Genomic DNA, 55,945 nt, shown 5'->3' on the forward strand with positions numbered 1-55,945 from the left:
CCTTGAGGTCGGCGTCAGCGTGCCACAGGCTGACCGCTTCGGCGCCGACCCGGCGCGCGGCCCGGGCGGCGTCGACGCCGTGGTGGTACCCGGCGGTTTCTCCTATGGCGACTACCTGCGGGCCGGGGCCATCGCCAGGTTCGCCCCGGTGATGGGCGAAGTGGTGGCCGCCGCGCAGCGCGGCGTGCCGGTGTTGGGCATTTGCAACGGTTTTCAGGTGCTCTGCGAGGCCGGGCTGCTTCCCGGGGCGTTGACCCGCAACAGCGGTTTGCATTTCGTCTGCCGGGATGTGTGGCTGCGGGTGGCGTCGATCTCGACGGCCTGGACGTCGCGTTTCGAGTGGGGCGCTGAGCTGCTGGTGCCGCTGAAGTCGGGCGAGGGCCGCTACGTGGCCCCCGACGATGTGCTCGACGAGCTGGAGGGGGAGGGCCGGGTGGTGTTCCGCTACCTCGACAATCCCAACGGCTCGCTGCACGACATCGCCGGCATCAGCTCCGCCAACGGCCGCGTCGTCGGGCTGATGCCGCATCCCGAGCACGCCATCGAAGCGTTGACGGGGCCCTCCGACGACGGCTTGGGCCTGTTCTATTCGGCGCTGGACGCGGTGCTTTCGGTCTGAACGGAAATCGCCGCGCTGGGCGGGCGTGAGTCGAGTTCGGTTCAGCCGGCGTCGCGCAGCAACGGGTGCGCCGTCGGCCATTGCGTGGCCGGGCTCAACGCGTCGAACAGGTCGGTCGCGTCCGCGACGGTGCCGTCGACGAAGGCGGCGAATTCCTCAAAGGAGACGCCGGGTCGGATCCAGCGTGACCTGCGCGCCACCACGCCGATCCGCTGCGGGTCGGACGAGCCGTGCACGATCGCGGTGACTTCGTGCTCCGCGTGGTTCCACGTGTCGGAGAAGTGCACCAGCCAGGGGCGCTCGCCGGCGGGGAAGAAGCAGGCGGGAGTCACCCGAACGATCAGCACATCGCCGTGCGCGGGCGAGATCTCGAGATGGACGTGCAGGCGCCCCGAAGTACACGCACGCGCGCCGGTGACGAAGAAGTATTCGCCGTCGTGATGGCCGCGGAAGTAGCGTCGCCCACGCGTGCGCAGGTAACGTTCGACCAGGTTCGCGCACATCAGCTCGTTCGCCATGAAATCATGCTGCGGCCAGTGGCTTTGCGAATGCTGGGAGACAAGCCATGAGCCCGCGAAGAAACTGTTGAGAATTTGCTGAGCGGCCGGATCCGCTCAGCGCCGTCGTCAAGGTTCGGTGTCCGGCCGCCGCTCCACGATCCCGGCGCCCGGCCCCGGCATGGTCCGTGGCAGCGTCACCGAGAATCGGTACCGCTCGGGGCGGTAATGAAACTCCACGACTTCGAGCGGCTTGTCGTCCCGTCCGTAGCTGATCCGTTCGAGCACGAGCACGGGGGAGCCCAACGGCAGATTCAACGCGCCGGCCACCTCGACGGAGGCGCCCGCCGCATGGATCTCATAGGTGGCCCGGGCGATGGGGATGCCCAGCCGCCGCTCCCACATCGTGTAGGTGCTTTCCATCGCCCGCTCGGGTTGCGCGTCCGAGACGCTCGCCAGCAGCGGCTCAACGGCCCTCCCCAGCCCCGGCGGTAGATACGCGATCATCAGCGCCAGGGGCGCGTCCCCGTCCCGGAAACGTCGCTGGATGCACAGAACTTTGGGCAAGCCCAGCGTTTCGGCGACCCGCTGTGGGGGTTCCTCGACGCGGTGCGACAGGACGTCGACGTGGGGGGTGATCCCCGAACTCGCCAAGACTTCGGTGATCGTGCGCACGCCGGAGCCCAGTTCCTGCCGCACTGGGTTGGTCACGAAGGTCCCCAGGCCTTGGCGTCTGACCAGCCAGCCCTGGCGCTCGAGCAGTCCGACCGCCGCGCGCACGGTTACCCGGCTCAGACCGGACCGATCGATCAACTCGCGTTCGCTGGGCAGGCGTCCGCCGCGGGGCACGCGCTGCTTGATGATCGCGGCCTTGAGCGCCTCGGCGAGCTGGGTGCTCGCGGGTACGCTGCCGCGCCGAACTCGCAGATCGGCGGACTCGAGGTCGAGCGACCGGCTGGTCATAAGACGTATTAAAACGTCTGGTGAGCGGAGGGTAAAGACCGGTCACCGTCCGGCTGCTGTACCGAGTCCCGATTAGGCTGGTGCTGAGCGATTTTCGCGTCACCTCAGGAGGTCCGGACATGGGATTCGCGGTGGAAGGGATCGACCACGTCGTGCTGAATTGCAGCGACGTCGAGGCAACCGCGGCCTGGTATGAGCGGGTGCTCGGGATGCGCCGGGAGACGTTCGGCCCGTCCGCGCGGATCGCGCTGCGCTTCGGGGAGCAGAAACTCAACCTGCGGCCCCTCGGGGCGCTGGCCGGCGATCCCGACTGGGTCACCGGGTCGGTCGAGGCCGCCGGCTCCGCGGACTTGTGCTTCATCACGCGCAGCAGCCCCGACGACGTGCGCGCTCACCTCGTCGAGTGTGGTGTGGAGGTCGTCGCGGGTCCGGTGACCCGGACCGGCGCACTCGGCCCGATGACGTCGCACTACTGCCGCGACGTCGACGGGAACCTCGTCGAAATCGCCGTCTACGGAACGGTCTAGGGATCAGAGGGGGTAGAGCGCCGGCAGGTTCACCACGACCGCCTCCTGGGTGCTGCGCGCGATGACGACCTCCGCCGGGCTGGTCGGGTCGGGATTTTCCTCGCGGTGCGGCAGATACGGCGGGATGAACACGTAGTCCCCGGGTGAGGTCGAGATACGCACCTCTCCGGTGCCGTCGTGGAAGACGAATTCCGGGTGACCACTGCGCACGTAGATGGCGGTTTCCGAATCGCCGTGATGATGGTTGGACGAGACGGTCGACGGCATTGCGTGCGTCTCACCCATCCAGAGCTTTTCGGCGCCGACCGACGTGCCGCTGAGCGCGGCGAAGCGACGAAGCCCGTCCGATTGCGCGGTGTCGGAGCTGATGTCCGACGCCTTGATGTGGTGCACCCGGTTGCCGGTGGCTTCCGGCGCCTTCTCGTCGAAGTCCGGGTGGAATCCGTCTGCGGTGGCCATGGGTCAATTATGGTCCGACGCATCCCGATACGCCTCGAGAAGCCGCAGCCACAGCTCGCTGACCGTCGGGAAGCAGGGCACGGCGTGCCACAGCCGGTCGATGGGCACCTGGCCGGCGATGGCGATCGTGGCGGAGTGAAGCATTTCGGTGACCCCGGGTCCAACCAGCGTGACCCCGAGCAGGTGCTCGCGATCGAGATCGACCACCATCCGCGCCCGGCCTGTGTACCCATCGGCGTAGAGCTTGGCCCCCGTCACAGCGTCGCCGACTTCGATGTCGGCCGTGCGCACCCGGTGCCCGGCCCGCTGCGCCTGCTGGGCCGTCAGGCCGACCGCGGCGGCTTCGGGATCGGTGAAGAACGCCTGCGGGACGGCGTAATGGTCAGCCGTGGTGGCATGCCGTCCCCAGGGTGCGGTGTCCAACGGGGCGCCCACCGCACGAGCTGCGATGGCCGCGCCGGCGATGCGGCCCTGGTACTTGCCCTGATGGGTTAGCAGGGCCCGGTGATTGACGTCGCCTGCCGCATAGAGCCAGCCGTCCTCGATCGCTCGCACGCGGCAGGTGTCGTCGACGCCGAGCCATGCGCCCGGTGTCAACCCGACGGTCTCCAGGCCGATGTCGTCGGTGAGCGGCGCGCGGCCCGTCGCGAAAAGCACTTCCTCAGCTGATAACTCGGATCCGTCGTCCAATTCGAGTTTTACCTGCCCGTCATCGGCCCGGCGCAGCGCGCGGACCGATACCCCGACGCGCACCTCCACGCCCGCCTCGGTGAGTCCGCGTTCGATCAGCTCGCCCACGAAGGGTTCCATTCGGGGTAGCAGGCCGGATCCACGCGCGAGCAGAGTCACCCGCGACCCCAATCCTTGCCAGGCGGTCGCCATTTCGACGCCCACGCCACCGGCACCCACCACGGCGAGTCGCTCGGGGACGGAGCTGTGGTCGGTGGCTTGGCGGTTGGTCCACGGGTGGGCTTCGTCGATGCCGGGCAGGTCGGGGAGAGCGGGCTGGCTTCCAGTGCAGACCACGACCGCGTGTCGCGCGGTCAACACCGACGTCTCACCGCTGGAGGCGGTGACGGCGACTCGTCGGGCACCGTCCAGCCGGCCGTGGCCGCGTACCAGGGTGGCGCCGATCCCCTTCACCCAGTCGGCCTGCCCGCTGTCGTCCCAGTCGCTGACGTAGCGGTCGCGGCGGCCGAAGGCTCCCGCGGCGCTGATGGGGCCGGCGACGGCTTCCCGCGCCCCGTCGACCCGGCGGGCGTCGGAGACGGCAATCACCGGACGCAGCAGAGCCTTGCTGGGTACGCAGGCCCAATACGAGCATTCGCCACCGACAAGTTCGCGCTCGATCATCGCGACGCTCAGGCCGCCCGCCCGGGCGCGTTCCGCGACGTTCTGCCCGATCGGCCCGGCGCCGAGCACGATGACGTCGTAGTCCCGTTCCTTGTCGACCGCCATGGTCAATGACCTTTCTGTGGTGTCCGTCAGTTGGCTGTGAGCTTCTCGGCCAGCTGGCATAAGTCGCTCGCTATGAGGTTCGGCTGGGGCAGCCCCTCGACCGGTAGCGGTGGATTGCCTGGGCGTGTGATGAGCGCCGCGCTGAAGCCGACGTTTTGCGCCCCGAGCGTGTCCCACACGTGCGCGGCCACCATCATGCAGTCGGTCGGCGCGACCCCGAGCGTTTCGCACACATATCGGTACACGGCGGGCGCCGGCTTGAAGGCGCGACAACCGTCGACGCTCAATTGGTGTTCGAAGAAATCAGCCAGCCCGGAACTCTGCAAGGCCGTCGGCCCGTCCGGGTTGGGCGGTGAATTGGTCAACGTAACCAGGCGAAAACCATTGTCTCGCAACCTGGTGAGCCCCTCGGGTACCTCCGGGTGTGCCGGCATGGTGAGAAGACCTGTCTTCAGGCGGTGCAGGTCATCGTCGGAGACGCGGACGTCGTGAATATCGCCGACCATACGCAGCACGCCTTGTGCGAGCGTGGAGAAGTTCACGTAATTGTCCGCCAGTGTCGCGGACATCGAGTACATGACCAGCTGGGCGAACCACTCGCGGAGCACCCTTTCATCGCCGAATAACTCGGTGAAAAGCGGTGCGAGGGAGTCGATGTCGATCAACGTCTCGTTGACGTCGAAAACCAGGACGGGCGGTGTGGGCATGGCTAGGGCTCGGCCTTCTTGAGAGTGGGAACGTCGGGCCTTGGATACCCGACCAAACACAGGCAAATCAATGCCATTCCGAGGACGGCCACCAAAGTGCGATCACCTCGGCCGTCTTCCGCACGGCCACTGCGCCTCCTCAGACCCAGCCCGCGGGATCGCAAGTTCGACGGACCTCTCGCGAACGATCCCGGACGGTCGTTGTTCACTGCATCACAACGACCATCTTCCCGCCGGCCTCTCCCGCTTCCATCACGCGGTGCGCCTCACGTATCTGGTCGAAAGAGAAGACGCGAGACGGCTTGGCCTCCAGCGTGCCCTCTGCGACCTGCCGCGCGATGTCTTGCAGCGGAACGTCCGATAGCGGAAAGCCGGGAGCCCCAAAGACGAAGCTGCCGAAGAAGTTCCAGTTGACACCGCTCGCCATGCGCAACAGCGGGTTGAAATCCCCGATGGGTTCAAGCCCGCCCAGCCATCCCGCCAGGCATGCCGTACCGCCGCGGCGCAGCATGTCCAGGGAGTCCAGAATGGTGCCGTTGCCGACCAGGTCCAGGACGGTGTCCACCCGCTTCGCCTCGGGGAGATGGTCGGCCAGGTCGCGCCGCTCCAATTCGACGCGGGAGGCGCCCAGCTCTTCCAGCTTGGAGAACCGGCCCTGGCTTCGCGCGGTGGCGAGGACGCGCGCACCGGCGGCGACGGCCAGCTTGAGCGCGGCCTGCCCGAGCGATGAGGTCGCGCCGCGCAGCACCAGGGTTTGTCCGGCCTGCAGATTGAGGTTGCGGAAGAGGCATGTCCACGCGACCGCGTAGGTCTCGGGTAACGCCGCCAAATCCGCCCAGGGCAGCCCGGATTCGATGCGGGTGACGTTGGCTGCGCGCACACGCGTGTACTGCGCGTAGCTGCCGTTGATGGTACGGCCCAGACCCCCCATCAATGCCGCCACCTTGGCGCCCACGGGGAATTCACCGCCAGGACACGAGTCGACGACGCCGACGCATTCGATGCCGCTGACTTCCGCGGCTTCCGCCCATTCGCCCCGACGCATGTGCATCTCGGCGTGATTGACGCCGAACGCCTTGACCTCGATGACCACTTCGCCGTCTCTGGGCAGCGGCTTGGGGATGTCGGTGTAGACCAGTTTGTCGAGGCCGCCGAATCCCTTCAGAATGATCGCTCGCATGGTTTCGCCCCCTGCTTGTTCGCGCACCACTACCGGCGCGGTGGGCAGCTGGGACGCATCGGTGGTCGACATTTGCCGCTCCTCCCGAATGCTCAGTGGGCATTCATGTCTGGATATGCCGAACGGAGCCGGAGAGCTTCCCGCCCGTAATGGGTCGGCTAACCCAATTATTATGGGCTACCTATCCCAATCTGTCCAGATGGGGCGGTGAAGCTATTGGCCCGGGAGGGGCCGCGGCGTCGCGCCGGGGTTGATCGGCTCTTACGCGCGTGCGGCGTGAATGTGCGAACGTAGTCGACGGCGGCATTGACTGCGGTCCGCAACGGTTCCGCATCCCCGGTGGCGTATGTCAACATCGCTCCGCCCTGGTGCGCGACCACCAGCGATACCGCCAGGTGACGCGGGTCGGCATCGGGGCGCAGCTCGCCGCGACGGCGCATGGTGGCAAGGCCGGTCTCAAAAAGCTCGATCCACTGGTCATAGCCGGCGGAGAGATCGTCGTGTACTTCGTCGTCGGCGTCGATCAATTCCCCCGCCAAAGAGCCGTAGACGCAACCTCCCAAGCGGTATACGGCGTCGGTGTCGGCGACGCAGGCATCGGCCCACGCCTGCAGGGCGTCGAGGGTGTCCAGGTCGCCCAGTGGTGGCGCAGTGTGGAAGGTCCGTACGTCCTCGCGGCGGGCGGCGATCACCTGACGGGTCAGCTCGCGCTTGTCGTGGAAGTAATGCGCGATCTGCGAGCCGCCGACCCCGGCCGCTCGGCGCACCTGTTCGATGCTGGTGCCGGCGACGCCGCGCTCGAACATGAGGCGCGCGGCGACCTCGACGACGCGCGCGCGTGTCGCCTGCCCCTTGCGGGTGAAACGTGTTGAGCTGTCATCAGTTAGGGTGCGGGTCTTGCGCAGGCGCCGAGGGCGCCGCGCGGGCCGGGCAACCCGCTCGCCGGGATCGGTGGCGAAGCTGCGCAGGTGGTTGATCGCGAAGCGGACGGCATCGGCGTGCGGCCATTCCGCGTGGTAGGTGAAGGCCAAGGTGCCACCACCCTGATGGGCGGCGACGATTACGATCGCCAGCGCTCGCGAGTCGGCGTCAGCGACGACGATGCCGCCGTCTTTCATTCGCTGGATCGCCGTTTCGAGCAGGTCGATCCACTGCCAATAGCCGGCTCCCAGCGTTGCGCGTGTCGCGTCGTCGGACTTCACCAGCTGTGCGGCAAGCGCGTGATAGGTGGGCGTGCCGAAATATCCGATGCGCCTGAGGTATCGCATATTGAGGTCTATCCACCGTTCGAAGTCGGCGAACGAAGCCAGACCACCGAGCTTGGGCTGCCGGTGGAAGTCGAGAACCACGCCGATCTGACGCCGGATGACCGCGCGGATGAGGGCGTTCTTGTCGGCGAAATAATGGGCGAGCTGCGAACCGCTGACGGACGCCGCCCTGCGTACGTTCTCCATGTTCGACGCGGAGAGGCCTTCGGTGACGATCAGTCGGGCGGCCGCTTCCACGATGCGGTCCCGGGTGGCCCGCCCCTTGGCGGTCAACCGTTGTTCGTCCTGACCATCGGGATGGGCCATCGCGTCAGGCTAACTCGCGATCGCCCCGAACTATGGGATATCCAACCCAATGAAGCGCCTGGGTGCCGGCGGTCCCTGTCAAGCAGTCATGTCGACCTTCGCCAGGAAGCGGAGGATCAATTCGGCGACCTCGTCCAGCGCGGACTCCAACAGGAAGTGCCCACCGTCGAGCAGTCGGATCTCGGCATCGGGGAGGTCGTCGGCGAACGCCTCGGCGCCCGCGGGGCCGAATATCTCGTCGCCGCGACCCCACACCGCGAGCAGGGGCACCTGGCTGGTGCGAAAGTAGTCATGCAGGCGCGGATAGAGCGGCGCGTTGGTCGCATAGTCCCGCAACAGCTTCAGCTGCACCAGGTCGTTGCCGGGACGCGAGATGAGCGCGTAGTCGTGAAGCCAGGATTCGGGGTCGAGCAGGGTCTCGTCGGGAACGCCGGTGACGTATTGCCACCGGGTGGCGTCCAGCGTGAGGAACTGCCGTACTGCGGCCTCGGTCTCGGGCGTTTGCTCGCGCTGGTAGGCCCGCACGACCTTCCAGAAGTCGTCGACGAACCCCGCGTCGTAGCCGTTGCCGTTCTGGGTGATGATCGCCGTGATCGCCGACGGGTCGCGCAGCGCAAGTCGCCAACCGATCGGCGCGCCGTAATCCTGGACGTACATGGCGTATCTGTCGATGCCGAGCTCGCGGACCAGGCCGGCGGTGAGGTCGGTCAGCGCGTCGAAGGTGTAGTCGAACTGTTGGACGGACGGCGCGTCAGAAAGCCCGAAGCCGAGGTGGTCGGGTGCGATGACGTGATAGCGGTCCGCGAGTGCCGGCAGCAGATGCCGGAACATGTAGGAGCTGGTCGGAAAGCCGTGCAACAGCACGAGCGCGGGAGCGTTCCGGTCGCCCGCTTGGCGGAAGAAAAGCCGGTGACCGTCGACGGTGGCGTATCGATGATGGACAGCCGGCATGACTTTCCTCCTCGGTTGTCGTCCTGACGGCGCCGGGCGTCGTTGGACGTGTAGGACTCTGGTGTTCCGAGCAATAATGGGTTATGTGACCCATTATGTACCCGAAGGGTCCGCGGCACCAGTGCCGTCTCCTGTTGCCTGCCGGCCCAGGGCGGCATATTCTGGGCCGGCCATCCCAGTTGAGGGATTCGGAGGTGACGCTATGGGCGCACTGATTTCGGTGAACGTCGGCATGCCCAAGGACGTGCGGTGGCTGGACAGGACCGTGTACACCGGGATCTGGAAATCGCCCGTTCAGGGGCCGGTCATGGTGCGCCACCTGAACATCGACGGCGACGGCCAGGGCGATCTCGGCGGCCACGGCGGCGAGCAACGCGCCGTCATGGTGTACCAGACCGAGTCCTACGACTTCTGGAAGAAATATCTGGGACGCGACGACCTCGTGCCCGGCAACTTCGGGGAGAACTTCACGGTCACCGGCCTGCCCGACGACGATGTGTGTATCGGGGACCGCTACCGGATTGGTGAAGCCGAGTTCGAAGTCACCCAGCCCCGCGTCACGTGCTTCCGGGTCGGACTGCGCCTGAACGAACCCAGGATGCCGAACCTTCTTGTCTCTCAACGCCGGCCGGGCTTCTACTTACGGGTGATCACCGAGGGGCGGGTCCGGGCGGGCGACGAGATCGTGCGAATTCGCCGTGGTCGGCACGGGCTCAGCGTCGCCGACGTGGACGCGCTCTTGTATCTGCCGAACCGCAGACGCGACCAGCTCCGCAAGATCGTCGACGTGCCTGCGCTCAGCCCCGGCTGGCAGCAGTCCTTCCGGGACATGCTCGAATCACCGCAGGGATCCGCAGCCGAACGCCTGGGCGCACCCCCGGCTTGGGTCGGATTTCGCCCGTTGCGCGTCAGCGCAACACGCGGGGAGAGCCCACAAGTGACGTCCATCCAACTGGAGGCTGACGACGGCCCCGAGCTGCCGGCACCGCTCCCGGGGCAATACCTCACGGTGCGAATACCCGGCGCGGGCGCGCCGCCCCCGCTGCGTAGTTACTCCCTATCGGGAGACCCCACCGCGGGGTACTACCGCATCAGTGTCAAACGCGAAGAGCACGGTCTGGTGAGCCGATGGCTGCACGAGCACGTCGAGCCGGGCTCGGTGGTCGAGGCCGCCGCCCCGCGTGGCGAGTTCTACCTCACCGATGGTGGCGGTCCGGTATTGCTGATGTCGGCGGGCATCGGCATCACGCCCGTCTTGGCCATGCTGCATGCGCTCGCGGCGGCCCGCAGCGACCGCGACATCTGGTGGGTGCACACCGACCGCAATCGTCAAACGCAAGCTTTCGCAACCGAAGTCACCAGCTTGATCGGATCATTGCCGCGAGCGCGGCAGTCGGTGTTCTACACCCAGACACAAGGCCGCCTGAACCGCCCGGCCATCGCGGCGCTGGGCATCCCGGCCAACGCGACGGCATACCTGTGCGGCCCAACCCAATTCATGAGCGACATGCGCGATGCGCTGACCGCTGCCGGGCTGGACCCTCAGCGGATCCATAGCGAACTGTTCGGCACCCTGCCGCCGATCGACCCCGGCATCGTCGACGGTGCCCCTCGTAACCCACCGCATCCCCCGGCGGGCGATCCGGGGACGGGACCGGCGATCACGTTCGCGCGCAGCGGCTTGACGGCTCCCTGGTCCTCCGGCTACGCAAGCATTCTCGAGTTGGCCGAAGCGTGCGACGTGCCCATTCGATATTCCTGCCGAAACGGGGTCTGCCACGTGTGTGTGACCGGCGTCGTTGCCGGCAGCGCCAGATATGTCCAGCAGCCCCTGGAGCCTCCGGAGCCCGGGACCGTGCTCATCTGCTCGGCGGCCCCAGACACCGAGCTGGTGCTCGACCTGTAGCGGAAACCGTTGCCTCAGGCGGCGATCGCGCGTTGACCGCCGCTCACGGGCACGACAGCGCCGTTGACATAGCTGGCGTCGGGGGAGCTGAGGAACACCACCGCGCTCGCGATCTCGCCGGGCTCGGCCGGCCGGCCGAGCGCGGTGCTGGCCGCCACCGAGTCCAACACACCCGGTGTGACCGCCAGCCCGGGAGTGTCGGTCGGCCCTGGCGCGATCGCGTTCACCCGTACCCCGGACCGGCCGAACTCATCCGCCCATGCGCGCGTGAGCAGCTCCAGGCCGGCTTTGGTGGCGCCGTAGATGCCCGCCCCGCTGGCCGGCACCGAGGCCGCAACGGTGCTGACGTTGACGACCGCGCCGCCGCCCCGCTCGATCATTGCCGGCACCAGCTGCTGGACCAAGATGTACGGCGCGCGCAAGTTCACGTTCACGTGCTCGTCGAACGTTAAGTCGTCGGTGTCAACGGTGGCCCCGAATTGGTAGATGCCGGCATTGTTGACCAGGATGTCGACCGGTCCCGCTTCGGCCGCCAGGCGGCGCACATCCTCGCTGTCGGTGAGGTCTGCAGCAACGAATCGCGCTCGTCCGCCGGCATTTTCGATCTCGCGGACAGTCTTCTCGCCGCGTTCGGCGCTGCGGCCGTGTACCACCACCTCGACCCCGCGTTCGGCGAGCTGTAGCGCGATCGCCCGTCCGATCCCTGACGTGGCCCCGGTCACCAGCGCGGTGGAGCCGGCCATTGTTGCTGCCATCGAACCCTGCCTCCAGGAGAGAAGTTCTCTTGCCTCTCCGTCAGCAGCGGGTCGCCGGCGTTTATTCCTAGGAGCCCAGTGGGACGGCGGCCTCCGCGGTGTAGCACAGGAAGGTCAGCGTCTCCTGCAGATACAGCTGCACGGTCTCCGCGTCATGGCTGGTGTAACCGATCGACACGTCGGTCCCCAGCTGCAGGTCGAAGTCCCCGCCCCGGGTGGTCAGCACGAAAGCACCGTCGATTGCCGGCGCCCAGATGATGTCCCCGGGAACCAGCCGGTCGATGTGTTCGAGGATCGGATATCCGTGTTCGGTGGTCTCGCTGACCTTCGTGTAGACGTCGGCTGACAGCAGCACCGAATAGGGGCCGTCGACACCGGCCAGCCGCAGTTCGGAGATCGCCTGGGTGATGACGTCCGGAATCTCGCGGGGATCCGCCGGCAACGTCAGCGGCTTGTTCGAGCTGGCCGCGCGGATGCCCTCGATCGACGCGGCGGGGTAGCCCTCGAAGATGGCGCGGTCCTCGACGAATGCCAGCTTCTTGGCGGCGGCCTTGACCGGGTCCCAGTCGGAGTCCTGCGCGCCACGCTCCACGTTGTCGATCTCGTAGCGGGACAGGGTGAACGGGACCCGCAGCCGGACAAGGGGTTTGCTTGCCCGCAGGTGAGCCTCCACACCGTCGGAGGGCGACGCCACATCGATCAGCCGGCCGGTGCTGACCGCCGCCGTCACCGGGCCGCCGGGTCCGCTCACGTCGACCACCCGGCGTCCGGCGACATGACGTTTGAACGTCCGGGTCGCCTCCAATTCGATTTCCTCCCAGGCGGCTTCGGTGACCGGTGCCAGGTCGCGGTAGAGGTTGTTCATGAAGTGGTTCCTTTCAGGCTGCCGATGGAAAGTGAGCCGTCCTGTGCGGCAGGCGTTTCCGCCACCGGCGCCGCCGGCAGTGGCGGTGGATCGTCGAGGAAGTCGACAGTGGGGGAGAAGAACAGGCCACCGGTGATCGCGGTGGAGAATTCGAGGATGTGGTCGGTATTGCCGGGCGGATTTCCAAGAAACATGTTCCGCAGCATCTGTTCGGTGACCCGCGGCGTGCGGGAATAGCCGATGAAATAGGTGCCGTACTGGCCTTTGCCGAGTTCACCGAACGGCATGTTGTGCCGCACGATCTTCAGCTCGGTGCCGTCGTCGTCGGTGATGACGTTGAGGGCGATGTGGGAGTCGGCCGGCTTTTCGTCGTCGTCGAGTTCGAGGTTCTCCAGCTTGGTACGGCCGATCACCAGCTCCTGCTCGCTGACCGAAAGGGAATTCCACGAATCCATTTCGTGCAGGTACTTCTGTACGTGCACGTAGCAGCAGCCCTCGAACTCGGGATCCTCGGCGCCGATCGCGGTGGCGCTGACGGCCAGCTGGCCGTCGGGGTTCTCGGTGCCGTCGACGAAGCCCAACAGGTCGCGGTTGTCGAAGTAGCGGAATCCGTGCACCTCATCGACCACGGTGACCGCACCGGCCATCGACCGCAAAATGCGGTCGGCGAGTTCAAAACACACGTCCAGGCTCTCGGCCCGGATGTGAAACAACAGGTCCCCGGGAGTGGCCGGCGCGGTGTGTCGTGGGCCGTTGAGTTCGACGAACGGGTGCAACTCGGCGGGACGCGGGCCGGTGAACAAGCGGTCCCACGCCTGCGAGCCGATAGAGGTGATGGCCGACAACCGTTTCGGGGGCTCGCGAAAACCGATCGCGCGCACCAGCCCGGAAATGTCGGGCAGCGCGTCATGAACCGCGGCCTCTCCGCCGTCGTCGATGGTCACCACCAGAAAGACCGCCGCCGGCGTCAACGGTTCGAGGATCGGCTGCGGCTGGACGGGGGGCACTCTCCTGACCCTAGCGTGGCGACGGCGAGCGCATGAAGTGCGCGAGTGTGGAGGCGCGCAATCGGACCTAGCGTGGCGACGTCGAGCGCCGGAAGGGCGCGAGCAGGGAGCCGCGCAATGGGACCTAGCGTGGCGACGCATCTCGCCGACAGCCATGATGTTGAACATGTCGGCCAGCGCCGCAGGCCTCTGCGATTTCATCGACGCTTCTCCGTCGCCGTTTCACGTCTGCGCGACGGTGGGCGCGCGGCTGACCGCCGCCGGCTACACCGAACTGCGTGAGGCCGAGCGCTGGCCGGACGCACCGGGGCGCTACTTCACGGTGCGGGCCGGCTCGTTGGTCGCCTGGCACTCCGACGGGGCCGACGCTGCGTTCCGGATCGTCGGCGCACACACCGACAGCCCGAATCTCCGGGTCAAGCAGCATCCGGATCGCTTGATCGCCGGCTGGCGCGTTCTCGCCCTCGAGCCGTACGGGGGAGCGTGGCTCAACTCGTGGCTGGACCGCGACCTCGGCATCAGCGGACGGTTGTCAGTGCGTGACGGCGCCGGGATCGAGCACCGGCTGGTCCGGGTCGACGACCCGATCCTGCGGGTACCGCAGCTGGCCATCCACCTGGCCGAGGACCGGAAGTCGCTGACGCTGGACCCGCAGCGGCACGTCAACGCGGTGTGGGGCGCCGGCGCCGAAGCGACATCGTTCGTCGACTTCGTCGCCGAACGCGCTGGGGTGCCGCCCACCGCCGTGCTGGCCGCCGACCTGATGACCCACGACCTGACCCCCTCGACGGTGGTCGGCGCCGACGCCGACCTGCTGAGCGCGCCCCGGCTGGACAACCAGGCCAGTTGCTATGCCGGCATGGAGGCGCTGCTGGCCTTGGACGAGGCTCCGTCGCCGCGGGGTTTCCTGCCCGTGCTGGTGCTCTTCGACCACGAGGAGGTCGGTTCGTCCTCCGACCACGGAGCCCAGTCCGACCTGCTGGGCACCGTTTTGGAGCGGATCGTGCTCGCGGCCGGCGGCACCCGGGAAGACTTCCTGCGCCGGCTGCCCGACTCGTTACTGGCCTCGGCCGACATGGCGCACGCCACCCATCCCAACTATCCGGAGCGGCACGAGCCCGGCCACCTCATCGAGGTCAACGCCGGCCCCGTCCTCAAGGTGCACCCCAACCTGCGGTACGCCACCGACGGACGCACGGCCGCGGCCTTCGCCCTGGCCTGTGCGCAGGCCGGGGTGTCCCTGCAGCGCTACGAACATCGCGCCGACCTGCCGTGCGGGTCGACGATCGGTCCGCTGGTCTCGGCCCGCACCGGGATCCCCACCGTCGACGTGGGCGCCCCGCAGCTGGCGATGCATTCCGCCCGTGAGCTGATGGGCGCTCATGACGTCGCCGCCTACTCGGCGGCGATGCGGGCGTTCCTTTCGCCCGAGCCCCGCTGAGGCCTAAGGTCTGGCGGTATGGCGCTCAGCGTGGAGATGATCACCTTCGACTGCCACGATCCTGCGCGGCTGGCCGCATGGTGGGCCGAGCAGTTCGGTGGCACGACGCAGGAGTTGCTCGCCGACGAGTTCACCGCGGTGAGTTTGTCGGCGGGACCGCGGCTCGGATTCCAGAAGGTGCCCGATCCCACGCCCGGGAAAAACCGCGTGCACCTCGACTTCGGTGCCGCCGATGTCGATGCCGAGGTGTCCCGGCTGACGGCCGCCGGGGCCATCGAGGTCGGCCGGCACACGTTCGGCGACGATTTTCGCTGGGTGGTGCTGGCCGACCCCGAGGGCAACGTCTTCTGCATCGTGGATCAATAGCTCGCGGCCGACGAGTGTGCGTCCTCGGCGTTGAGTGTGCGTGTAGGGCGGGAAAATCGCGCGATTTCCGCCACCCGCACACACCGAAGTACCGGAGCGCACACTCGAGTCTTGCCGTTCAGCCGTGGACGAGGAACAGCGGGTCGTAGCGGATGACGTTCTCCACGACGATTCCGTCGCGGGTTCGAACCCGGTCGATTCCCCGGATCTGGAACGGCCCGTCGGGTCCGGTGCCGCGGCCGACGTAGTGCAAAAACACCAGTTCCTCGCCCGGGTCCGCGCCGGGCACGGTGGCGCTGTCGATCACCTCCAGCTTCAAATCCGGTGCGGCGTCGAGTATTTCGGCGATCTTCGCCGTGTACGGCTGGATGCCGCGGACCGGCTCGGGGTCACCCGGCCAGTAGCCCACGATGTCGTCGGCCAAGATGTCGAAGCCGCGCGACATGGTGGGCGCGGCCCAGTACGCCGCGAACACCGCGGCGCTGAACTTGGGGGCGGATTGGACGTCGGTCATCTTTCCTCCTTGGGTCTGGCGTTCCCGTTGAGCGCGTTGCGCCAAGCGTGTCGCGGCGGCGTGCGGCGGCACAATTACCTCCGAGGTCATCGCTACGGGTACACCGGCGTGGTTACCGTGGCTTGGTGAGCCACGCGGCGGTAGGCGCCCTGTTGCGCGAATGGCGGGAGCGTCGACGGGTGAGTCAGCTCGACCTGTCGCTGACTGTGGGCGTGTCGGCCCGGCACGTCAGCTTCATAGAAACCGGCCGCTCGCGACCCAGTCCGGAGATGGTGCTCGCCCTCGCCGAAGGCCTCGACATTCCGCTGCGGGAGCGCAACACGCTGCTGCTTGCCGCCGGATTCGCCCCGCGTTACCAGTCGCGCCCGCTCGAGGATGCCGCGATGACCCCGGCCCGTGACGCGGTGCAGCGCCTCCTCGATGCCCACGACCCCTACCCGGGCATCGTGATCGACCGCTGCTGGAACATCGTGGGGGCCAACGCCGCGGCGTCGGCGCTGACCGCAGGCCTGCCCGCGGAGCTGCTCGGTCCACCGGCCAACGTCTACCGGCTGTCGCTGCACCCCGACGGCCTCGCCGGACGGACGCTGAATTTCCCGGAATGGGCGGGCTACTTGCTGCACCAGCTCCGGCGCACGATCGCGATCACCGGCGATCCGGGCCTGCAGGCGCTCAATGACGAGGTGCGCGGATATCCGGGAGTCGCGGGCGCCGCCGACGCGCGCGGCGCGCCACCGGATGGCGCCGGCGCGCTGCTCATCCCTTTCGTGCTGGATATCGGCGGCGGGCAACCGCTGTCTATGTTCACGACATTGACGACGTTCGGGACTCCGCTCGACGTCACCCTCGCCGAACTGACCGTCGAGCTGTTCTATCCGGCCGACGCCGCCAGCGCCACCCTGCTCCATGGCAGGTAGCGCTCTTACACTGTTCGGGTGACTGCCTCCGGGACCAGCGCCCGCACCCAGGCGATCGACACCGTCGAGCACGCCGCTGCCAGCCCCGATCAGCCGCAGCCGTACGCCGAGCTGGGCCTCAAAGACGACGAGTATCAGCGGATCCGTGAGATCCTGGGCCGCAGGCCCACCGACACCGAGTTGGCGATGTACTCGGTCATGTGGAGCGAGCACTGCTCGTATAAGTCGTCCAAGGTTCACCTGCGCTACTTCGGGGAGACCACCACCGACGAGATGCGTGCGGGCATGTTGGCCGGTATCGGTGAAAACGCCGGTGTGGTGGACATCGGCGACGGCTGGGCCGTCACCTTCAAAGTGGAGTCCCACAACCACCCGTCCTACGTCGAGCCCTATCAGGGCGCGGCGACCGGCGTCGGCGGCATCGTGCGCGACATCATGGCCATGGGCGCGCGACCGGTCGCGGTGATGGACCAGCTGCGGTTCGGCGCCGCCGACGCCCCCGACACCCGCCGGGTGGTCGACGGGGTGGTCCGCGGTATCGGCGGCTACGGGAACTCGCTGGGGCTGCCCAACATCGGCGGCGAGACGGTCTTCGATGCGTGTTACGCCGGCAATCCGTTGGTAAACGCGTTGTGCGTGGGCGTGTTACGCCAGGAGGACCTGCATCTGGCGTTTGCCTCGGGCACCGGCAACAAGATCATCCTGTTCGGTGCGCGCACCGGGCTCGACGGCATCGGCGGGGTGTCGGTGCTAGCGTCGGACACATTCGACAGCACCGGATCGCGCAAGAAGCTGCCGTCGGTTCAGGTGGGCGACCCGTTCATGGAGAAGGTGCTCATCGAGTGCTGTCTCGAGCTGTACGCCGGCGGACTGGTGATCGGCATCCAGGACCTCGGCGGAGCTGGATTAGCCTGCGCCACCTCAGAATTGGCGTCGGCCGGGGACGGCGGAATGGCGGTCCAGCTCGATTCGGTGCCCCTGCGGGCCAAGGAGATGACACCCGCCGAGGTGCTCTGCAGCGAGTCGCAGGAGCGGATGTGCGCCGTGGTTGCCCCGGAGAACGTCGACGCCTTCTTGGCGGTCTGCCGCAAATGGGAGGTGTTGGCCACGGTGATCGGCGAGGTCACCGACGGTGACCGGTTGCGGATCACCTGGCGCGGCGAGACGGTCGTCGACGTACCGCCGCGCACCGTGGCGCACGAGGGCCCGGTGTATCAGCGGCCGGTCGCACGGCCCGAGTCCCAGGACGCCCTGAACGCCGACCGGTCAACGCGCCTCCCGCGCCCGAAGACCGGGGAGGAGTTGCGCGCGACCGTGCTTGCGCTGCTGGGTAGCCCGCACCTGTGCAGCCGCGCCTTCATCACCGAACAGTACGACCGGTACGTGCGCGGCAACACCGTGCTGGCCGAGCATGCCGACGGCGGCGTGCTCCGCGTCGACGAGGCCACCGGCCGCGGCATCGCGCTGTCGACCGACGCGTCGGGGCGCTACACGCTGCTGGATCCTTATGCCGGGGCGCAACTCGCGCTGGCCGAGGCCTACCGCAACGTCGCCGTCACCGGCGCCACGCCGGTCGCGGTCACCAATTGCCTCAACTTCGGCTCCCCGGAAGACCCCGGCGTGATGTGGCAGTTCTCCCAGGCGGTGCGGGGGCTGGCCGATGGGTGTGCGGCGCTTGGCATTCCGGTGACCGGCGGCAACGTCAGCTTCTACAACCAGACCGGCTCGGCGGCGATCCTGCCCACGCCGGTGGTCGGCGTCCTCGGCGTGCTCGATGACGTCGCCCGGCGCATCCCCACCGGCCTGGGCGCCGAACCGGGCGAGACCCTGATGCTGTTGGGAGATACCCGCGACGAGTTCGACGGTTCCATCTGGGCGCAGGTGACCGCCGACCACCTGGGTGGCTTGCCGCCCGCGGTCGATCTGGCGCGCGAAAAGCTGCTGGCCGAGGTGTTGAGCGCGGCGTCTCGCGACGGGCTGGTGTCCGCGGCGCACGACCTATCGGAAGGCGGCCTCGCGCAGGCCGTTGTGGAAGCGGCGCTGACGGGCGAAACCGGTTGCCGCATCGTGCTTCCCGAGGGCGCCGATCCGTTCGTGGCGTTGTTCTCCGAGTCGGCGGGCCGGGTGCTGGTGGCGGTGCCGCGCACCGAGGAGAGCCGGTTCCGGGCCATGTGTGAGGCGCGCGGACTGCCGGCGGTGCGCATCGGCGTCGTCGACGAGGCCTCGGACACGGTCGAGATTCAGGGCCTGTTCACCGTGTCGCTGGCCGAACTGCGCGAGACGTCCGAGGCGGTGCTGCCGCGGTTGTTCGGATGAGCCGTAGCGGCAGATCCTGATGGGGGACAGCCGTTTTCGCCGGGCTTGGGCATTCTCCCTGGCCGCCGCCCTGGTCGGCTGGAGCTTCGTCGGCCCGCGACTGCCCACGGCTTGGCGGACCGCCCTCCAGGCGGGTGCGGCCGGCTTGCTGGTGCTGGTGACGCGCGCTCCGCTGGGTCTCAACCCGCCACGGCTGTGGTCGGGGCTGCGGCTGGGGTCGACGGCCGGTGCGGCGGCGGCGACCGTGATCGCCGCGACGACGGCGGTGCCGTTGGTGCGGGCGTCCATGGCCGACCGTGAGGCGCCCGGGTCGACGCCCGGCTGGCTGCTGCTGCAGATACCCGTCGGGACCGTCTGGGCCGAGGAGGCCGCCTTCCGTGCGGCGCTGACCGCCGCCGCGTCGGGTGCCTTCGGCGCGCCGGGCGGAAGATTGCTGCAAGCGGCCAGCTTTGGGCTTTCCCACATTGCCGACGCGCGGGCGACGGGCGAGCCGGTGCTGGGCACCGTGCTGGTGACGGGCGTCGCGGGCTGGCTGTTCGCCTGGCTGGCGGACCGCTCCGGCAGCCTCGCCGCGCCCATGCTGGTGCACCTGGCCATCAACGAGGCCGGCGCGATCGCCGCGCTGAGCGTGCGGTGGCGTCAGGGGTTGATGGTGTAGTCGCCCACCTGACGGCCCCACACGTGCTCGACGAAAAGTGGCGAGCCGAGCTCGAAGTGGTTGTAGGGAGCCATGCTTGCGCCGGTGTCCATCACCAGGAACGGCGCCGGCCACAGCTGCCGGGTGATCGTCTGCCAACAGCCCGGCCGCCCGCCGGGGCCGCCCCTGGCATTGGTGCGCGGCAGATTCTCCGGCCAGATGTACGGGTTCGGCGCCCCGGCGATCGCCCCAGCGGCGTGCGCGCCCAGCGAGTAACCGTTGTCGCCGAGGGCGTTGTGGATCTTGGGCCCCACCTCCGCGAAATTGCGTATGGTGCAGAAGATCTCCGGACTGTACTCGTCGAGCAGCTGGCTGGAGGTGACCAAATCGCCGGCCCCCCGGGCAAGGTATGGCCCCCCGCGCCCGAAGACGTCGGCGCCCGTGCCGCCGAGCCCGGCGGTGGCGAGCAACGCGGCATCCAGATCGACTTGCTGGCGGTTGAGGGTGCGGGCCGCGGTCACCGCGTGGTCGAGCGCGGCCCACAGGTCCGGCGAGGCGTTGGCGTAGGTCTCGCCGAGAGCGGCCAACCGCGCGACGTCGGCGCGGATTTCGCGCATGCGCGGGTTCACGTCGTCAAGGATCGTGTTGCCGTTGACCAAAGAATCGCCGAACCTCGCGCCCAATCCGGTCAGGGCTTGCGCGGCCGCGCCGAGCGTCAGGTTCACCTTGACCGGGTCGACCTTCTCCGCGATCGAGACCAGCGTCTCGAAGACGGTGTTGAACTCGGTGGTCACCGACGTCGCCTCGATCACCGTCGCCGGTGTGATCGGCTGCGCCGGCGGCCCCGGCGGCGAACTCAACGCGACGTACTTGTTGCCGAACACCGTGGTCGCCTTGATGGTGGCCGCCACATTGGCCGGGATCAGGTTGAGGTACCTCGGTGTGATGTCCAGCACCAGCTTGGCGGCCGGCATGCCGTCACGGGTGATCTCGGAAATGCCGGTCACCCGGCCGATCTGGACCCCGTTGTAGGTGACCTTGGAGCCGGGGTCCAAGACCAGGCCGGCCCGGGCGGCCACCATGGTCAGCTTCGTCGTCGGCGTGAGCTCACCCCGGAACTGCAGGTACAGCAGTGACCCGACCAACCCCAAGATGACCACCGTCACGAGCCCGACGGACTTATACGGCGGCCCGCGCCGCACGCGCCGACGCTCCATGAGTTTGAGACCCTAGGGTATGGCCGCCCGCCAAAAGGCCGATCCGGCAAAGACTCGGCAGGCCGTGTTGGCCGTCGCGGACTGGCTGCGCGACGAATCCCGGCCGGCCCCCGACCGCGAGAGCCTCGGCACCGCCGTTCGGCTCACCGCCCGCACCCTGGCCGCCGTGGCACCCGGCGCCAGCGTCGAGGTGCGGATTCCGCCCTTCGTCGCGGTGCAGTGCATCGCCGGGCCCCGGCACACGCGCGGCACGCCGCCCAACGTTGTGGAGACCGACCCGCGGACGTGGCTGCTGCTGGCGACCGGGATGTTGTCCTTCCAACGGGCGAAGGACGGCGGTGCGCTGGGGCTTTCCGGCTCTCGGGCCGGTGAGATCGAACACTGTCTGCCCCTGTTCGGTCTCGGCTGAATAGTAAGCCTGAAGTGCAGGTTTACAGTCGGGCGCGGGAATTTTTCCCCCTCAACACGCGCTGTTAATTCGCGGTTGCGGGCGTCGGACCCGTAGACTCCGTTACGTCACCAACCGTTCCCCAGGGAGCCCCCCAATTGTGACCAACCAGGAACCCGAGCAGGACCTGAACTCGCCTCGTGAAGAGTGTGGTGTATTCGGGGTCTGGGCCCCGGGTGAAGACGTCGCAAAGCTCACCTATTACGGCTTGTACGCCCTGCAGCATCGCGGGCAGGAAGCCGCGGGCATCGCCGTCGCCGATGGATCACAGGTGCTCGTGTTCAAAGACCTGGGCTTGGTCAGCCAGGTTTTCGACGAGCAGACGCTCGCGGCGATGCAGGGCCACGTGGCCATCGGCCATTGCCGCTACTCCACCACCGGCGACACCACCTGGGAGAACGCGCAGCCGGTGTTCCGCAACACCGCCGCCGGCACCGGTGTTGCCTTGGGGCACAACGGAAATCTGGTCAACACCGCCGAGTTGGCCGCCCGCGCCCGCGACGCGGGACTGATCGCCCGGCGCTGCCCCGCCCCTGCGACGACCGATTCCGACATCTTGGGCGCGCTGCTGGCGCACGGCGCGGCGGATTCCACTCTCGAGCAGGCGGCCCTGGACCTGCTGCCCACCGTGCGCGGCGCGTTCTGCCTGACGTTCATGGACGAGAACACGCTGTATGCGTGCCGCGATCCCCACGGCGTGCGGCCCCTTTCGCTCGGCCGGCTGGATCGCGGCTGGGTGGTGGCCTCGGAAACGGCAGCGCTGGACATCGTCGGCGCCTCGTTCGTGCGCGACATCGAGCCGGGCGAGCTCCTGGCGATCGATGCCGACGGGGTGCGCTCCACGCGCTTTGCCAACCCGACCCCCAAGGGCTGCGTCTTCGAGTACGTCTACCTGGCACGCCCGGACAGCACGATCGCCGGCCGGTCCGTGCACGCCACCCGGGTGGAGATCGGCCGCCGGCTGGCCCGGGAATGCCCGGTCGAGGCCGACCTGGTGATCGGGGTCCCGGAGTCGGGCACCCCCGCAGCGGTCGGTTACGCGCAGGAGTCCGGCATTCCCTACGGGCAGGGTCTGATGAAGAACGCCTACGTCGGGCGGACCTTCATCCAGCCGTCCCAGACCATCCGCCAGCTCGGTATCCGGCTGAAGCTCAACCCACTTCGTGAGGTCATCCGCGGCAAGCGGCTCATCGTCGTCGACGACTCGATCGTGCGCGGCAACACCCAGCGCGCGCTGCTGCGCATGCTGCGCGAGGCCGGGGCCGTCGAAGTCCACGTCCGGATCGCCTCGCCACCGGTGAAATGGCCCTGCTTCTACGGCATCGACTTCCCGTCGCCGGCCGAGCTGATCGCGAACGCCGTGCAGGACAAGGAGGAGATGCTCGAAGCGGTGCGGCACGCCATCGGCGCCGACTCCCTTGGCTACATCTCGCTGCGCGGCCTGGTCGCGGCGTCCGAACAACCCGCGTCACGGCTGTGCACCGCCTGCTTCGACGGCCGCTATCCCATCGAGCTGCCCGAGGAGACGGCCTTGGGTAAGAACGTCATCGAGCACATGCTCGCCAACGCCGCGCGCGGATCCGGGCTCGACGATCTGGCGCCCGACGAAGTACCGATCGTCCACTGACGGACGTCCGGTGCGCCCCTTACACGACGTTTGATTACGGCGGTCGGCGGCGCCCGGTAGCCTTTATCGCGATGACGGATCCCGGAAAAAGCCCCGGACGAAACCCGGGCAGCCACGGCATCACCTACGCGTCGGCCGGGGTGGATATCGAGGCCGGCGACCGCACCGTCGAGCTGTTCAAGCCGCTGGCGACGAAGGCCACCAGACCAGAGGTGCGAGGCGGCCTGGGCGGGTTCGCCGGGTTGTTCGCGTTGCGTAACGACTACCGCGAACCGCTGCTGGCCGCGTCCACCGACGGCGTGGGAACCAAGCTGGCGGTCGCCCAGGCCATGGACAAGCACGACACCGTCGGCCTGGACCTGGTCGCGATGGTGGTCGACGACCTCGTGGTGTGCGGCGCCGAGCCGCTGTTCCTGCAGGACTACATCGCGGTGGGCCGGACCGTGCCCGAACGCCTCAGCGCCATCGTGGCGGGTATCGCCGAGGGGTGCGTGCGTGCCGGCTGCGCGCTGCTCGGCGGTGAAACCGCCGAGCACCCCGGGCTGATGGAACCCGACCACTACGACATCTCGGCGACGGGTATCGGCGTCGTCGAGGCCGACGACGTGCTGGGGCCTGATCGCGTCAAGCCCGGCGACACGATCATCGCGATGGGCTCCTCCGGCCTGCATTCCAACGGCTACTCGCTGGCCCGTGCGGTGCTTCTGGAGATCGATCGGATGAATCTCGCCGGCTATGTCGAGGAGTTCGGCCGCACGCTGGGCGAAGAGCTGTTGGAGCCGACGCGGATCTACGCCAAAGACTGCCTGGCGCTGACCGCGGAAACCCATGTCCGCACGTTCTGCCATGTCACCGGTGGCGGGCTCGCCGGCAACCTGCAACGCGTCATCCCGCACGGCCTGGTCGCCGAAATCGACCGCGGGACCTGGACGCCCGCACCCGTGTTCGCGATGATCGCCCAGCGTGGGCGGGTGACGCGCGAGGAGATGGAGAAGACGTTCAACATGGGCGTGGGAATGGTCGCCGTTGTCGCGCCGGAGGACACCGACCGCGCCCTGGCCATCCTGACGGCCCGGCACTTGGACTGCTGGGTGTTGGGGACCGTGTGCAAAGGCGGTAAAGAAGGCCCGCGGGCAAAGCTCGTCGGGCAGCACCCGAGGTTTTAGAAGGCGGAAGCCGGGTCAGCGCCGAGTCGAAGGGGATTGCGCCGGCGCCGCGCGGAGGGTCTTACCGACGCCAGTCGTCGTTGTCTTCCCAGGAGTCACCGACGCCATCCTCCTCCAGCTCCGTGGAATCGTCGGCACCCGTTCCTGACAACTCGCGCTGAAGCCGCGTGAAGTCGGTCTGCGGAGAACTGTATTTGAGTTCTCGAGCAACCTTGGTCTGCTTTGCCTTAGCCCGGCCGCGGCCCATGGGGGAACCCCCTCGCGCAATAACGGAGCGGCCCGAATCAGGCGGCTCCGATCTCCTGGTGTCGTTATTGTCCTGCCGACAGTTTACCGTGCCTTGCGGTCGGGCGTCGGTGCCCCCTGCCGCTGTGGCGGACTTCATCGACGATTATCTCGCACCGCCCCGCAACCGTTCAACGGCCAGGCGTCCCGCACCGATCTGTTCCGTCGCCGGCAGCGAATCGGCATCGATCACCGCGGCCACCGCGCCCTGCGGGCCGGTCGCCAATTCGGTGTCGGCCGGCACCCCGCGCTTCAGCAGCGCCAGGGCCACGGGCCCGAGGTCTACGTGATCCACCACGGTGCCGAGGCGGCCGATGGCGCGACCTCCGGCCAGCACCGGGTCACCCGTCGAGGGACGCTCGACCGAGCCGTCGAGGTGCAACAGCACGAGCATGCGGGGCGGTCTACCGAGGTTGTGCACGCGGGCGACGGTCTCTTGTCCCCGGTAACAGCCCTTGTCCAAGTGAACGGCGCTGCCGATCCACCCGACCTCGTGCGGAATCGTGCGCTCGTCGGTGTCGACGCCCAGTCGCGGCCGCAGCGCCACCACCCGGTGGGCTTCGTAGGCCCAAACCCCCGCCGGCCGCAGGCCGGCCTGCACCAGACGTTCCCGCCAGCCGGCGGAGTCCGCACGGGGGACCAGCAGGTCGAGTTCGATCTGCCCGGCGGGGGCGCCGGGCATCCGGCGCACAAAGCCACCGCCGGCCAGCGCAACCGCCGTCAGCTCGGCGGGCAGGGCGTCCAGGCCGAGCACGTCGAGCACCGCCCGGTCGGCCAGTCGCGGACCCAGCAGCGAAAGCACGGCCATGTCGGCGGCGGCCGGGGCGACGTCCGCCCAGAAGACCATCTTGCGCAGGTAGGCCAGCAGCGGCTCGCCCCGCCACGGTTCGGTGTCGAGGTAGGTGGTGCCGCCGAGTTCGGTCTGGATCCAGTGGTCCTCGACGCGGCCCTGGCCGTCGAGGCTCAGGTTCTGCGTGCTGGCGCCCTCGGGAAGGTCGCTGACGTGCTGGGTGGAGATGCTGTGCAGCCACTTCTGGCGGTCACTACCGGTCAGGGTGAGCACGGCGCGGTGCGAGCGATCCACCACTATCGCGCCGGTTTCCGCGGCGCGCTGCTCGCCCAGCGGGTCGCCGTAATGCCAAGTGGCGCCCGCGTCGGGACCGGTCTCGGGTGCGGGTACTGCAGACACACGTCAACTCTACGGACCGTTGCGCGACCCGTCCGACGAGCGTGCGGCCGGCTTCTGGCCCGCGGCTACGCTTTATCCCCATGGCAGGCCAGATGGGTGTGATCGTCACGCTGGACGGCGCGATCCATCCGCCCGATGTGCCGCTGCTGCACGCCGACGACCTGGCAGCGGTCCGCGGCGACGGCATCTTCGAGACGCTGTTGGTCCGCGACGGCAGGCCCTGCCTGGTCGAGTCCCATCTGCAGCGGCTGACCCAGTCGGCCAGGCTGATGGATCTGCCCGAGCCCGACCTGCCCGCCTGGCGCAACGCGATCGGCCTGGCCACCGGGCAGTGGGCGGCGAACACCGCTGACGAAGGCGCGATGCGGCTGATCTATAGCCGCGGCCGGGAGAGCGGCACGGCGCCGACCGCCTACGTGATGATCACCGCTGTCCCCGAACGGGTGACGGCGGTTCGGCGCGAAGGCCTGGCCGCGGTGACGTTGGACCGCGGGCTGGCCGCCGCCGGTACCGGGGCGATGCCGTGGCTGCTGGCCGGGGCGAAGACGCTGTCCTACGCGGTGAACATGGCCGCCTTGCGTCATGCCGCCCGGCAGGGCGCCGGCGACGTGATCTTCGTCAGCTCGGACGGTTACATCCTGGAGGGCCCGCGGTCGACCGTGGTGATCGCGACCGATGCCGAAACACCGGGAGGCGGGAACCTGTGCCTGCTGACGCCTCCGCCGTGGTATCCGATTTTGCGGGGCACCACGCAGCAGGCCCTCTTCGAAGTGGCGCGGGCCAAGGGCTACGACTGCGACTATCGCGCGCTGCGGCTCGCCGATCTGCATGCCGCGCAAGGACTCTGGTTGGTCTCGAGCATGACGCTGGCGGCGCGCGTACACACGCTCGACGGTCGTCCACTGGCTCGGTCGCCGATGGCGGCGGAATTCGCCGCGTTGATCGACTCCGCGATCGTCAGCGATCGCTGAGCGCTGAATTGTGTTGTCGCCTCGCGGAATCGCGGGTACGGTCGGCCGTACACAAGGAAGGAGGTGGTCCGCGAAATTGATAGCTTCATGGACATGTGAGGTGGCTGCGCGCTAGCAGCAGTGGCTTTCGAAGAGCCGGCGATATACGCGCGCTGGCGAATTCCCCGTAGCCACCCGGCCCCCGAGCTTCCGGTGTGTCCAACCGGTAACCACGTTCGGGGGCCGCTCCATGTCTAACACAGTTACTGGCTCACCTTGGCGGCCAGCGCGTCGGTGATCTGACCTCCTTGGTCCTGAATGCCCACTTCGCAGGCCATGACGTCGAGCACAACATCAGATACCGCGTTCAGCACACGCTCGCAGGATGCGCGGCTGGGATCCCCCGGCTTGCGCGACAGGGTAATTCTCGACGGAGCCTCGACGACGTTTCCGAAGGTCCAGTTGGCCTTGTTATTGAACCGAACGGTTAAGCCGTTGCAAGCCTTCCATTTTTGGGTCGATGCTGTCAGGAAGTCGTGGGCTTCCGCTGCGCTTTTGAAGCTGACCGCGGCTTGGTAGACGCGGTAGCTGCTGTCCGCCGTATCCAAGCCTTGCCCGCTGACTCCCGTCGGGGTGAATCCCGCGTAGCCGGACTGCCGAATCGGATCGAACGCGGCGAAGCAAGCCGGGTTTGACAAGTTCTCGTCCGGCCGTAACCGCGAGGTCGTCTCGCTGCTCGCGACTTCCATGGTTTGTGGCGCTGCCATAATGGTGGTCACCTGCTGCGCGTCGAGCAATATCGAGTCCAGCCGCGCGTTCGGCTCCGGCGCCGGCGCCGTTTGCCCGGGCGCCGCCTGCCCGGGCGCTCCCTGCGCGGGTGCTCCCGTGCCGGCGCCCGGCGCCGCAGCACGCGCCCCGGCCGGCGTCTTCCTCGAAGTTGATCCCTGGCTCATGACGACCACCGCCACCACGATCGCGACGACGACCGCGAGCGCGGCTCCGCCGATGATGATCAGCCGCCTCTTGGAACCGCCGCCGGCCGCGGCAGGGACGGTTGATGCGCCCGGTGTTGTCGCCGTGGCCCCGCCTTCCGAGGAGGTCTTCGGCGCCTGCGCCTTGTCGGGTGTTGCCGGCGAGCCTTTCTGGTCAGAGTCGATGGACGCCAGCACGTTGTCGATGTCGTTTCGGGTGCGGTAGGTGACGTCGTGGCGCAGACGCATCATCCGCAACAGTTGGGCGATGTCGCTGCGGGCGCTCGGGTCGTCGCCGTCCTCATCGAGTCCGGATCTGAGTTCGACCAACAATTGGAGCTGCTGCTGAGGGCTGAGTTCTTTCTCGGCGAGCATGTTGCCCAACCGTGTTATGTAGCCGAACGGCACGGGCGGCTCGTCGGGCAGCGGGTCGGGCAAGGGATGCGGTTTGGCGGTGAGCGAATGCACGGCGGTGACGAGCTGAATGCCGGCGTCGACGGTCGGGTTGCGGTAGTCGATGATCTGCAATGCGGCAAGCGGATTCACGCGCATGCTGCCTATGTCGCCGATGCGAACCGGAAGGATCGGCTTTTTCAAAGCCTGCGCGTAGCGCAGCTCGGACTGACTGGGTTTGGACTGTAACCAGTTGCTTGAGAGGGCGACGAGGAACAGGTCGCAGGCACGGATCTGCTCGAGGATCTTGGCCCACCAGGAGTCGCCGCCGCCCAGCTCTTGGTCGAACCACACTTGCTGTTGGGCGCGCCGAAGGGCGGCCGCCAGGGCATCGACCGTTGACCTGTCCTGGCTCGAGTAGCTGACAAACAGCGCCATCACAGTCTCCTAAGGTGAGGCCGAGCGAACCAAATTGGCCATAGCCCGCATGCGACCTTTCACATGCGCCGATACCGTATCAGTGTTAGACGCTTTCGGGATGGCCAATTCGGCGCCGTTCGAGTCGAATGCGCCTTCAACGCTTATCGCTCGTCGCCATCCAGAAGGTGGCTTTCTTGGGCGGGACGGAATTCGGTGTAGCGCCGCGCGAATTCCTCGGCGGGAACGGGCCATTGTTCGCCGGCCTGCCCGCGTACGATCCAATCGCCCTCGGCGGCGACGGTCGGGCCCTCCAGGGTGTTGACCGTTTCACCGGCGTGCGCGGGCCGCGCTTGAACGCAGCCCTTGCGTTGCCATTTCCCGTCGCCTGCCGGTTCATACGTGTCGCGGAAAATGGCGTCGCGCACGGACCAGATCTTCCCGTCTTCCTGCAGCGCCCAGTCGCCGGCGTCGGCGCGCATGGTGTGCCCGGAGTCCGACGTCCACGTCCACGGGGCGTCTCGTTGTTCTGCGCTGACCGTCCCGGCCCGAGTGAAGGACTGCCACATCGGGCGCGACCGGAAGCCCAGCTGGCGCAGGCTCCACAAAGTACCGGCCAAGCTCCGCACCGCGGCATTGAGCAACTCCGGCGTGCTTTCCACCACCGACCAGTCGACCAGCTTGTCATGGATCTTTCGTGAATCATCTCGAGGCGAACCGTATTTCCAGCCATTGCGGCGGTAATAGCGACACCAGTCCTCGTGCTCGGCGCGCGCCATGCTCATCGCGGAATCCCGGTCGAAGCCCATCAGAGCAAGCTGCTCCAATGGCGGCAATCCCACCATGTCGTTCCCGGAGAGCTGCGCCGGTGGGCTGCCCCACGTGTTCCAGGTGTGCCCCGCGATGTTTTCCACCATCCATAAGGCGTTGCGTACCTGGCGTCGATTGGACCCGCGGTAGAACTCGTTGAGGTCGGCCCATGGCATCGCGGCCGGGGACCGCGGCCCCCCCGGGTCGATCGTCGAGACATAGCGTTCGTGAATCAGCCGCGCCGCACGCTCCCAAGCGTCCTGGACTCGGCCCTCACGACTGTCGAGCACCAGCGAGTAGGACTGCAGCCTTCCCACGACCTGGATCGTGTCATCAGCGAGGTTGGTGTTGAGATCCGATGCGTAAACCGGCATCTCGGGGAGGCGCGCAGCCAGCCTACTTGCCATCGCCGCCTGCGCGTTGACCAGAATCACGGCGGTGGTCTCAGGGTCGGCATCACCGATCAAACGCAACATGGTGGGCACCGTTGGTGCCTCCGGTACCGCATCGATGACCGGTCCATCCGACATGAAGCCGGCCTGCTGGCGATGAAAGTCGTGATCCCGCAAGTAGTCGTCGGCGTCGCGTTCGACGAGGGTGAACACCGGCAACGGCACCGCATCTGGGGGGGTATAGAAGTCACGCTCGAGGGCGCGTCGGGTCAGGTCCGCGCACAACGCCAGGGTTAATTGCGAAGTGCCGCAAACGAATACCCGCCGAATGTTCTGCGCGTCGATGATACTGTCGAGGAGCCTGCCGGCGGTCACCTCGTACTTGCCGACCACATCGGCAGCCCACCGGGTGTCCGAGCCCCCGAATTGCTGAGCGCGCCACGCTTCGGCCAGCCACGGGTCGTCCATGCGCACGATCAGCGGCAACCGCTGCTTGTGGCCGACCTCGGCGAGCCGACGACCGATCATGTCAAGCCACAACAGATTGATCGCCGGGTCCGGCGCCATCAGGTAGAGCCGTGCGAGGTGGCGCCACAGCCGCAGCGACACCAGGGTGGACGGCGTGTTGAAATCGACCAGCACCACTCGGGCACCCTGCCTGCGGGCCCGCTGTACGTGGTCGTCACCCGCGTTGGTGATCACCACCAAGGTGTTGCCTCGGTCCAACGTCTCCGCGATCCCGCTGATCATTGCCTGGGTGTCGTCGTCGATGCCCACGACGACGGTGACGGAGTCTGCGAGGTTCGCCCGTAATCGGTCAACTTGGGACCGAAAGGCCGCGATAACAACGCCACCCAATCCAGTGAAGATCGCGGCGAGGGCCGTCACCCGCGCCACCTCCAAGGCGATCGGCGTGGGCGTCGGGCACGGCTGCCCGCTCAGTGAGAAATCACCGGTGCTGCCCTTGACCAACGAGGCGGTCGCCATCAGCGGTGTGAACAGCGCCGGATGGTTCGCATCGTGGCAAGACCAATAGGAGCTGAGGCCGAGTACGGCGGTCAAACTGATCAGGGCGGCGATCACCGTGAACGAGATACCTGTCGCGCGGCCGCCGCCGGTCGATCGGAACGCCATGACGAAAAACGCCAGGATCGCCAAGGTCACCAACAGCGTCGGTCCCGAGCCGGGCTGACCGAACCACCTCAACCACGCCGGCAATGCGTCCCTGCTCGACGGCCGTAGCGCCAAAAGGCACAGATAGCCGAGGAGAAGCAGGCCGATGACGGACGCGATGCGGCGGGCAGGAGGGGACGTCGTCACACTACGACGCATCCGCCGACCTCCTCGTGGTTGCACGCACATGATGACACCGGAGACGGCCGCTTGGAGGGTGAATGAGCTGGCCGGCTACCCCGCGTAGCGCGAGAGCCGCGCCGAAAGATGGGGAACCAGGCCGCCGTCGGCGTCCACTCGCTCCTCGACGTAGGCCAGGTCGCCGCCCTCGACGATGCCGTACAGCCGCTTCGCGCCACCGACCAACACGCCCGATCGGCTGCGGGCCAGTGCATCGGTCACCAGCTCCCACGACGACTGGGTGCGCGGCCTGCCGTAGAACAGCTCGACGTATCCGGCCGAATGGGCGAGCAACAACTCGATGGCCTGCGATTCGCTGGGGTCGTCGGGATCGCTGACGAAACGCCAGAAGCCCGTCTCCCGCAACCCGTGTTCCTGGTACTCGCCGGTGTCGTTGAGCCGCCATGACCGGGATTCCCAATTCAGGTAGTCGCCGCCGTCGTGCGACACCACGATCTGCTGGCCGAACCGGTAATCCCCGTCGTGTCCACGGCCCTCGCCATGTCCGCGCCACACACCGACCAGTGGCAGCAGCGCCAGCAATGCGTCGTGCAGGTTGGCGCCTTCGCGCAGGTTGGCGGTGTCGGCCGGAAGCGGCAGGTCGTCGAAGGCGGGGATGTTGCGGCCGGCGGTCAGCTTGGCGCGCTCGGCGGCGGCGGCCACCGCGCGATCGCCGGAGCTTCCAGAACTCAACGGTTCGTCAGAAATCACGATTCGTCAGTGATCAGCCGGTACAGCGTGTACAGCGCAAACCATGAGATCACCACGACCGAGGCGACCAGCATGATCTCGAAGAACAGCACCACGGGGACAAGTCTATTCGCCCCGCGAGATCGCGTCGGGGCAGCGGGGGTCTCAGGCGATCTTGACGTTCACCTCGTGGATGCCCGCACCCGACGGGGCCACCACGGCGTTGCCGTTACCGGCCGACGACAAGGCGCGCAGCGTCCACGACCCGGGTGCCGCGAAGAACCGGAAGTCGCCGGTGGCCGACGCGACGACCTCGGCCGTGAACTCGTCCGAGGAGTCGAGCAAGCGGACGAACGCGCCACCCACCGCCTGGCCGTCGCTGTCCACGACCCGGCCGGTGATCACCGTTTCCTTCTCCAAGTCGACGCTGGCGGGCAACGTCACTCCTTGTTTCGGGGCAGAGCACATATCAGCTTCCCAACTCAATCGGGGCACCCACCAGGGAGCCGTATTCCGTCCAACTTCCGTCGTAGTTCTTGACGTTTTTGTGGCCGAGTAATTCCCGGAGCACGAACCAGGTGTGCGACGAGCGCTCCCCGATGCGGCAGTACGCGATCGTCTCCTTGGTGCCGTCCAGGCCCGCGTCGGCGTACAGCTTGGACAGCTCCTCGTCGGACTTGAAGGTGCCGTCCTCATTGGCGGCCCTGCTCCACGGCACGTTGATCGCTCCCGGAACGTGGCCGGGCCGCTGGCTCTGCTCCTGCGGCAGATGCGCCGGTGCCAGGATCTTGCCGGAGAATTCGTCGGGGGAGCGCACGTCGACCAGGTTCTTGACGTTGATGGCGGCGATCACCTCGTCGCGGAACGCCCGGATGCTGTTGTCCGGCGCGGCGGCGGTGTAGGAGGTGGCCGGCCTGCTGACCGCTTCGGCGGACAGCGCCCGCCCGTCGAGTTCCCACTTCTTGCGGCCGCCGTCGAGCAGCTTGACCTTCTCGTGGCCGTACAGCTTGAAATACCAGTAGGCGTAGGCGGCGAACCAGTTGTTGTTGCCGCCGTAGAGGATCACCGTGTCGTCATTGGAGACGCCGCGTTCGCTGAGCAGCTTGGAGAATTGCTGAGCGTCGACGAAGTCCCGCTTGACCGGGTCCTGCAGGTCGGAACGCCAGTCGAGCCTGATCGCGCCGGGAATGTGGCCGGTGTCGTATGCGCTGGTGTCCTCGTCGACTTCGACGAAGACGACACCGGCGGCCTGAGCATTGCTGAGATGGCTCTCGGCCCAGTCCGCGGAGACCAGGACGTCGGAGCGTGCCATGCGGGGGATCCTTTCGATCGCTTGCTATGAACGGGTCATGAGGCGCGCCCGGCAGCTCGGAAACGCGCGACCAAGGGGTAGAGCTGGCAGCCCAGGCAGATGCCGAAGGCCGCATTGAGGAAGGCGGCGACGAGCGCCCCTGCGGTGGCGATGACGCCGATCACGAACGCTCCCGCGGCGAAGGCGGCGACACCCGCAAGCGCGAAGAGCAGGCCGACGAGCTGGGCGAACTTCAGGGGCGCGACCGGTTCGCGCTCCGTCACGGGGCCCAGCCGGGGTGCCACCACGGTGGCGAATATTCGCCCATAAGGGTGCTTGCGTGGGCCGCCGACGGCGCCGACGGCGAAGATGACGGCCTGCACCCCCAGAATCGCCGCCGCCGCCGGCGGGCTGGCGGCGGATACGGCGAGTGCTATCACCAGGACCGCGGTGGTAACCCAGGCTGCGAACCTGGGGCCCCGCACGTCGACGGTGTCTGGCTGGGTGCTGGTGTTGGTGCTCGGCACGGTACTACTCCTGGATACGCCTGTTGCTTATCTGCTTTTTGGGAAAGAACGACGGGAGTCAGGCCACGGAAACGTTCCGGGCTGCTCCGAGTGCGACGCGAAGGCGCGCGACTCAGCAGCTACAGCGACAGCAACAGCCCGCGGTGCGGCACAGATCGACTGCGCGGCGTTGGGTGAGCAACGGCTCGAGGCGGGCTAGCACGTCGGCAAGCTTACCGAATGACGGGGAACGATCAAATCAGTGGCGCTCGCCGGCACCGCACGCTTCGGGCGGTGGCGGGCTCAGGACTGCTTGAACCCGTCGAGGTTGACGGTCACTCCGTAGCTGATGCCCTCGATGATGACGTCGGAGCCGCGCGCCCCCTCGGTCTTCGGTGCCACTCCGAACGGAAGCCGCTGGTTGGGCACCCTGGCGGTGAAGGCGCGCAGCACCGCGTCCCGCTTGTCGTCCGGCACGGCCTGGTCCGCGGTGTCCGGCCCGGTGAGAATGCCCGTCGGCGCGATCACCAGCGTCGCTTCATCGTCCGGGGCGATGGAAAGGTCCACCGAGACGCTGACCCGGTGCTCGAAGTCGGCCGAGTGCGGGGTGCCGCTGAACACCAGGCCGTGGCTGTCGGAGATACCCGACGCGGTGACGCCGCCGGTGGCGGTGTTGGTTTCCTTCGGCGGCGCCTCGACCATCAAATCGCTGATGCCCAGGTACCGGCCCAGGTGCGTCGAGCCGATGATGATCCGACTCTCCAGCTTGCCGACCGGCAGTTTCGCGTCGGGCCCGATCAGCCAGGACGAGTGGGTCAGGTCGACGGAGTACATCGTGGCTTCCAGCGTGGCCTTACCGACCGTCGCGTGGTCGACGGCGTTGGCCTTGATCTCCACCTGGTTGTAGCGGTCGCGCATCGCCTGGGGGAGGAACGGGAAGGCCACGATGGCGACGAACGGGTCCGACCTCAGGTTGGCCGCCTTGCGGACGCTGCACGAGAGCCGGTATTCGGCATAGATGCTGCTTCCGTAATCGACGGCCACGGTGCCGAGTGCGACCACGGCGATCGCGGCCGCCACGGCCGCCACCCCGATCAGGACCTTGCGCACCCGCACATTGTGGCGTAACCCGGCGCCCGCTGTGCGGCGGACCGCCACGGTGGCGGGGCTCACAGTGCCATCGTCAGCACGCAATAATGGCAGGTGGCAAGTTATCGTTAGATGACCTGGCAACTAACGCGTCGTTGCGTTGCGAATTGTGAAGATGCCGTTCCCCCGAGCTGGAGGGGCTAGTTGGAGCTATTACTGCTGACTTCCGAGCTGCATCCCGACCCGGTCCTGCCGTCGCTATCGCTGCTTCCCCACACCGTCCGGACGGCGCCGGCGGAGCCGTCGTCCTTGCTCGAGGCGGGGACGGCGGACGCGGTACTGGTCGACGCACGCACCGACCTGTCGTCGGCGCGCGGCCTCTGCCGACTGTTGAGCACCGCGGGACGGTCGGTCCCCGTCCTGGCTGTGGTCAGCGAAGGCGGCCTGGTGGCGGTCAGTGCCGACTGGGGGCTGGACGAGATCCTGCTGCCCAGCACCGGGCCCGCCGAGATCGACGCCAGACTGCGGTTGGTGGTCGGTCGTCGCGGCGGGCTCGCCGACCAGGAGAGCGCCGGCAAAGTCAGCCTGGGCGAGCTGGTGATCGACGAGGGCACCTACACGGCCAGACTGCGGGGCCGCCCGCTCGACCTGACCTACAAAGAGTTCGAGTTGCTGAAGTATCTGGCCCAACACGCCGGCCGCGTCTTCACCCGCGCTCAGCTGCTCCACGAGGTGTGGGGATACGACTTCTTCGGCGGCACGCGCACGGTCGACGTGCACGTGCGTCGGCTGCGCGCCAAACTCGGCCCCGAATACGAGGCGTTGATCGGCACCGTCCGCAACGTCGGATACAAGGCCGTCCGGCCGGCACGCGGGCGCACGCCGATCGCGGACCCCGCTGAGGATGAGGACGCCGAGGGCGCCGACGACGTCGAGCCCGGTTCCGAGGGCCTGCGAGAGCCTCTGGGCGACGCCCTGCGCAGTCAGTGACCGCGCCGGCCTGGCGCTCGACGCTGACCGCGGACGAGCAGCGGCAAGTGCGTGAACTGGTCACGGCGGCCACGGCATTCGACGGGGTGGCCCCGGTCGGAGAGCAAGTGCTGCGCGAGCTCGCGCACGACCGCACCGGGCATCTGCTCATCACCGAGACCGACGGGGTCGTCGGCTACCTCAACCTCACGCGCGACGCCGACGCCGGAATGGCCGAACTGGTGGTGCACCCCCGGGTCCGGCGGCATGGACTCGGGACCGCGCTGGTGCGCTCGGCGTTGGCGGAGACCGCGGGGCGCAACCGGTTCTGGGCACACGGCACCCTCGAGTCGGCCAGGGCGACGGCCTCCGCGATGGGTCTGGTTCCCGTGCGTGAACTGCTGCAGATGCGACGGTCGTTGCGCGACATCCACGGCTTGGTGCGCCCCATGCCCGGCGTGCGGATCCGCACCTACGCGGGCACCACCGATGACGCGGAGCTGTTGCGCGTGAACAACACTGCCTTCGCCAGCCATCCCGAACAGGGCGGCTGGACCGAGGTCCAGCTGGCCGAGCGGCGCAATGAACCGTGGTTCGACCCGGCCGGTCTGTTCCTGGCGTTCGACGACTCCGACACCGGTCAGAGGGGCAAGCTGCTGGGCTTCCACTGGACCAAGGTGCATCTCGATCAGCCCGGCCTGGGGGAGGTGTATGTCGTCGGCGTCGACCCGTCGGCGCAGGGCCGCGGGATGGGGCAGACCTTGACGGCCGTCGGGATCGAGTCGTTGGCGCGGCGGCTGGCCGGCTCCGCCGACCCGACCGTGCTGCTCTATGTGGAGTCGGACAACGTCGCCGCCGTGCGCACCTACCAGCGCTTGGGCTTCAGCACCTACAGCGTGGACACCGCCTACGCCGTCGCTCCCGAGTGACCGAACACGCGGGCGGCGGGTCCGATACCCCCGGCCGTTCACCTGCGCTTGCTACTCAACGGGTGCCGCGGGCCGCGTCGGAGCATATTTTCGCCGTGACCCGGCAACTTCTTGTGAGATGGCCGGCGGCGCACACGCGGGTCCGAATGGTCAGGGAGCGGGAGCGGTGAGGCTCGACAGGGGAGGCAGGGCGCTGGCGGCGCTGGGGGTGGTGACTCTCGCGGCGGTCGCCATGACGGCTTGTGGCAGCGATCAGAACCGGCGCGGCGCATCGCCGGCGGCCGTTTCCGGGCCGACGGGTACGGCGGGATGTAGCGGTAAGAACAAGCTCACGGCGGAAGGATCGACGGCCCAACAAAACGCCATGGCGCTGTTCAACCAGGTCTGGGGGCAGTACTGCCCGGGCAAGAGCGTGGCATACAACCCGACTGGTTCCGGCGCCGGGCGTGAGCAGTTCATCGCCGGCCATGTCGACTTCGCCGGGGCCGACTCCCCGCTGGCCGCGGACCAGATCGGTCCGGCCGCCGCGCGCTGCGACGGCAACCCGGCGTGGGACTTGCCGCTGGTGTTCGGGCCGATCGCCTTGGTCTACAACCTGGCCGGAGTCCCCGCGCTGGTGGTGAGCAGCGATGCGTTGGCCAAGATCTTCAGCGGACGGATCACGGCCTGGAACGACCCGATCCTGGCGGCGCTCAATCCCGGGGTGGTGCTGCCCGACACCAGGATCACGCCGATCTACCGTACGGATTCGTCGGGGACCACCGACAATCTGCAGAAGTATCTGACGGCCGCCGCACCGCAGAGCTGGACCAAAGGCGTGGGCACCGAGTTCCAGGGCGGGGTCGGCGAAGGCGCCACGAAGTCGGCCGGGGTCGTCCAGGTGGTGCGGGCCACCTCCGGAGCCATCGGATACGTCGAGAAGGGGTTCGCCGACCAGGGCGCCGTCCCCTACGCCCGAATCGCCAACAACAAGGGCGTCGTCGTCCCGCTCACCAACGACACGGCGGTCAACGCCGTGAAGGCGGCGAATTTCCTGGCCGACGGCAACGACCTGGTGCTCGACCTCAACTCCATGTACAGCTCCCAGGAGCCGGGCGCCTACCCGCTGGTGCTGGCGACGTACGAGATCGTGTGTTCGAAAGGCTCCGACCCCGACACCTCCAGAGCGATCAAGTCGTTCCTCACGGTGGCCGCGGGCAGCGGGCAGACCGATCTTCCCTCGGCCGGCTATGTGCCGTTGCCCGATAAGGTCAAAGTGCGGCTGGCCGCCGCGATCGATGCGCTGCAGTAACCAGGCTGGCCCGGACTCAAGGAGCGGCAGAATCGTGCCGGGATCACGGTGACCACGCCGAACCCCTTCGACGCCGGTTCGGGCGTGACCGTCGCCGCGCCGTTTCCGGAGGCGCCGCTGATACCGATCAGCCCGTGGGGAGACGGGCGTCCGCAGGTCGGGGATCGTGCTTTCCGTTGGCTCGCCAAGGGCTCCGGCGTCTTGATCGTGGTCGTGATCGCGGCGATCGGCGGATTCCTGTTGCTGCGCGCGATACCGGCCTTGCAACGCGACCGGGAGAGCTTCTTCAGCTTCGGCGGCAACTGGGTCACCACCGACACGTCGGCGATGCACTTCGGCATCTCCGATCTGCTGAAGGTCACGCTGTTCGTGTCGGCGTTCGCGTTGATCCTGGCTATGCCCGTCGCGCTGGGCGTCGCCATCTTCATCACGCAGTACTCGCCGCGGCGCGCCGCGGGCCCGTTGGCCTACGCCGTTGACCTGCTGGCCGGAGTGCCCTCGATCGTCTACGGCGCGTGGGGCCTATACGTGCTGGCACCGCAGCTGCGGCCATTGGCCACCTGGCTGAACCGCTCCCTGGGCTGGTGCTTCCTGTTCGCCGACGGGGACACGTCGGTCGCCGGTGGCGGCACCGTTTTCACCGGCGGCGTGGTCCTGGCGGTGATGATCCTGCCGATCATCACCGCGGTCACCCGCGAGGTGTTTATCCAGACGCCGCACGAGCAGGTCGAGGCGGCGCTGGCGCTCGGCGCCACCCGCTGGGAAGTGGTCAAGACGATCGTGCTGCCCTTCGGGTGGTCGGGATACATCAGCGCGGCCGTCCTGGGGCTCGGTCGCGCCTTGGGGGAGACGGTCGCGTTGCTGATCATCTTGCGGGGAACCCAGGCGGCCTTTGGTTGGTCGCTGTTCGACGGTGGCTCCACCGTCGCCACCAAAATCGCGGGGGCGGCTGCCCAATTCAACGACCAGTACAAGGCTGGCGCGTACATCGCCGCGGGGCTGGCGCTCTTCGTGCTCACCTTCGTGGTCGACGCACTGGCCCGTGGCGCCGCCGCCGGACTCAGATGGGGCGGCCGATGACCTCGATGCTGGACCGCCCGCTCAAGCCGCGCACGTTCTCCCGGCCGAGCCGGCGCCGCCGGGTCACCGATCGCCTTGCCTTGGCGCTGGTTTCGCTGTCGATGGCGATCGCGGTGACGCCCTTGCTGTTGGTGTTGCACTCGGTCATCGCCAAGGGCTTCGCGGCCGTCGCGTCGACCGCTTGGTGGACGCACTCGCAGGCGGGGATGACCGCCTTCGTGGCCGGCGGTGGCGCGTATCACGCGATCGTGGGCACGGTGTTGCAGGGATCGGTATGCGCGCTGATCGCCATCCCGATCGGCCTGATGCTCGGCATCTATCTCGCCGAATACGGGGGCGGTACCCCGCTGGGCAGGCTGGCCACGTTCATGGTGGACATCCTCAGTGGGGTGCCCTCAATCGTGGCGGCCCTGTTCGTCTACGCGCTGTTCGTGGCGACGCTGGGTCTTCCACGCTCGGAGCTCGCGGCGTCCCTCGCGCTGGTCCTGTTGATGCTTCCGGTGATCGTGCGAGCCACCGAGGAGATGCTGCGGATCGTCCCGCTGGATCTTCGTGAGGCGAGTTACGCGCTGGGCATCACGAAGTGGAAGACAATTGTCAGCGTCGTGCTCCCCACCGGGATCTCCGGCATCATCACCGGCATCATGCTGGCGGTGGCCAGGGTGATGGGCGAGACGGCGCCGCTGCTGGTCCTCGTCGGCTATGCGCAGTCGATGAACTTCGACATCTTCGGCGGGTTCATGGGAACGCTACCTGGCATGATGTACAACCAGACCAGTGCCGGTGCCGGCGTCAACCCCGTCCCCACGGATCGGTTGTGGGGTGCCGCCCTAACCCTCATCCTGGTGATCGCCACCATCAACATCGGGGCCCGAGTACTAGCGAAATTCGCTGGCGCCAACAAGTCATAGGCAGGAGCACTAAGTGGCCAAGCGGTTGGACCTCAAAGCCGTCAACATCTACTACGGTTCGTTCCACGCGGTGGCGGATGTGACGCTGTCGATCCTCCCCCGCAGTGTGACGGCGTTCATCGGCCCGTCGGGTTGCGGGAAGACGACGGTGCTGCGCACGCTGAACAGGATGCATGAGGTGGTGCCCGGCGGCCGGGTGGAGGGCAGCGTGCTCCTCGACGACGAGGACATCTACGGTGCGGGGGTGGACCCGGTCGGGGTGCGCCGGGCGATCGGGATGGTGTTCCAGCGACCGAACCCGTTCCCCGCCATGTCGATTCGCGACAACGTGGTAGCCGGTTTGAAGCTGCAGGGCGTGCGCAATCGCAAGGTGCTCGACGAGACGGCCGAATACTCGCTGCGCGGCGCCAACCTGTGGGACGAGGTCAAAGACCGGATGGACAGGCCCGGCGGCGGCCTGTCCGGGGGCCAGCAGCAGCGCCTGTGCATCGCGCGGGCGATCGCCGTGCAACCCGACGTGCTGCTGATGGACGAGCCGTGCTCCGCGCTGGACCCGATCTCGACGATGGCCATCGAGGAGCTGATCAGCGAGCTCAAGCAGGACTACACCATCGTCATCGTCACCCACAACATGCAGCAGGCGGCCCGGGTCAGCGACTACACGGCCTTCTTCAACCTGGAAGCCGTCGGAAAGCCGGGGCGGTTGGTCGAGGTCGACGACACGGAGAAGATCTTCTCCAACCCCAGCCAGAAGGCGACCGAGGACTACATCTCCGGCCGCTTCGGCTAGCTGTACGTGCCTTTGCTCACTGCGAGGCGGGGTTGGCTTCCTCGTCGGGCAGTTTGCCGGTCGCCTGGAAGATGACCCGCTTCGCCACTTCGACGGCGTGGTCGGCGAATCGCTCGTAGAACCGGCCCAGCAGCGTCACGTCGACGGCGGCCGCCACACCGTACTTCCATTCGCGGTCCATCAGCACCGAGAACAGGTGGCGGTGCAGGTCGTCCATCGCGTCGTCCTCTTCGCGGATCCGGGCGGCTTTCTCCGGGTCGCGCGACATCACCACCTCTTGCGCGCTGTTGCCCAATTCGACTGCGACTCTGCCCATTTCGGCGAAGTAGCCGTTGACTTCCTCTGGCAGCGCGTGTTGGGGGTGCCGGCGGCGGGCGATCTTCGCGACGTGCAGGGCCAGCGCTCCCATCCGGTCGATGTCGGCCACCATCTGAATGGCGCTCACGATCGACCTCAGATCACCGGCGACCGGCGCCTGCAACGCCAGCAGCACGAACGCGCTTTCTTCGGCCTGGGCGCTCAGCGTGGCGATCTTCTCGTGATCCGAGATCACCTGTTCAGCCAGCACCAGATCCGCTTGCAGCAAGGCTTGGGTGGCCCGCTCCATGGCGATGCCCGCCAGCCCGCACATCTCGCCGAGCCGCTCGGACAACTCCGAGAGCTGCTCATGGTAGGCGGTCCGCATATCGTCAAGCCTACGTTCTCGGCGCCGGAAAAGGGCGGCGCAGCGGCACCAAATGCGGTTATTCGCAGGTGGTGTCGGCGGCGTTGGTGACGGTCAGGTCTTCGGGCAGCTTGGCCGGGGTGCTGCCGGAGCCGCGTTCGATCTGCAAGCTGATCGACGAGCCGCTCGGCTGGGGTGTGGCGACCGTCTTGAAGTCGGGACCGAGCACCACCTGAACGACCTGTCCATAGCCGGAGACCCGCTGGACTTTCGCATTGGCGAACGACGAGGCCACGGTCGCCGCGGCCTGCTCGTTGCCGGGCGAGAACAACACCGTCGTCGTGTTCACCGCACTCGGATAGTCGTCCGGCGTCATCACGTTGAAGCCGTCCCGCTTGAGCTGGCTGGTGGCGGTGGCCGCGAGGCCGCTTTGCGTCGTGGCGTTGGAGACCCGCACCGTGACGTCGCCCGGCGCGGTGGTGGTGACCTGCTCGTGTCGAGCCTCGGGAGCCGGCGCGGGGGCCGGCGCCTGCTTGGTGGCGGGCGCCTTGGCCTGCGCCGATTTGTCGTCGGAGGGCCCGAGATTCTTTGCGTTCTGGTCGTTTTCCTCGGGTAGCGGATCGTCGTTGATGATGGCGTCGAACAGCGCGCGCATATCGCTCATCCGCGGCGGCTCGTCGCCGTTCTGGTCGGTGATGCCGGTCGGCACCGTCACGAACGTGACGTGTCCGGCCGCCATCCCCTGCAGCGACTGTCCGAGCTGGATCAGGTCCTTCGACTGCACGTTGTCGACGACGGTGTCGCTGATGAACATGTTGACGACGTTGTTGAGCTTGTTGAGGTCGAGCAACGTGTCCTCTGAGATCAGCGACCGCAGCAGCGACGACAAGAACAGCTGCTGGCGTTTGATGCGGCCGTAGTCCCCGTTCGTTTCGGTGGTGACCTGCCGGGCTCGCACATAGTTCAGCGCGGTCGGGCCGTCCAGCACCTGACGGCCGCCGTGTTCGAGGACCGTGCCCAGCTCGTAGTCGTGCAGCGCGGTTTTCGAGCAGACCTCGACACCGCCCAGGGCGTCGACCATCTTGGCGAACCCGGCGAAGTCGACGGCGATGAAGCGGTTGATGCTCAGACCGGACAGCTTCTGGATTTCCTTCACCAGACATTTCGGGCCGCCGAAGGCGAACGCCGAGTTCAGCTTGGTCTCGGTGTAGACCATCTTCGGACCCCAGGTCTTGGTCTTCTCGTCGTAGAGGGGCCCGTACTTACCGGTGTTCGGGTTCCACGCCTCGCATTGCATCGGGGTGATCGCCAGGTCGCGCGGGAACGACACCGCCACCACGCGCTTGCGGTTGGCGGGAATGTTGACCAGCATCACGGTGTCCGAACGGGCGCCGTCGGCGTCGTCGGTGCTTCCGGCGCCCATGTTGGCGTTGTCCCCGGCGCGCGAATCGAGGCCGACGATCAAGAAGTCTTCGTCCCCGTACTGCCCGCCCGGGTCACGGATGTCGCTGGAGTGCGGGTCGAGCGCGCTGATGGTGTTGAGCCGGGCGTTCTTCGACGTGCTCCATTGCCACGCGCCGCCGGTCATGGCGATGGCGAGCACGGCGAGCAGGGCCGCGACCGACCGCCCGGCCAGCAGCATCGGCCGGCGCCGGTGCCGCGCGTTGCGCTCGTCAGCGCCGGCAGCCCCGTCGGATGCGGACCCGCCGTTTTGGTGGTCGGCGGCCCCGAGGTCGGGGAGCTCCGTGACCAGATCGAGTGAGTAGGCCAGGTCCTCGATGACCTGGGTTTCCCTCAGCTCGACCGGCAGCTCGGAGTCGGCCTCGGCGGATTCGACCTCCGGCTCCGCACGGCGGTGAGTGGACCGGCCCGTCGATGGGGCACCGAGTTTCGCGATCAGATCTGCGACGCTGACGCCGCCACCCGTGTGGCATCCGGATCCCTCGTCACCGGCCGCTTGAGGCTCGACGCGTTCGACGGGTTCGATGGTGATGTCGGGCTGCCACAAATGAAGGCTGTAGTCGGACGGCGGCTCCGAGAACCGTTCCCACGGGGCGGCGCCCAGCGCCGTGCGCCGAGTGTCGGGAGTGGCGTCGCCCTCGGCGTCACTCATGTCCTACCGGCCTCCGAAGCTCTGATGCGGATCTCAGCCCGTCCGTGCGCGGTGACGTCCCAGTGCCTGACGTTGTCAGCGCTGCGGCTCGTGCCACCCGGGGGTCGCACCCCTTTGTCGCGCCCAGGCGGCGGCGCGTTACCGACCCGCCCCAGGAACGCGCACTGCGGCAAGGTCCACATCGTACTGAGTTATCGGCCCGGATGCGATTTCGAGCGGTCGGTCAGCCGCCGGAGTGCATCACGTCGGCGCCGGCCGGAACGGTGCAGTCGTCGGGGTCGGTCAGCCAGCCTTCGGGCAGCGACACCCGTGCCGGGGAGCCCTGTCGGCCGCGTGGGCCGCTGGCCGCGTCCGGGAAGGGGACCGTGCCGTCCAATTGGCTTAGCAGCGAATCGAGTTCGCGCAGCGTCTTGACCATCGCCAGCGCCCGGCGCAACTCGGATCCGGCCGGAAAACCGTGCAGGTACCAGCCGATGTGCTTGCGGATGTCGCGCATGCCTTTGTCCTCGCCGAAGTGCGCGGCCAGCAACTGGCCGTGCCGGCGGACGATGTCGGCGACCTCGCCCAGCGTGGGCGGGGTGGGGGCCGGGCTGTCGGTGAACGCGGCCGAGAGTTCGGCGAAAAGCCAGGGCCGGCCCAGGCAGCCGCGGCCGATCACAACGCCGTCGCATCCGGTGGTGGCCATCATCGTCAGGGCGTCGCTGGCGTCGTAGATGTCGCCGTTGCCCAGCACCGGGATCGTCCGCACGTGCTGCTTGAGCAGGGCGATCTGGTCCCAATCGGCGGTGCCGGAGTAGCGCTGCGCGGCCGTGCGGGCGTGCAACGCGACCGCGGCGGCGCCTTCGGCTTCGGCGATGCGGCCGGCGTCGAGGTGCGTGTGGTGCTCGTCGTCGATGCCGACGCGGAACTTGACGGTCACCGGAATTCCGGAACCTTCGGTCGCGCGTACGGCCGCCGCCACGATCTGGCCGAACAGTCGTCGCTTGTACGGCAGCGCCGCCCCGCCGCCGCGCTTGGTGACCTTGGGCACCGGGCAGCCGAAGTTCATGTCGATGTGGTCGGCCAGGCCCTCGTCGGCGATCATCTTGGCGGCCGCGTACGTGGTCGCCGGATCGACGGTGTAGAGCTGCAGCGAGCGCGGTGACTCGTCCGGCGCGAACGTCGTCATGTGCATGGTGACCGGGTGGCGTTCGACGAGCGCGCGCGCCGTCACCATCTCACAGACGTACAGCCCGCTGACCGTGCCGACCTTGGATTGCTCCAGCTCACGGCACAGCGTGCGGAATGCAACGTTGGTCACGCCTGCCATCGGGGCCAGCACCACCGGGCTGGCGAGCGTGATCGGACCGATGCGCAAGGCCGCTACCGGCGGCTCATAGCCAGTTTGCCGGCGGTCTGGTGCAGCTCGAATGCGGTGGTCCGCTTGCCGGTGCGGGCCTCCCGATCGAGCTGGCGCTGCTTGGATATCTCGAACTTGTCGCAGGCCTGCTCGAGTTCCTTGATCAGCAGTGCGAGGTCGTCACGCATCGCCGCCGCCTCACCGGTGAAGTCCTCGCGCTCGAAGATGCGCCACTTCTTCAGCACCGGCATGACCACGTCTTCGAGGTGGATGCGGGGGTCATAGACCCCCCCGACGGCGATGAACACGGCCTTACGCCGGAACTCCGGGACCTGATAGCCAGGCATCTGGAAATTGCGCAGCACCTTGTGTAGCTCTTTCATCGCCTGATTAGGTGCAATCTCAAACCCGGCCTCGCTGACATCGCGGTAGAAGATCATGTGCAGGTTCTCGTCGGCCGAGATCTTGGCCAGCAGCTGGTCGGCGACAGTCTCGTTGCAGGCCTTGCCCGTGTTGCGGTGCGAGATCCGGGTGGCCAGCTCCTGGAACGTCACGTAGATGACAGAGTCGAACAGGCTCTCGGCGAACAGATCGGCCCGCACCTGTTGGTTCTGGCCCGGGCTGAAGCCCCGGTTGACCACCTCGATTCGCAGCTTCTCCAGCTCGACCGGGTCGACCGCGCGGGTCACGACCAGGTAGTCGCGCAGCGCGATCCCGTGTCGGTTCTCCTCGGCGGTCCACCGGTTGACCCACTGGCCCCAGGCGCCGTCCAGGCCGAAGTTCATCGCGATCTCGCGGTGGTATGACGGCAGGTTGTCTTCTGTCATCAGGTTCTGCACCATCGCCACCTGGGCGAGGTCGGAGAGCTTGCTCTCCTCGGGATGCCAGTCCTGCCCGCCCAGCGCGTAGAAGTTCTTGCCGTCCGACCACGGGATGTAGTCGTGCGGGTTCCAGTCCTTGTGCATGCTCTCGTGCCGGTTGAGGCACTTCTCGACCACCGGTTCGAGCTCATGTAGCAGCTGTAGGTTTGTCAGCTCGGCTGACATACGGCCTCCAGTTATCTGTGTCGACGGGTAGCAGTCAATATATCTGTGTACATCAGTAGCATCAAGCTGCCTCGCCGCGCGCCGCGCAACGGATAAATGCCACCGTTCTCGGGGTTTGCCGCTATGGCGCGCCCGGTAAACAGGTGGTTGGTCTACCCCAGGTCCGGGGCGGGAACGTACGGGGCCGCCGTCACGTAGAGCATGTTGACGCAGTAGTCGATGAACTGTTTGCGCGTCGCGCCGAGCTGTCCGTTCAGGTACGCGGTGAACAGGCTCGACAGCCCGCCGACCAGGCTGGTGGCGATCATCTTCTGCAGCACCGGATCGGCGATCCGGGACAGTTTGCGCTGCAGCAGTTCGATGAAGTTGGGCATCCACTCGGCGCCCGAGCGGGTCAGTATCGGCTCGACCGCCGGCGCCAGCAACAGCACACGCCCGCGGACCGGGTCGTCGACCATCAGCTCGACAAACTTTTCGACGGCGTCCCGCGGGGTATTCGCCGACGTGAGCGTGGTCATGGCGCGCGTGCACACGTCGTCGTAGACCGCGCGCACGAACTCGTCACGGTCCGAAAAGCTTTCGTAGAAGTAGCGTTCGGTCAGCGCGGCCTTGCGGCACACCGCACGCACCGTCAGCGCCGGTCGGATGTCGCCGCCGAGCAATTGCACGCCGGCGGCGATGAGGTTGTCGCGACGGAGGGCGAGGCGATCCTCTAAGGGGACGCCGGTCCAACGGCCCCGTCGTTGACCGGACTGCACATCGCTCCTAAGCTTGAAAATGACAACGCATGTAGTCAGTTTTGCAGATACCTACAGGAATCCAATAGTGACTCAACATACGTCCGGAACCCGCCCGCCGACCAGCGACGCCGCAAGCGGCTGTTCGGCCACTACCGCCGGGACCGATCTGCCGGGCGGCGTGGCCGGCGGCTGCCCGGTCTCGCCGCTGGGCTACGACGCGCCACCGATGCCGCTGGGCCCCGAGTCGCTGACGTGGCGGTATTTCGGGGACTGGCGCGGGATGCTGCAGGGCCCGTGGGCGGGCTCCATGCAGAACATGCATCCGCAGCTCGGCGCGGCCGTCATCGACCACTCGACGTTCTTCCGGGAACGGTGGCAACGCCTGCTGCGCTCCTTGTATCCGATCGGTGGCGTCGTCTTCGACGGTGACCGCGCCCCGGTCACCGGCAGTGAGGTGCGCGACTACCACACCGACATCAAGGGGGTCGACGAACAAGGCCGCCGGTACCACGCGTTGAACCCCGACGTCTTCTATTGGGCCCACGCCACTTTCTTCGTCGGCACCATTCACGTGGCCGAGCGGTTCTGCGGCGGGCTGACCGAAGCGCAGAAACGCCAATTGTTCAACGAACACGTCGACTGGTACCGGATGTACGGGATGAGCATGCGGCCCGTCCCGGCGTCGTGGGAGGAATTCCAGGTCTACTGGGACCACATGTGCCGCAACGTGCTTGAAGACAACTTCGCCGCCCGCGCCGTGCTCGACCTCACCGAGCTGCCGAAACCCCCGTTTGCGCAATGGCTTCCGGACTGGTTGTGGGCCGCCCAGCGGAAACTTCTCGCGCCGTTCTTCGTCTGGGTGACCGTGGGTCTGTACGACCCCCCGGTGCGCGAGTTGATGGGCTACCGGTGGTCGGGACGCGACGAGTGGCTGCATCGCCGCTTCGGCGACGTCGTTCGCGCGGTGTTCGCCTTCGTGCCGAGCCGGTTCCGCAAGCACCCGCGGGCCCGGGCGGGCTTCGACCGCGCCGCCGGGCGTATCCCGGCCGACACGCCGCTGGTGCACACGCCGGCGCGTAACCTGCCGCCCGTGGACGAGCGCGGCGAGCCAAAGCATTACTGCCCGGCGGTCTCCTGAGCCGGCGCGCCCGCGCTACGCGTGGGGGTGGCCGTGCACGTCCTCCAGCCCCGCCTGATGCACGTGCTGATGGCTGTGCTCGGTGCCGTCGGCGTGGTGGTGGGCGTGTTCGTGCTCGACGTGGTCGTGTTCGTGCGCGGTGTGCGCGTGCGCGTGGGTGACGTCACCGTGCTCGTGTTCGTGCGCGTGGGGCGCGTCGTCGGCGTGTTGCTCGGTCATGGGTGCCGCCTCCTTGGGTGAAACGCGCTGTGTGGGTTCATTTTTCACTTGGCGGCGCAGTGTCCCCGATTCGGCGGGGCCCCGATTCGCCGACGGCTTTCAGTCCGCCATCCCTGAGGTGATGGCCGGGCACGCCCGGACCTGCGTGTTCGGCGTTGAAGACCGCGTCCATGACGAGCTGGCGAACGTGGTCGTTCTCCAGGCTGTAGAAGATCGTGGTGCCGTCCCGGCGGGTGCGGACCAGGCGCGCCATCCGCAGCTTGGCCAGGTGCTGGGAGACCGACGGCGCCGGCTTGCCCACGTGCTCGGCGAGTTCGTTGACCGACATCTCCCGGTCGGTCAGCGACCACAGCACCTGCACCCGGGTGGCGTCGGCCAGCATGCGGAACACCTCGACCACCAGGCTCACCTGATGATCCGGCAGCCGGTCTGCGCTATTACCTGCATGCATACGCAAACAATATTCAAGGGACGCGCCGCTGCCAACGGATACGGTCAGGGCGAGGGGACGACCGTAGACCGGGGCTCGCCGCCGTTGCGTTCGTTCCAGAACCGATAGACGTCCACCGCGTCGTCGCGGGGTTGGTAACACATGGGCAGGCGCCGCTGGTCCCAGGCCTTCGCGAACTCGTCATAGAAGGTGGACACCTCGAAGTACTTGCGGTCGTCGAGGTAGTACCGCTCGTAGGCCTCGCGGGTGATCAGAAAGATCACTTCCCGGGGAGAGCAGTAGTACAGCGATCCCAGGCACATCGGACACGGGTGCGCCATCACGTAGATCGTCGCGTCGACGAGGTGCTCGGTGCCCAGCTTCATGCACGCCTCACGGATCGCCAGGATCTCCGCATGCGCGGTCGGGTCGTTCGTCTGGGCCACCCGGTTGGCGCTCTCGGCGAGAATCTCACCGTCTTTGACGATCACCGTCGCAAACGGGCGACCACCCTCCGCGACGTTTCGGCGGGCCAGCTCGATCGTCCGCTGGGCGAAGTCGGTCACAGCTCGCAGGGTAGTCGCGCGAGGGTTCGGAACCGGCGCTGTGATACTGACTAGATCGTCTATGCAATTTGTGATCGGGATGAGGGAGCACCATGGCGCGCACCGATCGTGATCGTTGGGATCTGGCGACCAGCGTGGGGGCGACGGCGACCATGGTCGCCGCCCAGCGGGCCCTGTCGTCGGACGCGAAGTTGGTCGACGATCCGTACGCGGCCCCGCTGGTGCGCGCCGTCGGAATCGACGTCTACGTCCGGCTGGTCAACGGCGACATCCCCACCGGCGGGGCTCTCGAGTTCGACCCGAACCGAATGGCGCGGGGGATGGCTTGCCGCACAAGGTTTTACGATGACGTCTTCCTGGACGCGACGCGCCATGGCATCTCGCAGGCGGTGATCCTCGCGTCGGGGCTGGACGCGCGCGCCTACCGCCTGCCGTGGCCGGCGGGCACCGTCGTCTACGAGGTGGACATGCCGGAGGTGATCGAGTTCAAGACCCTGACCCTCGAGGGTCTGGGCGCCGAGCCGACGGCCGAGCGGCGCACCGTCGCCGTCGACCTGCGCGACGACTGGGCCACGGCGCTGCGCGACGCCGGCTTCGACCCGCGGGCGCCGTCGGCGTGGAGCGCCGAGGGCTTGTTGGTGTACCTGCCGGAGGAGGCCCAGGACGCGCTGTTCGACAACATCACCACGCTGAGCGCCCCGGGCAGCCGGCTGGCCTTCGACTTCGTGCCGGACACCGCCGTCTTCGCCGACCCGCGGTGGCGGGCGCACCACGACCGGATGAGCGAGCTCGGGTTCGAGGTCGACTTCAACGACCTCGTCTACCACGGCGAGCGCAGCCACATCGTCGACCACCTCAGCCGGCGGGGGTGGCGAACGTCGTCGCAAACCGTCGCGGAACTGCATGCCGCCAACGGCTTCGCCTACGCCGACGACGAGGTGGCCCAGGCATTCGCCGATGTGACCTACAGCAGCGCGGTGCTCGGGTGATGAGCGCCGCTCTGCCGAGGCCAACACGCGTCGGTGCCCCCACTAGGACTCGAACCTAGGACCTGCGGATTAAAAGTCCGTAGCTCTACCAACTGAGCTATAGGGGCTGCGGACATTCAGGATACTTGGGCCCAAAGCGCGGCTCGTTTGAGGATTGGGCCCGCGGTGACCTAAGCTGACGTGGCTCCTAACGAAACCTCGTTGCGAGTACCCCGGAGTGATTCGGTTCTGGCCCCCATCGTCTAGTGGCCTAGGACGCCGCCCTTTCACGGCGGTAGCACGGGTTCGAATCCCGTTGGGGGTACGCGACGCGGTGACGCGGAGCAGCAGCAAGGCCCTGTGGCGCAGTTGGTTAGCGCGCCGCCCTGTCACGGCGGAGGTCGCGGGTTCGAGTCCCGTCAGGGTCGCCGATTCGGCGAGGCACTTCATGCCTTCCGGCCAGGTAGCTCAGTCGGTACGAGCGTCCGCCTGAAAAGCGGAAGGTCGGCGGTTCGATCCCGCCCCTGGCCACCATTCTTTACCTGCATTGACGCGGTGACAGCACTCTATGGATGGTCGGTCTTGTCCGGTTCCTGTCCGTTCGCCTTGCTTTGGGCGACGTCGCGGAGCCGGTCGAGGTTTGTGGCGACGTGGTCGAGTTCGTCCGAATAGAGGTCGCTATAGATATTCGCGGTGACGGTCGGCGTCGAGTGGCCCATGGTTTTTTGGACGTAGCGGAGGTCAGCGCCGGAGGCCCGGGCCAGGCTGGCGTAGGTGTGGCGTAGGTCGTGGATGGTTAACGGCGCCAATTTGGTTTTCTTGAGGGCTTTGTTCCAGTGCGTGTGTCGGCGCCAGTTGTTTGATCTGAGGAAGCCGCCGTTTGGTGAGGTGATGGCTTGTTCTGTAGGCGCGCGGCCGGCGATTCGCGGCTTGAGTGCGTCGATGACGATCTGAGGGAGTGGGACAGTTCGCACGGCTGCGCGAGTCTTTGGTGGCCCGACGATGATCCGGCCTTCCACCTCTGGCGCGGCCCGGCGGACGTAGAGCCGGCGCGCCACGAGGTCGACATCACCGACGCGCAATCCGACGAGTTCGGACCAGCGCAGGCCGGTGAAGGCCAGGATGGTGACAATGTCGCCTTGGTCGCCGCATGCGGCCGCGAGCGAGGCTACTTCCGTAGTGGTGAGGTAGCGGTGGCGTTCTCGGGCTGGAATCCGCCCCGCCGATACGCCCTGAGCCGGGTTGGTGTGGATTCGGCCGTCCTCGCGGGCCATTTCGAGGATGGACCGCAGGAGTCGAAGGGTGGCGAGTTTGGCCCACGGCCCGACGGTGAGGCTATCGATGAATTGCTGGATATCTTTGCGGCTGATCTCATCGAGCGGGACATGGCCGAAGCGCGGGCTAATCCGGAGTTCCCAATGCTGGCTGTAGCCGCTCCACGTCTTGGGTGAAACGGCCGGGCGCTTCGACGCGCGATATTGAGTCCAGACGCCGGAAAGGTTCACCCGACCAAGCCGAGGATCGAAGCGCCTGGCGCCGATCGCTGCTTCGCCGTCACGCTCAGCCTTGAAGGCCCGTGCTTCGCGCAGGCTGGCAAACGTCGATGACGTTTCCACCCATCCCGACGGCGCGTCTGGGTCCCGCACCAGATAGCGCACTTGATAGCGCGCCTGGCCGGCTGAATTGATCCGCTTTCGGATACCGCGGGGTACCGATCCTGCCACTTAGCGACGCACCTGGCGGAGCCACGCGCGGACTTCCGCTGCGTCCCAGCGTCTTACCCGGTCCGAGAGCGTGTAGCACGGCGGTCCGATTTCTGCGCCGTGTTCGCGCATCGCGCCCCATCGGCTCACGGTCGCGGCCGAGACGCCGAGCAGCTCGGCCACCTGCTCTGCTGTCAGCAGCTCCGGGAAGGTAGCGGTAACGGTGGCCGCGGTGCTGATGCCGAGAGTTGCCATGCTGATGTCCTCAGTTCTCCGCCGGACCTTGGTAGCTTTGCGTAGTCAGCCCGTATTCGTTTGCAACTGAATGGATTAACGAGTCAGGCCAGTAGTTGGCGCGGACTCGCACCATTGATCCGTCTTCGTCGATGACGTATCCGGTGCCAGGTTCATTTGGGTCGATGCGGTGTGCGGGCGCGGCATCGGCGAGGCCATCACCCAGAACCATCGCGACCTCGTCGCGTGAACGTAGCCGAAGTGCAACGGTTTGGGTGAATAGTCCGCGCATGGGCAGGATCTCCTTGCGTGGGTCCTGCATGAAGGCAGCGACGACGATTCCGACAGCTCTGCCCTTTGTCAGAATGCGTGAAAGCGAGGCTGCAACTTGCTTTTTGATGGCGGCGTCTGTCATGTAGGCGGTCAGACCGGCCAATTCGTCGATGAGCAGAACCACGAGCGGCTCGGCGGTGCTGGGTGTGTGCGAACGCGCTCGGCCGGCCATCCTGCGTCCGCGGCTATCCAGCAGTTCCTCTAACTTGGTCAGCAGGCTGGCGGCCTCGGCCTCGGTCGTCGCGACTTTGGTGAATAGCGCGGAGCCGACTGATACTTCGATCCCGTACTTGAGGTCTACCGCGAAAAGCCGCACAGTCCCTGACCTCACGGCCGGAGCTAATCCGCCTGCGATGCCCCAGAAAATGGAACCCTTGCCCGCCCCTGAGCACCCGACAGTCAGGGTGTGCAAGCCAGCGACACGGAGAATCCAGGCCGACCCGTTCTCGCGCCGACCGATCTCAACGGCCTTCGCCGCGGAAGTGATGGGCTGGCTAGCAGTTTGAACGGTCGACAGCTGTTGCTGCATAACGAATTCCATCCTGACCGTGCCGGGCGCGACCACCGTCGAGCGGGCGGAATGTGCCCCGACGGCGTCACGGATTGCGGGCACCGAATTCTCCAGGTCATCCACCGTCTGGCCGGTCCGTGTGCGGACGGACACTCGCAAGCAGTCGCCGGACATGCTCGCCCCGAGAAGGCGAGGATGAGTCCAGACGGTCGTCGTCTTGCTCCTACCCTGTGAATCCGTGCGGGTGACGCGCTCCGAAGTGGACAACCCGCAAGCCTTGGCAACTCGCGGCCAGGAAATCAACGCCCATAGCAGCCATCGGGCCTGGCGCGCAGGTGTTGCAACGTGACGCCCAAACGCGGCGGGCGAACGCAGTCTCCAAACGACGAGTGAAAGCGTGACCACGCCGGTCATCGCGATGAGCCACGTGGCGCCGACCGCCAGTAGGTGGGTGAGGTCTAGGAGGTCCATCCCGGCGTCGGGATCTGGAATCGAATATGGATCGCTAGGTGCTACGGGGTCGTACGGGCTCATGCTGATGCCCGGTCTGTCGCCGTGGACGCCGCCTTGCCGGTGTCGGCAGTCATGCCCGATGCCCGAAACGACCATGCGATGCGGCCAGATTCGCTTGAACGGTCGACGTACGGCAATACGCACAGCTCTTCGAAAATGACTGGCGTGAAGGGCATTCCGGCACTGTTCGGCGGGCACACAGGCTGCTTGGGCGTTGCGAACTTGACGGTGAGGGTTCGGGCTCGCTTGCTAGCGGCCGGGTCACCGTCGAGGACTTCGACCTGCCACAAGGGAGCGCCTGAGTCTCGATCAGTCGCTTGAACCTTGTTGTCCTTCGTTGACCGTTCGTAGTCGATCACCGCCGTAACGTCGGACACCACGAACGCTCGGTGTGGGAATACCTGCTGGTGGGACACCTTCAGCCATTTCGGAACAGACATTGTGGACCTTTCACGAGAACTGCTCTAGACAAGTTAAGGTTACATAGTCGTCTAGAGGAGTGCAACGGTCGGAGCTCGACAGGTCGGAACACTTTGGGCTCAGCGGGCCGGAAACTCGTATTCGAGCAGGTAGGCCGAGGCGACTTTCACGGTGTCGCAAACCTCAACCGCCACCTTGTTCGCGTCGTAGGCGGTTCGCAGCACAGTCAGTACGGGAACGCCAGGCTCAAGTTCCAGCTGCCGCCGTTCCTCGGGAGTGGGCATCCGAGCTCCGACTTCCTCGGTGAACCGGCCGAGAACATGGCCGTTCTCTTCCAAGCGGGCGTAAATACCACCTGGCCCCGTGTCCACCTGCTCGATCTGCGTACCTTCAGCGAAAGCTGCTGGGATGAAGGAGACCGCCGTCTCAACAGGCCGGCCGTTCGCTAGGTACCGTCTCGATCGCACGACCACATCGTCATTGGGCGAGACTCTAAGTCGCTCCGCTACAAAGGAATTCGGCTTTTGACGATTCACGACGATATTGTCGACTTGCGGAGAGTAACCGGATTTTTCCGCCTCCACTGTGAACGCCGCCTTGCCTTCCGCGCGGTGCTTTCGCGCGAATCGATCTGACGCCAGTCTGTGAATCGGCGCCGTCGGGCGGACGAACACCCCGCGGCCGTGCTGCGAGATGACCAGTCCCTCGGAACGAAGCTCACGCATGGCTTGCCTTATGGTCATGCGTGCCACGCCGAAATGCTCGATCAATTCCGCCTCGGACGGCAGTCGTTCCCCGGGGGGGAGCTGGTTGTGAATAATCGCTTCTCGCAACATGCCCGCGATCTGCCGATATGGCGGCTTGTCGTCCGCCCGGTCGATCTGTCCAAGTTGCAGCACCCGCTGGCCTTCCCTTACATGTCTAGACGACTAGTCTAGGAAGTCAGTCAACCCCGTGTCACTCGCCGGCATCGAACAATGGAGACCAACGATGGGAAACACGCCAAAGCACTCGGTCAGTGTCGCCGGCATCGTCGTCCGGGACGATGGTCGGGTTCTTGTGATCCGCCGAGACGACAATGGCCACTGGGAAGCCCCCGGTGGCGTACTCGAACTGGGCGAATCCTTCGAGGACGGCGTCCGGCGCGAAGTCCTCGAGGAAACAGGAGTGACGGTGACGGTGGAACGCCTCACCGGCGTCTATAAGAACCTTTCGCATGCGATCGTCGCTCTCGTCTACCGCTGTCGTCCGGCCGACGGGGCTACGTATCCGACTGCAGAAGCGCGCGAAGTTCGCTGGATGACGAGGGAAGAAGCCCGATCAGTGATGAGCCCGGCATTCGCCGTGCGCGTTTTGGATGCATTCGAAGAATGGCCGCAGTCACGCGCGCACGACGGGGTCAACCTCGTACAGGTGTAGCCCTCGTCGGCCTGCTCTCGGCTACCAGCATGTTCGCTGGTCTGATAAACCGTGCAGCCACGATTGGTACTACGCCTCGCGCGCTACGACCGTGTCGTAGAGGCCGAGGTGACTTAACCCTGGGTGGCTGTCGATTCCCGTATAGGACAGCGAGGAGTCCTCGTACCGGCGGAACGCGAAGACAGCTTGGTTCATGTGCGTGCTGTTGAAGACATTGAGTGACACGAGCAGGTGAAAATCGTCCACGGTTAGGCCGGTGACAGCCTTGAACAGCTCGGGCTCCAGTTTCGTAATGACGTCCTTGAGTGTGTTCTCGCGGAAATCGGTTAGGTACATGAAGGCCGGGATGCGAGTCGCAAACTTAATGAGCTTCTCCTGGATCTGTTTGCGCTTCGACTTGTACTCTTTCTCCTCCGCGGTGAGCTCTTTCTTTTCCGCGGCAGTGATCTCCTCGCCTTTGGACTTCTTAGTGTCTTTCACCTTCTCACTCTTGTTGATAACGGTTTCGAACACGTCGCTGCCCAGTGCCCGGAACCCCTCGATTCGCATAATCGCTTCGAGCGCCGCAGGGTTGTCAAGAATCTTGCGTAGGGTTGCATTATCGACGTTGACCAGCAGGGCCGACTCCCATTTGCGGGCCAGCAGCGTTGCCGACGTCCCAGCCATGGCAATATCAAGAATCCCGCCGGCATCCACCTGCGTCATATGGGACCCGTCGTAGGCGAGCACGGGCAGGAAGTTGACGAGTTCCTTGACCGCATCCTCGGGGTTGGTCGCCTCCGGCGAGAGCCCTGCTCCATACCCGGCGATCTGGCGCAGCGCCCGAGTCGGCGCGAAATCAAAGACGAAGCAGACTGGCTTGAGCACTTCTTCTAGGTTCGGGTTATCACCGTTGGGATTCTTGATCGACCACGGTGACTGCACGCGAAACGCGGCCTGGAAGTAGGTCTCCGGCGAATTCAGGTTGCGCAGCATCAAGATTGAGGACCACTGTGCGACCGTGACACCGGTGGTGAGCTTGCCGCAAGACAGGGTGATGGTTTTCGAGTCGTGCCCGTTACCGATGGCCTCGCGCACTGGCGGTAGCGCGGCCAGGCCCACGCCGGCACCCTGGCCGGCCACAGTCAGCACCTCGTAGTCGTGGAAGAAGGTGTTCTGCTTTTCGG

58 protein-coding genes and 4 tRNA genes (1 of these 62 cut by a window edge) are annotated in these 55,945 nt (G+C 67.0%); 24 read left to right on the forward strand and 38 right to left on the reverse strand.

Going from position 1 to position 55,945, the window contains the following annotated elements; all coding sequences use genetic code 11:
• On the forward strand, positions 1-619 hold a 619-nt coding region (gene purQ, locus A9X04_RS13465), incomplete at its 5' end, for a phosphoribosylformylglycinamidine synthase subunit PurQ (RefSeq protein WP_369828958.1).
• A gap of 41 nt (positions 620-660) precedes the next feature.
• Here purQ and A9X04_RS13470 read toward each other — a convergent pair.
• Complete coding sequence (locus A9X04_RS13470; RefSeq protein WP_067921075.1) at positions 661-1,137, reverse strand: hypothetical protein; 477 nt, start codon at positions 1,135-1,137, stop codon at positions 661-663.
• A 108-nt stretch (positions 1,138-1,245) separates the two neighbouring features.
• Complete coding sequence (locus A9X04_RS13475; protein WP_067921077.1) at positions 1,246-2,079, reverse strand: GntR family transcriptional regulator; 834 nt, start codon at positions 2,077-2,079, stop codon at positions 1,246-1,248.
• 119 nt (positions 2,080-2,198) lie between these two features.
• On the opposite strand from A9X04_RS13475, the gene A9X04_RS13480 reads away from it, so the two are divergent.
• Complete coding sequence (locus tag A9X04_RS13480; RefSeq protein WP_067921079.1) at positions 2,199-2,606, forward strand: VOC family protein; 408 nt, start codon at positions 2,199-2,201, stop codon at positions 2,604-2,606.
• Between the two features lie 3 nt (positions 2,607-2,609).
• Here the strand turns inward: A9X04_RS13480 and A9X04_RS13485 are convergent, their stop codons facing one another.
• From A9X04_RS13485 to A9X04_RS13515, 6 genes are all read right to left on the reverse strand, one after another.
• Entirely contained in the window at positions 2,610-3,065 is a 456-nt protein-coding gene (locus A9X04_RS13485) for a cupin domain-containing protein (protein WP_067921081.1), read from the reverse strand.
• Positions 3,066-3,068: 3 nt separating this feature from the next.
• On the reverse strand, positions 3,069-4,523 hold the full coding sequence (locus tag A9X04_RS13490) for an NAD(P)/FAD-dependent oxidoreductase (RefSeq protein WP_067921084.1): 1,455 nt from the start codon (positions 4,521-4,523) through the stop codon (positions 3,069-3,071).
• Between the two features lie 26 nt (positions 4,524-4,549).
• Complete coding sequence (locus tag A9X04_RS13495) at positions 4,550-5,230, reverse strand: haloacid dehalogenase type II (RefSeq protein WP_067921086.1); 681 nt, start codon at positions 5,228-5,230, stop codon at positions 4,550-4,552.
• 205 nt (positions 5,231-5,435) lie between these two features.
• Positions 5,436-6,482, reverse strand: coding sequence for a zinc-binding dehydrogenase (locus A9X04_RS13500; protein ID WP_067921088.1), 1,047 nt, complete (start codon positions 6,480-6,482; stop codon positions 5,436-5,438).
• Between the two features lie 98 nt (positions 6,483-6,580).
• Entirely contained in the window at positions 6,581-7,915 is a 1,335-nt protein-coding gene (locus A9X04_RS29720) for a TetR/AcrR family transcriptional regulator (protein WP_231985723.1), read from the reverse strand.
• Between the two features lie 147 nt (positions 7,916-8,062).
• The gene (locus A9X04_RS13515; protein WP_067921090.1) at positions 8,063-8,935 is read right to left on the reverse strand and encodes an alpha/beta fold hydrolase; all 873 of its coding nucleotides are present in this window, start codon (positions 8,933-8,935) and stop codon (positions 8,063-8,065) included.
• A gap of 202 nt (positions 8,936-9,137) precedes the next feature.
• Between A9X04_RS13515 and A9X04_RS13520 the strand changes: the two genes are divergently transcribed.
• Positions 9,138-10,841 carry an MOSC domain-containing protein gene (locus tag A9X04_RS13520; protein ID WP_067921092.1) on the forward strand — a complete coding sequence of 568 codons (1,704 nt, stop codon included), beginning with the start codon at positions 9,138-9,140 and terminating at the stop codon, positions 10,839-10,841.
• A gap of 14 nt (positions 10,842-10,855) precedes the next feature.
• Here A9X04_RS13520 and A9X04_RS13525 read toward each other — a convergent pair whose 3' ends face one another.
• The 3 genes from A9X04_RS13525 to A9X04_RS13535 all read right to left on the reverse strand — a co-directional run bounded on the left by A9X04_RS13525 (position 10,856) and on the right by A9X04_RS13535 (position 13,468).
• Positions 10,856-11,596 carry an SDR family NAD(P)-dependent oxidoreductase gene (locus tag A9X04_RS13525; RefSeq protein WP_067921094.1) on the reverse strand — a complete coding sequence of 247 codons (741 nt, stop codon included), beginning with the start codon at positions 11,594-11,596 and terminating at the stop codon, positions 10,856-10,858.
• 67 nt (positions 11,597-11,663) lie between these two features.
• Positions 11,664-12,461: a family 1 encapsulin nanocompartment shell protein gene (locus A9X04_RS13530; RefSeq protein WP_067921096.1), complete on the reverse strand. Its 798-nt coding sequence runs from the start codon at positions 12,459-12,461 to the stop codon at positions 11,664-11,666.
• Positions 12,458-13,468, reverse strand: a complete 1,011-nt coding sequence (locus tag A9X04_RS13535; RefSeq protein ID WP_067921098.1) for a Dyp-type peroxidase — start codon at positions 13,466-13,468, stop codon at positions 12,458-12,460. Before A9X04_RS13535 ends, A9X04_RS13530 begins: the two co-directional genes overlap by 4 nt.
• Before the next feature lie 166 nt (positions 13,469-13,634).
• Between A9X04_RS13535 and A9X04_RS13540 the strand changes: the two genes are divergently transcribed.
• Together A9X04_RS13540 and A9X04_RS13545 are read left to right on the forward strand one after the other, a co-directional pair.
• A complete protein-coding gene (locus A9X04_RS13540) occupies positions 13,635-14,909 on the forward strand; it encodes a M18 family aminopeptidase (protein WP_082975002.1) in 1,275 nt (424 codons plus the stop codon).
• An 18-nt stretch (positions 14,910-14,927) separates the two neighbouring features.
• The gene (locus tag A9X04_RS13545; RefSeq protein ID WP_067921103.1) at positions 14,928-15,275 is read left to right on the forward strand and encodes a VOC family protein; all 348 of its coding nucleotides are present in this window, start codon (positions 14,928-14,930) and stop codon (positions 15,273-15,275) included.
• Positions 15,276-15,393: 118 nt separating this feature from the next.
• Here the strand turns inward: A9X04_RS13545 and A9X04_RS13550 are convergent, their stop codons facing one another.
• Positions 15,394-15,789: a nuclear transport factor 2 family protein gene (locus A9X04_RS13550; RefSeq protein ID WP_067921105.1), complete on the reverse strand. Its 396-nt coding sequence runs from the start codon at positions 15,787-15,789 to the stop codon at positions 15,394-15,396.
• 125 nt (positions 15,790-15,914) lie between these two features.
• On the opposite strand from A9X04_RS13550, the gene A9X04_RS13555 reads away from it, so the two are divergent.
• The 3 genes from A9X04_RS13555 to A9X04_RS13565 are packed head-to-tail and all read left to right on the forward strand — an operon-like array spanning position 15,915 to position 19,680.
• The gene (locus A9X04_RS13555) at positions 15,915-16,706 is read left to right on the forward strand and encodes a helix-turn-helix domain-containing protein (RefSeq protein ID WP_067921107.1); all 792 of its coding nucleotides are present in this window, start codon (positions 15,915-15,917) and stop codon (positions 16,704-16,706) included.
• An 18-nt stretch (positions 16,707-16,724) separates the two neighbouring features.
• Entirely contained in the window at positions 16,725-19,022 is a 2,298-nt protein-coding gene (purL, locus tag A9X04_RS13560) for a phosphoribosylformylglycinamidine synthase subunit PurL (RefSeq protein WP_067921109.1), read from the forward strand.
• A 19-nt stretch (positions 19,023-19,041) separates the two neighbouring features.
• Entirely contained in the window at positions 19,042-19,680 is a 639-nt protein-coding gene (locus A9X04_RS13565) for a CPBP family intramembrane glutamic endopeptidase (RefSeq protein WP_067921111.1), read from the forward strand.
• Here the strand turns inward: A9X04_RS13565 and A9X04_RS13570 are convergent.
• Entirely contained in the window at positions 19,662-20,876 is a 1,215-nt protein-coding gene (locus A9X04_RS13570; RefSeq protein ID WP_067921113.1) for an MCE family protein, read from the reverse strand. The genes A9X04_RS13565 and A9X04_RS13570 overlap by 19 nt on opposite strands.
• Before the next feature lie 19 nt (positions 20,877-20,895).
• On the opposite strand from A9X04_RS13570, the gene A9X04_RS13575 reads away from it, so the two are divergent.
• From A9X04_RS13575 to purM, 3 genes are all read left to right on the forward strand, one after another.
• Complete coding sequence (locus A9X04_RS13575; protein WP_067921115.1) at positions 20,896-21,285, forward strand: sterol carrier family protein; 390 nt, start codon at positions 20,896-20,898, stop codon at positions 21,283-21,285.
• 139 nt (positions 21,286-21,424) lie between these two features.
• Positions 21,425-22,951 carry an amidophosphoribosyltransferase gene (gene purF, locus A9X04_RS13580; protein ID WP_067921117.1) on the forward strand — a complete coding sequence of 509 codons (1,527 nt, stop codon included), beginning with the start codon at positions 21,425-21,427 and terminating at the stop codon, positions 22,949-22,951.
• A gap of 71 nt (positions 22,952-23,022) precedes the next feature.
• Positions 23,023-24,117 carry a phosphoribosylformylglycinamidine cyclo-ligase gene (gene purM, locus A9X04_RS13585; RefSeq protein ID WP_067921119.1) on the forward strand — a complete coding sequence of 365 codons (1,095 nt, stop codon included), beginning with the start codon at positions 23,023-23,025 and terminating at the stop codon, positions 24,115-24,117.
• A gap of 61 nt (positions 24,118-24,178) precedes the next feature.
• Here the strand turns inward: purM and A9X04_RS13590 are convergent, their stop codons facing one another.
• Both A9X04_RS13590 and A9X04_RS13595 read right to left on the reverse strand, forming a co-directional pair.
• Positions 24,179-24,364, reverse strand: coding sequence for a DUF3073 domain-containing protein (locus A9X04_RS13590; protein WP_067921121.1), 186 nt, complete (start codon positions 24,362-24,364; stop codon positions 24,179-24,181).
• A 144-nt stretch (positions 24,365-24,508) separates the two neighbouring features.
• Positions 24,509-25,591, reverse strand: a complete 1,083-nt coding sequence (locus tag A9X04_RS13595) for a folate-binding protein YgfZ (protein ID WP_067921123.1) — start codon at positions 25,589-25,591, stop codon at positions 24,509-24,511.
• A gap of 98 nt (positions 25,592-25,689) precedes the next feature.
• Between A9X04_RS13595 and A9X04_RS13600 the strand changes: the two genes are divergently transcribed.
• Positions 25,690-26,562: an aminodeoxychorismate lyase gene (locus tag A9X04_RS13600; protein ID WP_156751700.1), complete on the forward strand. Its 873-nt coding sequence runs from the start codon at positions 25,690-25,692 to the stop codon at positions 26,560-26,562.
• 242 nt (positions 26,563-26,804) lie between these two features.
• Here A9X04_RS13600 and A9X04_RS13605 read toward each other — a convergent pair whose 3' ends face one another.
• From A9X04_RS13605 to lmeA, 8 genes are all read right to left on the reverse strand, one after another.
• Positions 26,805-28,343, reverse strand: coding sequence for a sensor domain-containing protein (locus A9X04_RS13605; protein WP_067921126.1), 1,539 nt, complete (start codon positions 28,341-28,343; stop codon positions 26,805-26,807).
• Between the two features lie 143 nt (positions 28,344-28,486).
• The gene (locus A9X04_RS13610) at positions 28,487-30,856 is read right to left on the reverse strand and encodes a hypothetical protein (RefSeq protein ID WP_067921128.1); all 2,370 of its coding nucleotides are present in this window, start codon (positions 30,854-30,856) and stop codon (positions 28,487-28,489) included.
• A 75-nt stretch (positions 30,857-30,931) separates the two neighbouring features.
• Complete coding sequence (locus A9X04_RS13615) at positions 30,932-31,588, reverse strand: FABP family protein (RefSeq protein ID WP_067921130.1); 657 nt, start codon at positions 31,586-31,588, stop codon at positions 30,932-30,934.
• Positions 31,589-31,732: 144 nt separating this feature from the next.
• The gene (locus A9X04_RS13620) at positions 31,733-32,035 is read right to left on the reverse strand and encodes a DUF1416 domain-containing protein (RefSeq protein WP_067921132.1); all 303 of its coding nucleotides are present in this window, start codon (positions 32,033-32,035) and stop codon (positions 31,733-31,735) included.
• A gap of 1 nt (position 32,036) precedes the next feature.
• A complete protein-coding gene (locus A9X04_RS13625) occupies positions 32,037-32,879 on the reverse strand; it encodes a sulfurtransferase (protein WP_067921134.1) in 843 nt (280 codons plus the stop codon).
• Between the two features lie 35 nt (positions 32,880-32,914).
• Positions 32,915-33,385, reverse strand: coding sequence for a DUF4395 domain-containing protein (locus A9X04_RS13630; protein ID WP_067921136.1), 471 nt, complete (start codon positions 33,383-33,385; stop codon positions 32,915-32,917).
• A 112-nt stretch (positions 33,386-33,497) separates the two neighbouring features.
• Entirely contained in the window at positions 33,498-33,587 is a 90-nt protein-coding gene (locus A9X04_RS32295; protein WP_368730642.1) for an Ms5788A family Cys-rich leader peptide, read from the reverse strand.
• Positions 33,588-33,667: 80 nt separating this feature from the next.
• Positions 33,668-34,480, reverse strand: coding sequence for a mannan chain length control protein LmeA (gene lmeA, locus A9X04_RS13635; protein WP_067921289.1), 813 nt, complete (start codon positions 34,478-34,480; stop codon positions 33,668-33,670).
• Between the two features lie 177 nt (positions 34,481-34,657).
• On the opposite strand from lmeA, the gene A9X04_RS13640 reads away from it, so the two are divergent.
• The 6 genes from A9X04_RS13640 (at position 34,658) to pstB (ending at position 40,423) form a co-directional block, all read left to right on the forward strand.
• Positions 34,658-35,443: a response regulator transcription factor gene (locus A9X04_RS13640; RefSeq protein WP_067921138.1), complete on the forward strand. Its 786-nt coding sequence runs from the start codon at positions 34,658-34,660 to the stop codon at positions 35,441-35,443.
• Positions 35,440-36,351, forward strand: coding sequence for a mycothiol synthase (mshD, locus tag A9X04_RS13645; protein ID WP_067921140.1), 912 nt, complete (start codon positions 35,440-35,442; stop codon positions 36,349-36,351). Before A9X04_RS13640 ends, mshD begins: the two co-directional genes overlap by 4 nt.
• A 166-nt stretch (positions 36,352-36,517) precedes the next feature.
• Complete coding sequence (gene pstS / locus A9X04_RS13650) at positions 36,518-37,642, forward strand: phosphate ABC transporter substrate-binding protein PstS (protein ID WP_067921142.1); 1,125 nt, start codon at positions 36,518-36,520, stop codon at positions 37,640-37,642.
• 48 nt (positions 37,643-37,690) lie between these two features.
• Complete coding sequence (pstC, locus tag A9X04_RS13655; protein WP_369828959.1) at positions 37,691-38,722, forward strand: phosphate ABC transporter permease subunit PstC; 1,032 nt, start codon at positions 37,691-37,693, stop codon at positions 38,720-38,722.
• Entirely contained in the window at positions 38,719-39,633 is a 915-nt protein-coding gene (pstA, locus tag A9X04_RS13660; RefSeq protein ID WP_067921291.1) for a phosphate ABC transporter permease PstA, read from the forward strand. Before pstC ends, pstA begins: the two co-directional genes overlap by 4 nt.
• 13 nt (positions 39,634-39,646) lie before the next feature.
• Entirely contained in the window at positions 39,647-40,423 is a 777-nt protein-coding gene (pstB, locus tag A9X04_RS13665) for a phosphate ABC transporter ATP-binding protein PstB (RefSeq protein ID WP_067921146.1), read from the forward strand.
• 16 nt (positions 40,424-40,439) lie between these two features.
• On the opposite strand, the gene phoU is transcribed toward pstB, so the two are convergent.
• From phoU to A9X04_RS13690, 5 genes are all read right to left on the reverse strand, one after another.
• Positions 40,440-41,108, reverse strand: coding sequence for a phosphate signaling complex protein PhoU (phoU, locus tag A9X04_RS13670; protein ID WP_067921148.1), 669 nt, complete (start codon positions 41,106-41,108; stop codon positions 40,440-40,442).
• Between the two features lie 58 nt (positions 41,109-41,166).
• A complete protein-coding gene (locus A9X04_RS13675) occupies positions 41,167-43,200 on the reverse strand; it encodes an LCP family protein (RefSeq protein ID WP_067921150.1) in 2,034 nt (677 codons plus the stop codon).
• Positions 43,201-43,423: 223 nt separating this feature from the next.
• Entirely contained in the window at positions 43,424-44,557 is a 1,134-nt protein-coding gene (gene dusB, locus A9X04_RS13680) for a tRNA dihydrouridine synthase DusB (protein WP_067921152.1), read from the reverse strand.
• 5 nt (positions 44,558-44,562) lie between these two features.
• Positions 44,563-45,585: an acyl-ACP desaturase gene (locus tag A9X04_RS13685; protein ID WP_067921154.1), complete on the reverse strand. Its 1,023-nt coding sequence runs from the start codon at positions 45,583-45,585 to the stop codon at positions 44,563-44,565.
• 152 nt (positions 45,586-45,737) lie between these two features.
• Positions 45,738-46,343 (reverse strand): TetR/AcrR family transcriptional regulator, encoded by a 606-nt coding sequence (locus A9X04_RS13690; RefSeq protein WP_067921156.1) that lies wholly within the window; start codon positions 46,341-46,343, stop codon positions 45,738-45,740.
• Between the two features lie 67 nt (positions 46,344-46,410).
• On the opposite strand from A9X04_RS13690, the gene A9X04_RS13695 reads away from it, so the two are divergent.
• The gene (locus A9X04_RS13695) at positions 46,411-47,463 is read left to right on the forward strand and encodes an oxygenase MpaB family protein (RefSeq protein ID WP_067921158.1); all 1,053 of its coding nucleotides are present in this window, start codon (positions 46,411-46,413) and stop codon (positions 47,461-47,463) included.
• A gap of 15 nt (positions 47,464-47,478) precedes the next feature.
• Here A9X04_RS13695 and A9X04_RS13700 read toward each other — a convergent pair whose 3' ends face one another.
• From A9X04_RS13700 to A9X04_RS13710, 3 genes are read right to left on the reverse strand one after another with little or no spacing between them, the layout of a single operon-like run.
• Positions 47,479-47,682, reverse strand: a complete 204-nt coding sequence (locus tag A9X04_RS13700; protein WP_067921160.1) for a zinc transporter Slc39a7 — start codon at positions 47,680-47,682, stop codon at positions 47,479-47,481.
• Between the two features lie 37 nt (positions 47,683-47,719).
• Positions 47,720-48,133: a metalloregulator ArsR/SmtB family transcription factor gene (locus A9X04_RS13705; protein WP_082974993.1), complete on the reverse strand. Its 414-nt coding sequence runs from the start codon at positions 48,131-48,133 to the stop codon at positions 47,720-47,722.
• 44 nt (positions 48,134-48,177) lie between these two features.
• Positions 48,178-48,678, reverse strand: coding sequence for a nucleoside deaminase (locus A9X04_RS13710; protein ID WP_067921162.1), 501 nt, complete (start codon positions 48,676-48,678; stop codon positions 48,178-48,180).
• A gap of 92 nt (positions 48,679-48,770) precedes the next feature.
• Between A9X04_RS13710 and A9X04_RS13715 the strand changes: the two genes are divergently transcribed.
• Entirely contained in the window at positions 48,771-49,667 is an 897-nt protein-coding gene (locus A9X04_RS13715; protein WP_067921164.1) for a class I SAM-dependent methyltransferase, read from the forward strand.
• Between the two features lie 34 nt (positions 49,668-49,701).
• Here A9X04_RS13715 and A9X04_RS13720 read toward each other — a convergent pair.
• Positions 49,702-49,774: transfer RNA gene (locus tag A9X04_RS13720), tRNA-Lys, on the reverse strand.
• Between the two features lie 124 nt (positions 49,775-49,898).
• On the opposite strand from A9X04_RS13720, the gene A9X04_RS13725 reads away from it, so the two are divergent.
• The 3 genes from A9X04_RS13725 to A9X04_RS13735 all read left to right on the forward strand — a co-directional run bounded on the left by A9X04_RS13725 (position 49,899) and on the right by A9X04_RS13735 (position 50,180).
• Positions 49,899-49,971: transfer RNA gene (locus A9X04_RS13725), tRNA-Glu, on the forward strand.
• 29 nt (positions 49,972-50,000) lie between these two features.
• A tRNA-Asp gene (locus A9X04_RS13730) sits at positions 50,001-50,074 on the forward strand.
• A gap of 29 nt (positions 50,075-50,103) precedes the next feature.
• Positions 50,104-50,180: transfer RNA gene (locus tag A9X04_RS13735), tRNA-Phe, on the forward strand.
• Positions 50,181-50,212: 32 nt separating this feature from the next.
• Here A9X04_RS13735 and xerC read toward each other — a convergent pair.
• The 5 genes from xerC to A9X04_RS13755 all read right to left on the reverse strand — a co-directional run bounded on the left by xerC (position 50,213) and on the right by A9X04_RS13755 (position 54,259).
• The gene (gene xerC, locus A9X04_RS13740) at positions 50,213-51,370 is read right to left on the reverse strand and encodes a tyrosine recombinase XerC (RefSeq protein WP_067921166.1); all 1,158 of its coding nucleotides are present in this window, start codon (positions 51,368-51,370) and stop codon (positions 50,213-50,215) included.
• Positions 51,371-51,604, reverse strand: a complete 234-nt coding sequence (locus A9X04_RS13745; RefSeq protein WP_067921168.1) for an AlpA family transcriptional regulator — start codon at positions 51,602-51,604, stop codon at positions 51,371-51,373. It lies immediately after the preceding gene.
• Between the two features lie 10 nt (positions 51,605-51,614).
• Positions 51,615-52,961 (reverse strand): FtsK/SpoIIIE domain-containing protein, encoded by a 1,347-nt coding sequence (locus tag A9X04_RS13750; protein WP_067921295.1) that lies wholly within the window; start codon positions 52,959-52,961, stop codon positions 51,615-51,617.
• A complete protein-coding gene (locus A9X04_RS29725; protein WP_082974994.1) occupies positions 52,958-53,380 on the reverse strand; it encodes a plasmid replication, integration and excision activator in 423 nt (140 codons plus the stop codon). The genes A9X04_RS13750 and A9X04_RS29725 overlap by 4 nt, the downstream gene beginning before the upstream one ends.
• 99 nt (positions 53,381-53,479) lie before the next feature.
• Entirely contained in the window at positions 53,480-54,259 is a 780-nt protein-coding gene (locus A9X04_RS13755; RefSeq protein ID WP_067921169.1) for a GntR family transcriptional regulator, read from the reverse strand.
• A 91-nt stretch (positions 54,260-54,350) separates the two neighbouring features.
• Between A9X04_RS13755 and A9X04_RS13760 the strand changes: the two genes are divergently transcribed.
• Complete coding sequence (locus A9X04_RS13760) at positions 54,351-54,779, forward strand: NUDIX hydrolase (RefSeq protein ID WP_067921171.1); 429 nt, start codon at positions 54,351-54,353, stop codon at positions 54,777-54,779.
• Positions 54,780-54,848: 69 nt separating this feature from the next.
• Here the strand turns inward: A9X04_RS13760 and A9X04_RS13765 are convergent, their stop codons facing one another.
• Positions 54,849-55,945, reverse strand: the final stretch of a protein-coding gene (locus A9X04_RS13765) for a GIY-YIG nuclease family protein (RefSeq protein ID WP_067921174.1). It continues 1,444 nt past the right edge of the window; only the last 1,097 of its 2,541 coding nucleotides appear in the window; its start codon lies off the right edge, out of view; the stop codon is at positions 54,849-54,851.

It is taken from the genome of Mycobacterium sp. E3247 (assembly GCF_001667785.1).
Lineage (GTDB): Bacteria > Actinomycetota > Actinomycetes > Mycobacteriales > Mycobacteriaceae > Mycobacterium.

Excerpts from the sequence above, each read along its gene's own strand:
- A9X04_RS13470 (WP_067921075.1), bottom strand. The coding sequence starts at position 1,137 with ATGGCGAACGAGCTGATGTGCGCGAACCTGGTCGAACGTTACCTGCGC.
- A9X04_RS13475 (WP_067921077.1), bottom strand. The coding sequence starts at position 2,079 with ATGACCAGCCGGTCGCTCGACCTCGAGTCCGCCGATCTGCGAGTTCGG.
- A9X04_RS13480 (WP_067921079.1), top strand. The coding sequence starts at position 2,199 with ATGGGATTCGCGGTGGAAGGGATCGACCACGTCGTGCTGAATTGCAGC.
- A9X04_RS13485 (WP_067921081.1), bottom strand. The coding sequence starts at position 3,065 with ATGGCCACCGCAGACGGATTCCACCCGGACTTCGACGAGAAGGCGCCG.
- A9X04_RS13490 (WP_067921084.1), bottom strand. The coding sequence starts at position 4,523 with ATGGCGGTCGACAAGGAACGGGACTACGACGTCATCGTGCTCGGCGCC.
- A9X04_RS13495 (WP_067921086.1), bottom strand. The coding sequence starts at position 5,230 with ATGCCCACACCGCCCGTCCTGGTTTTCGACGTCAACGAGACGTTGATC.
- A9X04_RS13500 (WP_067921088.1), bottom strand. The coding sequence starts at position 6,482 with ATGTCGACCACCGATGCGTCCCAGCTGCCCACCGCGCCGGTAGTGGTG.
- A9X04_RS13515 (WP_067921090.1), bottom strand. The coding sequence starts at position 8,935 with ATGCCGGCTGTCCATCATCGATACGCCACCGTCGACGGTCACCGGCTT.
- A9X04_RS13520 (WP_067921092.1), top strand. The coding sequence starts at position 9,138 with ATGGGCGCACTGATTTCGGTGAACGTCGGCATGCCCAAGGACGTGCGG.
- A9X04_RS13525 (WP_067921094.1), bottom strand. The coding sequence starts at position 11,596 with ATGGCAGCAACAATGGCCGGCTCCACCGCGCTGGTGACCGGGGCCACG.
- A9X04_RS13530 (WP_067921096.1), bottom strand. The coding sequence starts at position 12,461 with ATGAACAACCTCTACCGCGACCTGGCACCGGTCACCGAAGCCGCCTGG.
- A9X04_RS13540 (WP_082975002.1), top strand. The coding sequence starts at position 13,635 with ATGTCGGCCAGCGCCGCAGGCCTCTGCGATTTCATCGACGCTTCTCCG.
- A9X04_RS13545 (WP_067921103.1), top strand. The coding sequence starts at position 14,928 with ATGGCGCTCAGCGTGGAGATGATCACCTTCGACTGCCACGATCCTGCG.
- A9X04_RS13550 (WP_067921105.1), bottom strand. The coding sequence starts at position 15,789 with ATGACCGACGTCCAATCCGCCCCCAAGTTCAGCGCCGCGGTGTTCGCG.
- A9X04_RS13565 (WP_067921111.1), top strand. The coding sequence starts at position 19,042 with ATGGGGGACAGCCGTTTTCGCCGGGCTTGGGCATTCTCCCTGGCCGCC.
- A9X04_RS13570 (WP_067921113.1), bottom strand. The coding sequence starts at position 20,876 with ATGGAGCGTCGGCGCGTGCGGCGCGGGCCGCCGTATAAGTCCGTCGGG.
- A9X04_RS13575 (WP_067921115.1), top strand. The coding sequence starts at position 20,896 with ATGGCCGCCCGCCAAAAGGCCGATCCGGCAAAGACTCGGCAGGCCGTG.
- purM (WP_067921119.1), top strand. The coding sequence starts at position 23,023 with ATGACGGATCCCGGAAAAAGCCCCGGACGAAACCCGGGCAGCCACGGC.
- A9X04_RS13590 (WP_067921121.1), bottom strand. The coding sequence starts at position 24,364 with ATGGGCCGCGGCCGGGCTAAGGCAAAGCAGACCAAGGTTGCTCGAGAA.
- A9X04_RS13605 (WP_067921126.1), bottom strand. The coding sequence starts at position 28,343 with ATGGCGCTGTTTGTCAGCTACTCGAGCCAGGACAGGTCAACGGTCGAT.
- A9X04_RS13610 (WP_067921128.1), bottom strand. The coding sequence starts at position 30,856 with ATGCGTCGTAGTGTGACGACGTCCCCTCCTGCCCGCCGCATCGCGTCC.
- A9X04_RS13620 (WP_067921132.1), bottom strand. The coding sequence starts at position 32,035 with ATGTGCTCTGCCCCGAAACAAGGAGTGACGTTGCCCGCCAGCGTCGAC.
- A9X04_RS13625 (WP_067921134.1), bottom strand. The coding sequence starts at position 32,879 with ATGGCACGCTCCGACGTCCTGGTCTCCGCGGACTGGGCCGAGAGCCAT.
- pstA (WP_067921291.1), top strand. The coding sequence starts at position 38,719 with ATGACCTCGATGCTGGACCGCCCGCTCAAGCCGCGCACGTTCTCCCGG.
- phoU (WP_067921148.1), bottom strand. The coding sequence starts at position 41,108 with ATGCGGACCGCCTACCATGAGCAGCTCTCGGAGTTGTCCGAGCGGCTC.
- A9X04_RS13675 (WP_067921150.1), bottom strand. The coding sequence starts at position 43,200 with ATGAGTGACGCCGAGGGCGACGCCACTCCCGACACTCGGCGCACGGCG.
- A9X04_RS13685 (WP_067921154.1), bottom strand. The coding sequence starts at position 45,585 with ATGTCAGCCGAGCTGACAAACCTACAGCTGCTACATGAGCTCGAACCG.
- A9X04_RS13700 (WP_067921160.1), bottom strand. The coding sequence starts at position 47,682 with ATGACCGAGCAACACGCCGACGACGCGCCCCACGCGCACGAACACGAG.
- A9X04_RS13705 (WP_082974993.1), bottom strand. The coding sequence starts at position 48,133 with ATGCATGCAGGTAATAGCGCAGACCGGCTGCCGGATCATCAGGTGAGC.
- A9X04_RS13715 (WP_067921164.1), top strand. The coding sequence starts at position 48,771 with ATGGCGCGCACCGATCGTGATCGTTGGGATCTGGCGACCAGCGTGGGG.
- A9X04_RS13745 (WP_067921168.1), bottom strand. The coding sequence starts at position 51,604 with ATGGCAACTCTCGGCATCAGCACCGCGGCCACCGTTACCGCTACCTTC.
- A9X04_RS13750 (WP_067921295.1), bottom strand. The coding sequence starts at position 52,961 with ATGAGCCCGTACGACCCCGTAGCACCTAGCGATCCATATTCGATTCCA.
- A9X04_RS29725 (WP_082974994.1), bottom strand. The coding sequence starts at position 53,380 with ATGTCTGTTCCGAAATGGCTGAAGGTGTCCCACCAGCAGGTATTCCCA.
- A9X04_RS13760 (WP_067921171.1), top strand. The coding sequence starts at position 54,351 with ATGGGAAACACGCCAAAGCACTCGGTCAGTGTCGCCGGCATCGTCGTC.